Origin of the sequence: Nocardia sp. NPDC050712 (assembly GCF_040654295.1) — a bacterium.
Taxonomy (GTDB): domain Bacteria; phylum Actinomycetota; class Actinomycetes; order Mycobacteriales; family Mycobacteriaceae; genus Nocardia.
This window is the reverse complement of sequence record NZ_JBFAHT010000002.1, coordinates 1,915,171-1,971,373: the sequence shown is the minus strand read 5'-3', so window position 1 is coordinate 1,971,373 and position 56,203 is coordinate 1,915,171. Positions and strand designations below refer to the sequence as shown.

Below are 56,203 nucleotides of genomic sequence, written 5' to 3'. Positions count from 1 at the left end.
CGAGGTGATGATGGCGTCAGAACAGTTCGACACGGCCGGGCTCGATCAGCGGACCTCGTGGTCGATACCGCGCGGATTGATCGTCCTGCTGGCGACGGCGGGCGCGGTGGTGTCGATCGCGGGCATCAAGGTGTTCGCGGGGATCGTCGGCCCGGTGTTCCTGGCGCTCATGCTCACCATCGCGGTGCAGCCCGTGCAGTCCTGGGCGCGGCGGCGTGGGCTGCCGGCCTGGCTGGGGATGGTGATCGCGCTGGTCGCGGCGTACGCGATCGTGCTGGGGCTGCTGGCCGTCCTGGTGGTCTCGGCGGCCCAGCTGGCGACCGAGCTGCCCAGCTACTCCACCCGCTTCGACGACCTGCTCGATGGCGTGCGCTCGCTGCTGTCGGGCTGGGGCGTGGGCAAGGACCAGATTCAGACCATGCTCAGTGGACTCGATTTCCACCAGTTGCTGAACCTGCTGGAAACCACGCTGAGCGGATTGGTCGGCGTGCTCTCCAATCTCGTGTTCGTGCTGGCCCTGCTGTTGTTCATGGCCGGTGACGGCATCTCGATCGGCCGGCGCGTCGAGATCATCACTGCCGAACGCCCGGATATCTCCTATGCGCTGGGTGCGTTCGCCGCCGGCACTCGCCAATATCTGCTCGTCTCCACGGTATTCGGGTTGATCGTCGCCGTGTTCGACGGGCTGGCGCTGTGGTGGCTCGGTGTGCCGCTGCCGTTGTTGTGGGCGGTGCTGTCGTTCATCACCAACTTCATCCCGAATATCGGATTCATCGTCGGATTGCTGCCACCGGCATTGCTGGCCCTGCTCGAAGGCGGACCGCGGTTGATGATCTGGGTCATCGTCGTCTATTGCGTGATCAATTTCCTCATCCAGTCGGTGATTCAACCGAAGTACGTCGGCGACGCGGTCGGACTCAGCGTCACCGTCACTTTCTTGTCGCTGATCTTCTGGGCCTGGGTATTGGGTGCGCTGGGGGCACTGCTCGCGATTCCGCTCACACTGCTCCTGCGTGCGCTGCTCTTGGACATCGACCCGTCCACGCGCTGGATCAGCGCCCTGATCAGCAGCGCACCGGCGAAGGCCAGGGCGCCCGCCGACTAGCCTTCTTCACCCGATTCGGGTGATCCTCCGCCCGGCGGGTGCGAAATATCGTGGCGGCAGTCGCCGTCCGTTCTGGAGGGCATCCGTTCGAGGCAATCGAGGTGCACCATGTCGTTCTGGGAAGTGCTCTGGCTCATTGTGGTGAGTTTCGCGTTCATCGCCTACCTGCTGCTGCTCTTCTACATCATCGGCGACCTGTTCCGGGACAAGGAAACCTCCGGCTGGGTGAAAGCGGTGTGGGTCCTGTTCCTGATCTGCCTGCCGTTGCTGACCTCGCTCGTGTATTTGATCGCCCGGGGTCGCGGCATGCAGGAGCGCTCCACGGCCGAGGTGAAACAGATGCAGGCGGACCAGGCGGAATACATCCGCGACACCGCGGGAACCAGCCCGGCCGCCCAGATCGCCGACGCCAAGCGACTGCTCGCCGAGGGCACGATCACCGCGCCGGAATTCGATCAGCTGAAAGCCAAGGCCCTGGCCTGACGCTCGACCCGCCGAACGCAAGGAGGCTCCGAGATGGACCAGTCGACGAAGAAACCCTCGCCGCTGTCGCGATTGTCGCTCAATCAATGGCTGGCGCTGATTCTCACCGTATTGGCGGTCATCTTCTTCTTCGAGAACCGCGACAAGGTGGAAATCGAGTTCCTGCTGATCTCCATCCGCTCGCCGATGTGGCTGGTGCTGCTGGTCATGTTCGCGGTCGGCTGGCTGACCGGGGTGCTCACCCTGCGCAAGCGCGCCGCGCGGGCGCCGAGCCGGAAGTAACCGGCTTCATCCGATTCGGGTGAGGTGCCGCCGGGCGCGCGGCGGCACCATGAGCCGCATGGGCGAATCCTCATCGAATCCGGGGCCGGTGGAACTGGTCGTGCTCAGCTTTCCCGGCACGCGCGTCGACGCGGGCGTGCGTGCGGCGTTCAGCGAGGTCGTCGATCGCGGGTACGTCACCGTCCTCGATCTGATCTATCTGTCCAGGGACGCGGACGGCGCGCTGACCGAGATCGACATCGACGAACCACTCGACGACATCGGCTTGACCGGTCTGGGCACCGACGCGCGCGACCTGGTCAGCGACGACGATCTCGAGGTCGTGCGCGCCGGCCTGACCCCCGGGAGCTCGGCGCTCGTGGTGGTGTACGAGCAGTCCTGGGCCCGCATGCTCTCCGATGCCATCGGCAGTGCCGGCGGCGAGGTCATGCTGCACATCCAGGTCGCGCGCGACACCGTCGAAGCCGCCCTGTCCACTCGCTAGAAAGGTTGCACGACATGCCCCTTCGCCGCGCTCGATTCGGCCGCCCGGGATTGCTCGGGACCGTCGCCCGCACCGCCGTGGTCGCCGGCACCGCCAGCGCCACCGCGAACGCGGTCAACCGGCACTCCCAGCAGCGCGGCGCCGAACAGCAGGCCTACGCCGAACAGCAGGCCTACGCCGCCCAGCAAGCGCCGCCGCCACCACCGCCACCACCCGCTCCGGCCGGGGGCGACGATCTGGTTTCCCGGTTGGAGAAGCTCGGTCGCCTGCACGCCGCGGGTGCGCTCTCGGACGCGGAATTCGCCGCCGCCAAAGCCCAACTGCTCGGCTAGGGAAAGGAATTCGCCATGGTCGCACCGGAAACCCGGCACCCCGCACGGCAGGGGTTCGCCTTCGGCATCTCGTTCGCGGTCGGACTGCTGCTGCTGGTCACCGCGGCGGCCTCGGTGCTGCAAGGGATTTCGGCTGTCTCCGGGGACGGCCTGTTCACCCGCGGCATCGACTACGCGTATCGCTTCAACCTGACCACCTGGGGCTGGATCCACATCGTGGTCGGCGCGCTGCTCGCGCTGACGGCCATCGGGCTGATGGTGGGGGCCACGTGGGCGCGGATGATCGCGGTCTGCCTCGCGGGCCTGTCGATGGTGCTCAATTTCCTTTCCCTGCCCTACAACCCGTGGTGGTCGATCGTCATCATCGCGCTGGACGCCGTGGTCATCTGGGCGGCCTCGACCTGGAATCCGCGCCCCTACTGAGCGGGCTACTCGGCGGCGGTGATGTCGCCGAGTTTCCAGCTGCGGTCGAAGTAGGGTGCCAGCGGGCCGTAGAAGCGGAAGTAGGAGAACCAGTGCTTGCCGGGGATGGTCTGGATCCAGTTGGTGGCGCCGGTCGCGGGCGGGGTCGGGCCGAAGTGCACATCGACCGAACCATCGCTGTTGGCAACGAGATCCGCGTCGCGTGAGCCGCGGTCACCGCGCTGCTGATCGTTGTCGATCAGGCAGCGCGTCCAGCTGTCGTAGACGGTGACCGACCAGAACAGTTTCGCGGGCGGGTTCGCGGGGACGTGCAGGGTGTAGGCCGACCCGCCGTCGAGCCACGCACCCGCGGCATCGGTGTAGGCGCCGAGATAGGCCTGCCCGACACCGGGCGTCCGGCTCTTCATGGCCTCGGAGAAGCTGACGGCCTCGTAGAACCAGGAGGCCCGCTCGAGGAGCTGATCGTAGGACGGCCCGCGCTGATCGGAGTGGTCCAGTTGCACCGCCAGGTCCCAGGCGCGATCGGGCCAATACTTCGCGCCGGGAAAGCGTTTGGCGAAGGTGTTGGCCTGCGCCATCAGCTCCCCGGCCGCGGTCGCGTCGGTCAGGATCGCGGTCAGGCGCGCGTCGGGGTCGAACGGCTTGTCCTTCTCGATGCCCAGCTGGCGCAGCATCGCCAGGTAGAAGCGGTCGCGTTCGTCGACGATCTCGTGCTGGTAGATCTGGTGCAGCCGGACCCAGTAGTCCAGGCCGCGGGGTTGGTCCCCGGTCCAGGGGCGTCCGTCGGGGGAGATCAGGCGGGTGGGCGCGGCCGCCCCGGCGAGCGGGCGCACGCGGACACCGCTGACGAGCTCACGAGCGACCTCGGGGTCCGGGTCCAGGGTGCGGAAACCGAACATGATGTTCATGCCGGTGGCCCGGTGCACGAAGTAGGAGTCGACATCGGAGGGCTGCGTGTGCCCCGGCGGCAGGATCAGGTGCTTTCCGCCGAGGCCCTGGTCGGGGCCCATCTCCCCGAGGATCCCGAATTCCCGCTGCCAGAAGTCGGAGAACCCGCCGGCCGTGTGCCCGGGCGGGACTTCGATCACCAGCGGGCCGGTGGCGTTCAGGTCGATGAAGTTCAGGATGTAGGGGGTGGTGGCGTTCGCGGTGATCAGGCCGAGCCGGTCGCGATAGGTGACGTAGTGCACGAGGTCGAAGTCGCCCGCTCCGAACACTTTTCGGTGCTGGGACTGCCATTGGGCGTAGGACACCAGCGGCAGCGCCCACAGGTAGGCCTGGCAGGCCAGCTGATAGTCGAGCTGGTCGAAGATCGCGGGAAGTGCGGCACGGGAGGGCAATTCGCCGTCCATGGGCACATCGCTCAGTGGGTTGTACGAGGTATTCACAGTCCACCCAGCCCTTTTCCGATGACGACCGCGCCCATGATCAGCAGCACGATGGCCATCACCATGTGGTTGTTGGCTTGCAGCCAGACCTTCAGCGCGTCCAGGCTGCCGCGCAGCCGGTCGGCGGCGAGGCGGTAGCCGATGACCGGGATCAGGACCGTCGCCGCGGCGAGCAGCGTGAACACGAGCAGCGCGGTCACCTCACCCGCGGCCGACTGCCCGGCAGTGCCGATGGTGACACCGGCCGAGACGCACAGCAGCAGGTTCTTGGGGTTGACCGCGGCCAGGACCGCGCCCAGACCGAGCGCCTTGGGGACGCTGAGTTGATCGATGGCTTGCATCCAGCCCGGCACCTCGGTGCTGGTCCGGGCGCGCCACTGCCGCAGGGCGACCACCAGCAGCAGCACCCCGAGGCCGATCTTGATCCAGGACACGGCCGGGGCGGGTTCGCGGTCACTGGTGTCGATGTTGCCGGCCAGCAGCATCACGACGGCGGTGGTGACCAGAATGCCCGCCACCCAGCCGATGCCGAAGCCGGTGCTGGTACCACCGGCGTTGCGGGACAACAGCATCAGGATGGCCGCGACGATCGGGATCGGTGAGATCGCCACGCCGACGGCCAGGGGGAGCAGATCGCCCAGGACAGAGCCCATTGCACTACCTATCGTTCGTCGATCGCGTCGTGAACCGTGGGGTACACCTCGACCGAACCGGCGCCGGTCGCGGTGCGCAGCGAGTCACCGAACTGCCCGATATCGCGGGCCACGCGGAATTGGATCCGCCGCCGCCACAACGTCTCCCGGAGTTCGTCGAGCATCTGCGCGGCGCTGACATCGATGAACGGCGAGGTTTCGGCGTCGAGGACCACCAGGCGGGTGCGGTCGGTGCACAGCCGCAGCACGGCGTCCTTCACGTAGTCGGCGTTGGCGAAGAACAACCCGGATTCGACCCGCACCACCAGCACCTCGGGGTCGGCCCGCACCTCGGGATGGGCATCGACGTCGACCCAGCGCGAACCCTCCTTGGCCACGGCCGCCACATGCGGGCGCGAGGCGCGATAGACCAGCAGCAGCATCGAGACGCTGACGCCGATCAGCAGGCCGGGCAGGGTGTCGAAGAGCAGGACGCCGAACATCGCGGCCAGGGCGGCCAGGAAGTCCGGGCGCGCCGCGCGGCCGTAGATACTGCCGAGCCGCCCCGTCCACACCCGGTACAGCGCGCGCAGCGCCGAGAGGTCGACCAGTTCGATGACCGCGGCGATCACGACGGCGGCCAGGGTGGCCTCGGGCAGCTTCTCGAACAGGCCGGTCAGGAACAGCAGCGTGAGAATCGTCAGGGCCGCGACCACCAGACCGCTCAGCTGGGTCTTGGCGCCGGCGCCGCCGTTGACCGCGGTCTTGGACAGGCTGCCGTTGACGACCATGCCCGAGCACAGGCCGGAGCCGAGGTTCGCGGCACCCAGTCCGGTGAGTTCGCGGTTGGCGTCGATCTCGTAACCGGCTTTGGTCGCATAGGTTTTCGCCGCGCCCAGTCCTTCGGCGAACCCGATCAGCAGGACGCCGACGGCGGGTCCCAGCAGGTCGAGGTAGTTGTGCGCCGACAAACCGCTGGGCAGCCCGAGGTGGGGTAGCCCGGCGTCGATGTGCCCGACGATGGCGACGCCGTGCTCGTCGAGGCCGAACAGGTGCACCGCGGCGATGCCGAGCAGCACCGCGACCAGCGAACCCGGCACCAGCGGCAGCCAGCGCTTCAGACCCACCACCACGACCAGCGCCGCGCCGCCGACCGTGAGGGCACGCCAATTGGTGTCGCCGAGGTGGGTCAGCACACCCCAGGCCTGTTCGAAGAAGTTTCCCTCGGACTTCTTCACCCCGAACAGTTTCGGGACCTGGCCGATGATGATGGTCAGCGCCAGGCCCACGATGAAGCCCTTGAGTACCGGCTCGGAGATGAACGCGGCGACGAAGCCCAGCCGGGCCAGGCCCGCCAGCAGCCCGACCACACCGGTGGCGATCGCCAGCGCCACCGACAGGGCGAGATAGCGGCCGCCGTCGGCGCCGGCCAGGGGCGCCACGATCGCCGCCGACAGCGCCGCGGTCGCGGACATCGGGCCGACGACCAGATGCCGTGAACTGCCCGCCGCGGCATACAGGACCAGCGCCGGGACCGCCGCGTACAGGCCGACGACGGGCGGGACGCCGGCGATCGTCGCGTAGGCCAGTGCCTCGGGGACGAGAACGGCCCAGACCGTCAGCCCCGCAAGCACATCCGGCCGGAGCCAGCCACGCTGGTAACCCCGCAGTGAGGAGAAGACCTGCAACCCTGTGCGCACCGATGCCCCTCGTTCCCTCGGACTTGCCCGGTAGTCACCGCCCGTTCGAGCGGTGGTCAGGGCACGACGATGTGGAAGTCCGTGTCCGGCGTGTCGAGCAGGCCGGACAGCGTCGCCAGCACCTTCGGGTCGCCGTCGACCTGGACGCCGTCCAGCCCCTGTCCGGCCAGCACGCCCAGCAGTTGCAGCTTGGTCAGCGTCAGCGTCAGATCCGCGGCCCCGTGCAGCGGTGCGTCGGCGGTGGCGGTGCGGTGGGTGAGCGCGCCGTTGGACAACGTGAGACGGATGTCCTCGCCGGTATCGGTCAGCTTCCAGTCCATCAGGAAGCCCGCCGTCGCCGCCGCGCGCGGCCCGTCGACGCGCACGGCCACCGAATCGATGAGCATGTCGGCGGTCAGCGCCGAGGCCATTTCCGGGTTGCTGGTATCGAGTTCGGTGTGCACGGTCCCGTGCCGCAGTTCGTGTGCGCCGGTGAGGTAGAAGTTGCGCCACGGCCCGTTCTCCGCACCCCACCCCAGCTGCTCGTACACCGTCGCGAGGGCCGCCTTGGCGGCCGCGTTGTCCGGGTCGGCGAACACCGCGTGGTTGAGCAGCGTGGCCGCGAACCGCAGATCGCCGTTGCCGGAATACTCCGCGGCCTTGGCGACGACGGCCTCGACCCCGCCGTAATCGGCGACGTAGCGCTGCGCGGTTTCCACCGGCGGGTGTTCCCACAGGTGCGCGGGATTGCCGTCGAACCAGCCCATGTAGCGCTGGTAGACCGCTTTGATGTTGTGGCTGAGCGAGCCGTAGTAGCCGCGGTTGAACCATTTGCTGTCCAGCGCGGCGGGTAGCTCGAGCTGTTCGGCGATCTCGGCGCCGGTCAATCCCTGATTGGTCAGGCGCAGCGTCTGATCGTGCAGGTAGGCGTACATATCACGTTGTCCGGCAAGGAAATCCACGAAGCGGTCGTGTCCCCACACCGGCCAGTGATGGGAGGCGAAGGCGACGTCGATCTTGTCGGCGAACATGGCGATCGCCTCGTCCAGATATCGGGCCCAGATCCGGGAGTCGCGCACCACCGCGCCGCGCAGGGTCAGCACGTTGTGCATGTTGTGGGTGGCGTTCTCGGCCATGCACAGGGTCCGCAGGTCGGGGAACAGGAAGTTCATCTCCGCCGGCGCCTCGGTGCCGGGGGTGAGCTGGAAGACGATGCGCACGCCGTCGACGGTCTCCTCCTGCCCGGTGCGGGTGATGTCCACGGTCGGCGGGATCAGGGTGATGGTGCCCAGGGAGGTGGTCATGCCCAGGCCGCAGCCGATCTGCCCGTCGGGGCCCTTGGGCAGCGCCGCGCCGTACATGTAGACCGCGCGCCGGGTCATGGCGTTTCCGGCGTAGACGTTCTCGCTGACGGCGTGCTCGAGGAATCCCTCGGGCGCGAGCACCGGCACCGGGTCGTGGCCGTGCGGGACCACGCCGCGCGCGCCGCCGAAGTGGTCGCCGTGCGAGTGGGTGTAGATCAGCCCGGTCACCGGCCGGTCGCCGCGGTGGGCGCGATACAGCGCGAGGGCGGCGGCGGCGGTCTCGGCCGAGATCAGCGGGTCGATCACGATCACGCCGGTCTCGCCCTCGATCAGCGTCATGTTCGACAGGTCCAGGTTGCGGACCTGGTACACCCGGTCGGTGACCTGGAACAGGCCCTGCTTGTTGCACAGCTGGCCCTGCCGCCACAGGCTGGGGTTGGCCGAGTCGGGGCACTCACCGGTGAGGAAGGAGTAGGCGTCGCCGTCCCAGATGACAGCGTCGCCCTTCTTGACAACCGCCGGTTCCAAGGCGGCGACGAAACCGCGCTCGGCGTCGTCGAAATCGGTTCTGTCGGTGAAATCCGGCTGGGTCATGACACCGTCCTCGCGATAGCTCGGTTAGGGCCGTACTGCGCACTACGGAAGGTCACCAGTTACGTTAACTGAGAAGTTGCTAGCGCGCTGAACCTTGAGCCAGGTAGCGGGCAGGTGCCGGATAATTCGGTTGCGGGCCGGTGGCGGCGTTCCTAAGCTCGCCGCCATGACTTGCCACGCCGCCCGCTACTTCATCCGTCTGCGCAGCGCCCGGGCTCTGGCCCGCTAGCGGACGGGGAGCGCACCGCTTCGGCGTCCGCGAGCGCGCCCAGGGCCCTTCGAGACCTATTCGACTCGAAGACCCGAAGGGGCAAGCGCTGTGGCGCAAGATTTCGCATACCGGAACTATTCGCATACCCAGGGCAAGGTGAAGAACGGCGGCGGTGGCCGCATGCCGAGAGATCCGGCCGGTCCGGATCAGAGTTACTCGACAGACCCCGCCGCCGTGGAAGTGGCTGCGGTGATTACCGAACCCGGCGCGGGGGAGGGCGCGATCCTGCGGGCCCTCGCCTCGGCCACGCTACGGCTCCAACAAGACTGCGCGCGTGGGCTTTCCGGAGCGGCGTGGAGTCCGGCGGTCGGGGTGAACTGGCCGTGGTCGGCGAGGACCATCGGCGGGTGCGACCGCGCGAACGGCTGACCAAGCGGGCCGCCCCACCCCGGTGGGGCGGCCCGTTCTAGCGAGTGCTGTTCTCTCGCTTGGCCTTACGTTTGGCCCACGCCATCCGCACCAGATAGACCGGCGTCGGCGGCACCCACCCCAACTGCACCGCCTGCCCCAGATCGTCGCGGTTGGCCCAGTGCTCGATCACCTTGCCGTCCGCGATCCGCAGCCAATGCGACTGGGTGACAGCGAAAGTCTTGCCGGTCGGCGGGAACACCTGGTCCACCTGCCCGTCCGCGCCGTAGGCCACGAACGGGCCGACGTGCCGCCCGTACATGGTGGTGTGCAGCGCCACCAGGTCGCCGTCCACCACGGCGTCCTCGATGGTGTGCCGCAGGTCGGCGTACGCGCCGCGCAGCCACAGCGCCGTGGCGTAGAACGCGGCGGGTCCGCGGCCCCGGGTGGCGGGCGGCTCGGCGGCGGCCTCCCGGTTGACGGCCTCCGGGTGGATTATCGCGTCGAAATCGGCGCGCGCGCCGTCGGCCATGATGCGCACCGAGCGGATGGCCAACGCGCGCGCGGTGTCGGCGGCGGTCAAGGAAATGCTGTCCATGGGGACCTCGTAATCGGGGACGGGCGAATTGTCTCCACAGAGGTATCGGCCGCCCCGGGCTCCGGGTTCATTCCAAGGCGCGAACGGCTGGTCCCGGGTGCTCGAAAACCCACGTAGGCTCAGGCAGTGAAGCAACTGACCATCGGTGTAGTCGCGACCTCCCGCAAAGAGGACGAGCACCGGCTGGCGATCCACCCCGCACACTTCGACCGGATAGATCCCACGCTTCGCGACCGTGTCTTCCTGGAGCACGGCTACGGTGACCGGTTCGGATTCACCGATGAACTGCTGGCGCCGCTGGTCGGCGGCCACCGCACCCGCGCGGAACTCTTCGCCGAATGCGATGTCCTGCTGCTGCCCAAGCCGCTGCCCGAGGATCTGGAGAATCTGCGCCCCGGGCAGGTGGTGTGGGGGTGGCCGCACTGCGTGCAGGACACCCGGCTGACCCAGCTGGCCATCGATCGCGGGTTGACCCTGATCGCCTGGGAGGCGATGAACCACTGGACCAAGGAAGGCAACTTCAGCGTCCACGTCTTCCACAAGAACAACGAGCTGGCCGGTTACTGCTCGGTCCTGCACGCGCTGCAATTGCGCGGATCGACCGGGGATTACGGGCGGCGGCTGCGCGCGGCGGTGATCAGCTTCGGTGCGACCGCGCGCGGCGCCGTGCGCGCGCTGTCGGCGCTGGGCATCAGCGACGTCACCGTGCTCACGCAGCGCAGCGTCTCGGCGGTCGCCTCGCCGTTCGCCTCGGTGCGCATGCAGCATTTCGCGCGCGACCCCGCCGATCCCAGCCACACCTTGGCCCTGAAAGCGCCGGAACCCGGACCGCTCGCGGAAATGCTGTCCCAGTACGACGTCATCGTGAACTGCATCCTGCAGGACACCGAGGAACCGCTGATGTTCGTCGACAACGCCGACCTACCCTTGTTCGCGCGCGGCACCTTGTTCGTCGATGTCTCCTGCGACGCGGGCATGGGTTTCGAATGGGCCCGCCCGACCTCGTTCGCCGACCCGATGTTCACCGTCGGCGACGACCTGCACTACTACGGCGTCGACCACAGCCCCTCCTTTCTGTGGAACTCCGCCACCTGGGAGAACTCCGAGGCCCTGCTGGAATACCTGCCGATCGTGCTGGCCGGCCCCGACTCCTGGGACGGCAACGCCACCATCCGCCGCGCCATCGAGATCCGCGAGGGCAAGGTCCAGAACCTGCGCATCCTGTCCTTCCAGAACCGCGCCGCCGCCTACCCGTACGCCGTCGCCTGACCGCGGAATCCGGTGCCCCGGTAGCTGCGGGCGACCAGGGCCGAGCGCAGGTACCACAGGCCGGCCGATTGGGCGGGGTCGAAGCCGGTGAGCTGGAAGATGCGTTTGAGGCGGTAGTCCAGGGTGTTGGCGTGCACGTAGAGGACGCGGGCGCTGCGGCGGCGGTTGTGGTTGTGGCTGATGTAGGTGCGCAGGGTTTCCAGGAGTTCGAGGTGCTCGTCGAGCGGATCCAGCAGTGCGGCAAGGTGTTTGCGGCCGGGGCCGGGTCTGGTCAGCTGGTATTCCAGGGCCAGGTCGTCGAAGCGGTGCAGGCCGGGCTGTAGTTCCAGGCGCTGCACCATGTCCAGGAGTTCGTGGGCCTGGGCGGCGCCGGCCGGGATGTTCTCCGGGACATCGGTGACGACGGTCGCGGTGATGTCGGCGCCGGCGGCTTCGGCGAGTTGCGCGATCAGTTCGCTCAGGTCCGCGTCGGTGGCGCGGTGGCGCGGCAGCAGGATGGTGCCGCCGTCGACCGACAGCAGCGACAGCGCGGAATCGCCCCAGCGGATCGCGAGTTCGGCCTGCGTGCGCCGCAGTTTCCGGCGCGCGACCACCTTGCCGTCGACCTGCGGATCGGATTCGTCGGGATGCTTGCCGATGAACGCCGCGATGATCGCGTAGGACTCGGCGATGTCGATGCCGTACTCGCGCGCGATGTTCCCGCTGGGCTGCCCGCTGAGCAGGGCCGAGGTCAGCGTGTGCGCCGCGGTGTGATGCTGGCCGACCACCGCGCGCAATTCCTTGAAGTAGCCCACCGATACCACCGAGGTCATGGTGTCGAGCATCTCGACGACGAGTTTCGCGCCGTCGATGAGGTTGCCCAGATCCTCGGAGCTCAGGGTGAACACCGCGAGCTCGTCGGAGTTGTCGGATCGGAACCGTGCCATGGCGCCGGAGACGACCAGATCGAATCCGATCTTGAATCCCTCGTGAATGGCGTGCTGGATGGTGTCGATCGGCACGCCCTCGCGCGCCCACTGCGCCGCCGCGCCACGTAGCCGCTCGGTCTTCTCCGGGATGTCGCGCCCGTCGAGCATGCTGATCGCCAGTTCGAGGCAGGTGCCGGTGACCTGGGTGATGTCGCCGCGCAGCGCGTCGCCGGGCATCGTGCCGCAGAGCGCGACGTGGTCGACGAAGTGCCCGACCATGCGGCGGGACAGATTCCGAATGTCCTTGAGCGCGGCCGACATCGGCGTTCCGGAGAGGGACAGGCCCGGGGAAGCCGGAATCTCGGCCGTCATACGTGGCTTCCTTTCATCTCCCGGTTACTGCTCCGCTACTGGACGGTAGTAGACCGGAAAGCGGGGCACGACAATGGCGCGTTCGTCGGTGTCAGACCCCTGGATCGCGCCCTGGATACTGTGCCCGATCACAACGATGTCGGCTCGCGTTCCAGGTGGCCGCGGGTGTAGTGGTGTTTCGCGTGTGCACCCGCACTCGGTGGCCGCCACTGTGATCCGACCCAATTTCGGTGGTCGCGGGATCGCGGCTCGAAACAATGTCGACGGCGCCGGGCCACGGGTGCGCGCGGTAGTCGATAGCGTCCGCAACCAACCCGAGCGGACGGGTTGATCACCCAGGCGGTACGGAGTAACTCGATGATTTCTTCTCACCTCGGCCACCCGGCGGAGCCGATCGGCATCGACGGGCGCACGGCCTCGACTCTGCTCGGCGAGGCCAAAAGCCTTGCCGCGGAGCTCGTCAGCCACTTCGCCACCAATGTCGCGCCCTGCCAGACGCTGCCGGGTGAGGAGATCCGCGGTGATGTCACCGCGATCACCCGCGCGTGCCTGACGCTGGCGATGCAGATGCTGGATCAGCGCACACCGCCGACCGAGGAACAGCTGGCCGGGGTGCGGGAGTCGGCGGCGCAGTGGGCCCGCGAGGGCGTGCCGCTCGAGACCATCGTGCAGACCTATTACGAGGGCTTCCGGATCGGCTTCGATCTGGTGGTGGGGCATGTGACCGCGGCGGATCTGCCGGACCTGATCGCGGCCACCCGGCTGGTGCTGCGGCTGCTGGAGGCGATCAACACCGCGGTCGCGGCGGCCTACACCGCCGAACAGCGCGACGTCGCGCGCGAGCATCAGACCGTGGCGCAGACCCTGGTGTCGGCGCTGCTCAGCGGGCACGGGGTCGCCGCTCTCACCCGGCAGACCGGGATCGAGGTCGCCGAACACTACGAGGTGGTCGCGCTGCTCATTCCGCCGCACGCCGATGAACGGCATCCGCGGGTGGACACCCAGGTCGCGGCGCGCCGGAAGTTGCGCCGCCTGCAAGCCGCACTGGCCGACGCGTTCGGGTCCCGCTCGCTCGCGCTGCTCGGCGCGCACGGCGGCACCCTGCTGATTCCGGTGGCCGAGCCGGGTTCGCCCGCGCTGACCGATGCGGTGCTGGCCCGGCTCGGTGCGGCCGCGCAGGTCGAGCTGACGGCCACGGTCGTCACCGCGCGCACCGAACAGATCCCCGTCGCCGCCGAGGATGCCCACGAACTGCTGGATCTGGTCACCGGCATCGGGCGGCCCGCTGGGGCCTACCGGCTGGCCGATCTCGCCATCGAATACCAGCTGACGCGTCCGGGCCCCGCGCGCGACCAGCTGGTGCGGGTGCTCGCGCCGCTGGCGGAGTATCCCGAACTGCTGGACACGCTGCGCACCTATCTGGAGACCGGGCTGAACCGGAAGGCGACGGGCCGGCGCATGCACGTCCATCCCAATACCGTCGACTATCGGCTGCGCCGCATCGCCACGATCACCGCGCTGGATATGACCACCGCCGAGGGGATTCTGCGGGCCCGGATCGCGCTGCTCGCGGGCGATCTGCCGCACTACCGGCGGGCGTGCTGACCCTCGGGCGCGGGTTCGGCCGACAGCTGGTGCGCCGCCTCGCGCCCGCTGCGGAAGCAGGCCTCGAGTTGCGCGCCGGCCAGATAGTCGCCGGCCAATCGCAGCCCGGTGGTGCGGGTGAGCGCGGTGCGCACCAGCGCCAGGAATCGACTGTGGTGTGGCACATAGGCGCAGTGCGCGGCTTCCCAGGTCCGCGTGGTGCTTTCGACGCGCACCGCGGGACCGGGGTGGAGCAGTGTCCGCACCCGCTGCTCTGCCGCATCGATCCACGCCGCGAGCTGTGGGGCGTCCGGCGCCGGCCGGGCCGTGCGGCCGCTGAAGGTGTATCGGACGATGTCGAGATCGTTGACGCCGTAGACCCCCGCGGCGCTGCACGGACCGGAGTCGAAGGCCACCGACCGCACCGTGGGGTTGAACAGCGGCTGGTCGTAGCGCACGACCGCCACCGTGGACGGAAAGTAGCGCACCCCCGCCAGCAGCGTTCCGAGCTCCGGGTCGTGCGGTGCGAGCAACGGGGCCGCCACTCGCGCGGTCGTCGCCAGGACGACGCCGTCGTACTCGTATTCCACTGGCGGCCTGTCGTTCTCGGCGACCTGTAGCCCGCGCACCTGTCCGTCGCGCACCACGAGCCCGGTCACCTCCGCGCCGAGCCGGACCCCGACGCGCCCCTCGAGCCAGGCCAGTGCCGGTTGAATCCCGTCGACCAGCTGGTCGTAGCGATCCATGACCATGCCCAGGCTCACTCCGAACGCGCCGAGGAAGGCTTCCTCGGGTTCGGCGGCATTGAGGCGAACCGTGATCGGCCGCAGCACATTCCGCGTGAATTCGGCACCGAAGTAGTCGCTGACGGGTCCGTCCTCGGCGGCGGTGCGTGCGAAGAACGCCGAGTCCAGGTAGCGGTTGCGTTCGTCGGCCAGGATGCGTGCGCCGAAATTGATCGTCTTGACCGCGTCGGCGACCGACCCGGCGCGGAACAGATGCGCGATCTTGCCGAGCAGGCCCGGGTTGTCGAGGGTGACCAGCTTGTCGTCGATGACCTGCGAGCTGTTGATGCCGAACGGCTCGTACCGATCCGCGCCCGCCGCCGCCAGGAACGCGCGCACTTCGTGATAGCGGCGGCCGATGTTCTTGCCGCCCACCATGATCGGCCGATCACCGAGCAGGTCGGGGCCGCACCGGCCGCCGAGCCGGGCGTCGCGTTCGAACAGGTCGACCTGATGTCCGGCCTGCTCCAGGTGGTACGCGGCCGCCAGGCCGGACATGCCGCCGCCGACTACCGCGTAACGTCGTCCGGTCATCTGTTCGTCTCCTCCGGCAGCGGGGTGGGGTAGGGCATCAATTCGACTCGGGCGCAGCCGATTCGGGTGCCGTGCTGGTGCAGGCAGACGGTCACGGCGATGTCGTCGGGGTCGGCCGTGCTCTCGAACTCGGCCCAGTAGGTGAGTTCGGCGTCCAGCTCGGCGAACCCGGTGAATTCGGCGCTGATCGCCATCGGCGCCGCCACGGGTGTCGCGAGCGCGCCCGCGGTGGTCGCGGCGTGCACGGCCGCCTGCCGGAACGCCTCGAGCAGTAGCGGGCCCGGCACGTGGTCGTAGGGGTGGTCGAAGAAGGTCGGGTGGGCCTGGTCGACGATCACCAGCGGGATGTCGTCGCGGCCGTCGGCGAGCACTACATTGCGCGGGTCGCGGCGTCCGACCAGTGCCGGATCCAAAGGTCGTGCGGGGGGCAGGGGTGCGGTGGCGGGGCGCTGGGCGCGTTGCAGGCCGCGGAACTCCTCGTAGGCGTCGCGCGGGAAGGTGATGCCGCTGCCGCGCACCGTCATCGCGCGTGCCGCGCCGATGGTCAGCGTGGCTTCGAAGGACAGGTTGCGGTAGTAGCCGGGCCCGGCCGCGTCCTCGTCGGACCGCAGCCGCACCAGCCCCTCCAGGGGTTCGCGTTCGTTGTCGCGGAAGGCGTCGAGGTCCTCCACCTCGATCGAGAGCTGTTGCAGGCTCGCCGGGGCATCGGCGGGCACCTCGAGGTGCCGCTGTCCGATCACCAGCAGGGACTGCCGGATCGCCTCGACGGCGCAGAGCGGATCGTGGTAGCGGACCAGCCGGTCGAACCACAGCGAATGCGCCCGCGGCAGTTGGATCGCGGCCAGGTATCCGCCGTCACCCGCCGGCGCGGTATCGGCCACGTACACCTCGGCCAGTGCGCGCCGGTGCGCGAGTGCGCGCGGCGCGAGCTGCTCGAAGGCGAGCCCGGCGGTCGTGGTCATGCGGGCACCTCCTCGGAAAGGGCTGCCGCGCCGAATATCTCGATGCCGAGCAGGTCGGCCAGCGCGCGGGGGGTGGGATTGCGGAACAGGTCCTCGAGGGTCAGCGCGGTGCCGGCGGCGGTGTTGAGCAGGCTGCGGAATTCGAGCACGGACAGCGAGGTGAGCCCGATCTCGAGGATGGTCGCCTCGAGATCGATGTCCTCCTCGGCCCGGTCGATGAGGATCGCGCGCAGTTGGGTCAGCACCAGGCGCTGGGTGAACTCCGTGCGTTGGGCGGGGGTGACGTCCGGGGGCAGGGCGAGTCTCCGGGTGGGTAGGGGCGCGGGCTCGGTGATCGGCGGGGCAGGGCTTGTACCCGCGACGAACTCCGCACCCGATGCCCCGATCAGGCTGCCCATCCGGGCTCCGTCCAGTCGCATCCAATAGTCCTGTCGCTGAAAGGGATAGGTGGGTAGATCCACCGGGGCGGGCCGGCGATCGCCGTACAGCGCACCCCAGTCCAGGTCCGCGCCACGCACCCAGGCGGCGGCGAGGGCTTTGCCGAGCGCGGTGGGCTCGTCCACGCCGGGGCGCAGGACCGGGACGGCCGCGATCCCGGATTCGGCGAGCGCCTCGTGCACGAGTCCGGACAGCACGTCGCCGGGGCCGCACTCCAGGAATGTGGTCACCCCGCGCGCGTGCAGGCCGGTGACGGCGTCGTGGAAGCGCACCGGCTCCCGGGCCTGCCGCAACCAGTAGTCGACCGAGGTCAGCTCCTCGGCGGTCGCGAGGGTTCCGGTCACGGTGGAAATCAACGGGATGCGCGGGGCGCTCAGCCGCACGGCGGCGAGCACCTGCCGGAATTCGTCCAGGACGGCGTCGACGTGCGGCGAATGGAAGGCCCGTTCGGCAGCGAGCCGCGTGACCCGTCTGCCCCGCCCCCGCCAGTACCGCCCGAGCCGGGTCACCGCGTCCGGGTCACCGGACAGCACGGTCGCGTTGGGGCCGTTGGCGGCGGCCACCGAGACCTCGGATTCGTAGCCGCGCAGCGATTCCGACACCTCATGCTCGGTCGCGCGCACCGCGAGCATGGCGCCCTCGGGCATGGCCAGCATCAGCCGCGACCGGGCCGCGACCACCTCCGCCGCGTCCGGCAGTGCGAATACTCCGGCGAAATGCGCCGCGGCGAGTTCGCCGACCGAATGGCCGACGACGAAATCCGGGGTCGATCCGAGAGTTTCGAGCAGCCGGGCCAGGGCTACTTCGATCGCGAAGATCGCGGGCTGGGTGTAATCGGTGCGATCGAGCAGGGCAGCCGGGTCCCCGCCGGGCGTGAATATTACTGTGCGCAAGGGCTGTTCGAGATGTGGGTCGAAGGCCGCGCAGACCTCGTCGAAAGCCGCCGCGAAGGGCGGGAAGGCCGCGTAGAGCTCGGCGCCCATGCCGATTCGCTGCACACCCTGCCCGGGCAGCAGCAGGGCCGTCTTGCCGCGCGCGACGCCTGCCGCGCCGACGACCGCGGCGGCGGGCCGCCCCTCGGCCAGCGCGGTCAGGCCGTCCAGCAGGACCTCGGGCGTGCGCCCGACCACGACGGCGCGGCGTTCGAACACGGTCCTGGTCCGGGCCAGCGCATACCCGAAATCGGCGGCACCGGTGGTCGTGTCGGCCAAGCGGGCGTCGCGCAGCCGCGCGGCCTGGGCCCGCAACGCCTCCGGCGTCCGTGCGGACACCGTCCAGGCGACCACGCCGGAAGTCGCCGGTTCCGCAGGCACTGCCGCTTCCGGGGCCTGCTCGACGATGACGTGCGCGTTCGTGCCGCTGATGCCGAACGAGGACACCGCCGCCCGCCGGGCCCGGCCCGTATTCGGCCACGGCTGTGCCGCGGTGGCCAGCCGCATGCCGTCGGCGGGCCACTCGACGTGCGGCGTCGGCTCGTCGGCGTGCAGGGTGGGCGGCACCACCGCGTGCCGCAGCGCCTGCACCACCTTGATCAGTCCCGCGACGCCCGCGGCCGACTGGGTATGTCCCATATTGGATTTCACCGAGCCGAGCAGCAGCGGCTGATCGCGCTCGGCGCCGTAGGCGGCCAGCAGCGCCTGCGCCTCGACCGGATCACCGAGCACCGTCCCCGTGCCGTGTCCCTCGACCACATCGACCTCGGCGGCCCGCAGACCGGCGTCGGCCAGCGCGGCGCGGATCACGCGTTGCTGGGCCAGGCCGTTGGGCGCGGTCAGACCGTTGGAGGCGCCGTCGGCGTTGACCGCCGAACCGCGCACCACCGCGAGCACCGGATGGCCGTGGCGCTGGGCGTCGGAAAGACGTTCCAGCACCAGCATTCCGACGCCTTCACCCCACGCGGTGCCGTCCGCCGCGGCGGCGAAGGACTTGCAGCGCGCGTCCGGCGCGAGGGCGCGCTGGCGGGAGAACAGCGCGAACGGACCCGGTGTGGACATCACCGTCGCCCCGCCCGCCAAGGCCAAGGAGCATTCGCCGCCGCGCAGGGCCCGCACCCCTTGATGCAGGGCTACCAGCGAGGAGGAACACGCCGTGTCCAGGGTGACCGCCGGCCCCTCCAAACCGAGAAAATAGGCGATCCGGCCGGCGGCCATCGCGGCCCAATTGCCGGTGAAGTAATAGGTTTCGGCGCCGTCCCACTCCGCGGCCGCGCCGAATCCGTAGCCCTGGTCGCTGAGTCCGATGAACACCCCGGTCGAACTGCCGCGCAGCCCGGCCGGATCCAGGCGGGCCCGCTCGGCCGACTCCCAGGCGACCTCGAGCAGCAGGCGCTGCTGCGGGTCCATCGCGCCCGCCTCCCGCGGGCCGATGCCGAAGAATCCGGCATCGAATCCGCCCGGCCGGTCGAGGAATCCGCCTTCGCGCACATAGGATTTCGCGAACTTGTCCGGATCGGGATCGTAGAGGCCGTCGAGGTCCCAGCCGCGGTCGTCCGGGAACCCCGAGATCAGATCCCGGCCCTCGGCCAGGGCCTGCCAGTACTGTTCCGGTGAGCTGATCCCGCCGGGGAACCGGCAGGCCATCCCGATGATCGCGATCGGCTCGTGCGCCCGCTGCTGCTCGGCGGCGAGCAGCTGGCGGGTTTCGTGCAGCTGGCGGGTGGCGCGCTTGAGATAGTCCCGGAGCTCGTCTTCGGTTGCCATTGGCCGACTCTCGCTTCCTGCTCAGCCCAGACCCGCGGGCCCGACACGGTCGATCATGTCGAAGAGCTCGTCGTCCTCGGCGTTGTCGATGTCGTCGGCGACCACCTCGGCGGGGCCGCCCTGCAGAGTCCGCACGATCTCGTTGACCCGGGCCAGCAGCGTGCCGAGCTGATCCGGCGCCAGTCGCACGTCCGCGCACCCGGCGGCCAGCGCGTCCAGGTGCGCGGCGATCCGCCCGGCCGGATCGTCGACCGGTGCGATCTCGGACCTGATGTAGCGGGCCAGCGCGGCGGCGTTGGGATAGTCGAAGACCACCGTCGTCGGCAGCTTCGCCCCCGTGGACGACTTGAGTCGATTGCGGAACTCGACCGCGCCGAGCGAGTCGAAACCGAGGTCGGTGAAGGCGGTTTCGGCCGGAACGGCATCGGGGGAGGAGTGCCCGAGCACGGCCGCGGCATGCGAGCGGATGACGGTGAGCACCATCCGTTCCTGCTCGGCCTGACCCAGCCCGGCCAGTGCGGCCTGCAACTTCGACGACTCACCGGAGGCGGTGTCGGCGGTGCGCCGGACCGCGCGCACCAGCGCGCGCAGCACCACCGGCAGCTCCTCGGGATCGTGGGACCGCAGGGCCGAGACATCGAGCCGGGCGGGCACCGCCAGCGGCGACCCGAGCGCGAGCGCCGCGTCGAACAGCGCCATGCCCTCCTCGTCGCCGAGCGGAATCAGCCCTTCGCGGCGCATCCGCAGGATGTCGCGTTCGGTCAGCTCGCCGGTGATGCCGGTCGCCCGCTCCCACAGCCCCCAGGCCAGCGAGGTGGCGGGCAGCCGGTGGTGGCGCCGATGCTGGGCCAGGGCGTCCAGGAAGCCGTTGGCCGCGGCGTAATTCGCCTGCCCGGGCGCGCCGAGCAGGCCGGCGACCGAGGAGTAGGTGAGGAACGCGGCCAGGGGCAGATCCGCGGTCGCCTCGTGCAGATGCCAGGCGGCGTCGACCTTGGCGCGGAACACCGTGGCGATGCGCTCGGGGGTCTGCGCGGAGAACACCGCGTCGTCCACCACGCCGGCCGCGTGCACCACGGCGGTCAGCGGGCGCTGCTGCGGCACGGTCGCGAGCAGGCGGCGCAGCGCCACCGGATCGCCGACATCGCAGGCGGCGATCTCGACTTCGGCGCCGAGCGCGGCCAATTCGGCGGCCAGCGCACCCGCGCCCGCGGAGTCGGCGCCGCGCCGGCTGGTCAGCAGCAGGCGCCGCACGCCGTGCGCGGTCACCAGATGCCGGGCCGCCAGCGCACCGAGACCACCGGTGCCGCCGGTGACGAGCACGGTGCCGTCCGGGTCCAGCGCGGTGGGCACGGTCAGGACGTTCTTGCCGATGTGCCGGGCCTGGCTCAGGAAGCGGAAGGCCTCGGGGGCGCGCCGGACATCCCAGGCGGCGACCGGAAGCGGTTGCAGCACACCGGTCCGGAAGAGGTCGCCGAGTGCGCCCAGGATCTCGCCCAGCCGCTCCGGCCCGGCCTCCATGAGCAGGAAGTTGCGATAGACGACACCGGGATGCCGGGCCGCGACCTCGGCAGGATCACGCAGGTCGGTGAGCCCCATCTCGATGAAGCGCCCGCCGCGCGGCAGCAGCTCCAGCGAGGCATCGACCTTGTCACCCGCCAGCGAGTCGAGCACCACGTCCACGCCCCGGCCGCCGGTGGCCGCGAGGAACTTCGCCGCGAATTCCACGGTGCGGGTGTTGCCGATGCGATCGTCGTCGAACCCGATGTCGCGCAGCACATCCCACTTGCCCGGACTGGCCGTGACATACAGCTCGAGCCCGAGGTGCCGGGCCAGCTGCACCGCGGCCATGCCGACGCCGCCGGTGGCCGCGTGCAACAGCAGCGACTCGCCGGGTTGAGCCGCGGCCAGGTCCACGAGGGCGTAATACGCCGTCGCGAAGACGATCGGGGCGGCCGCGGCCTCCTCGAACGACCAGCCCGCGGGAATCCGCACGACGGTGCGATGATCGGCCACCACGGTGGCGCTCACACCGGTGAAGATGCCCATCACCCGGTCGCCGGGCACGAGGTCGCCGACGTCGGGCCCGACCTCGACCACGACACCCGAGCCCTCGCCGCCCACCGCCGTCCCCGGGATCGGGTACATGCCGAGCACGATCAGGACGTCGCGGAAGTTGACGCCCGCCGCGCGCAGGGCGATGCGGACCTGCCCGGATTCCAACGGCGCTCGATCGCCCGCGCGGTGCGCCAGGATCATGTTCTCGCCGTCCAGGGTGCCGCGCCCGCGGGTGGTCAGCTCCCAGTCGTCGTCGTAAACCGAGGTGGCCCCGTCGACGGTGTCGGTGCCCGCTCGTGTCAGCCGCGGCACGAAGGCTTCGCCGTGGCGCAGCGCCACCTGCGGCTCGTTCGTGGCCGTCGCGGCGAGTACCGCGGCGCGATAGTCGCGCGGGTCGTCCAGGTCGAGCAGGGTGAGGCGGCCGGGGTTTTCGGTCTGCGCACTGCGCAGCAGGCCCCACACCGCGGCGGCCGCGAGATCGCCGACATCTTCGGCGCCGTGCACGGCGACGCCACCGTGGGTGACGACGACCACCGGCGCGGTCGCCAGGATCTCGTCGGTCAGCAGGCGCTGCACGCACTGCTGCACGGCCACCACGCGGTCCCGGACGGTTTCCGGGAAGCTCGGCGCCACCGGACCATCGAAGGCGCGCACGACGGCGAATTCGCGATCGCCGGCGACGCAGAGTTCGGGTGCGAGGGCATCCGAGAGGTCGGTGCACCGCCATTCGCCGCTCTCGGGTTCCGCCTCGGCCTTGGCCGCCGGAACCCAATTCATCTCGTACAGCGCCTGATCCGCGGTGACCGCGGTGTGGCCGAGCGCGTCCAAGCGCACCGACCGCAAGACCAGCGACTCCGCCCGGGCGACCAATCCGCCCGTGGGATCGAACAATTCGAGCCGGATGCGGTCGTCCCCCGCGGGCGCCAGCCGGACCCGCAACGCGGATGCGCCGACCGCGTACAGCGACACGCCTTCCCAGGCGAACGGCAGCCGCACCTGCCCGGCCTCGGCCGGTCCCGTGGCGCCGGTGGCGATCATGGCGTGCAGGGCCGCGTCCAGCAGGGCCGGATGCAACCCGAAGCGGGCGGCCTCCGCGCGGGCGGTCTCCGGCAGCTCCACCTCGGCCAGCACATCCTGGCCGTGCCGCCAGATCCGGCGCAGCCCGCGGAACGCGGGGCCGTAGGCGTATCCGGCGGCGGTCAGCATCTCGTAGGGATCCGCCTCGCCGACGGAGATCGCCCCGGCGGGCGGCCAGGCGGGGAACTGCTCGGCCGCAGCCCGTTTCGCTGCGGCGGGCTGCACGACGCCGGTCGCGTGCGCGGTCCACGGGAGTTCGTCGTCCGCGGTCTGCGGGCGCGAGTACATCGTGATCGAGCGTTCGCCGGAGTCCTGCCGCGGACCGAGAGCGATCTGCATGTCCACCGCGCCGGTCTCGGGCAGCACCAACGGTGCTTCCAGCACCAGTTCGCCCAGCACCGGGCAGTCCGCCAATTCGCCGGTGTGCCAGGCCAGGTCGACGAAGGCGGCGCCGGGCAGCAGGACCGCGCCGCCGATCCGGTGCCCGGCCAGCCAGGGCTGGGCGTGCAGCGACAGCCGCCCGGTCAGCAGCATGCCGCCGTCGGCGGCCAGGTCGATCTTCGCCCCGAGCAGCGGATGGTCGGTGGCGCCGAGCCCGGCCGCGCGGACATTGCCGCCGGAGCTCACCTCGAGCCAGAAACGTTCGCGCTGGAAGGCATAGGTCGGCAGATCGACCAGGCGCGGCCCGGCGCCGTCGAACAGCCGCGCCCAATCCAGCGGCGTACCGGCGCAATACAGGGTCGAGAGCCCGGAGACGAACGCGGTCTCGCCCGGACTGCCCGGTCGTTGCAGGGCGGCGACCGTCACGGCCACCGGGTCCTCCGCGTCCGGCAGCGCGTCCAGCACCATGCCCGACAGCGCCGTGCCCGGCCCGATCTCGGCGAAACACTCGACGCCGCCCTCTTCGCGGGCCCAGCGCACCGCGTCGGCGTACCGGACCGGTTCGCGCAGGTGGCTCACCCAGTAATCCGGGGCGCACAGCTCGGCGGCGTCGGCGACCTTGCCGGTCAGTGCCGAGACGACCGGAATGGCCGGCGGCAGATACGTCAGGCCGCGGCACACCTCGGCGAAGTCGGCCAGCACCGGATCCATCAGGGGGGAGTGGAAGGCATGGCTGACCCGCAGCCGGGAAGTGCGCACACCGTCGGACCGCAACCGGGCCGCCACGGCGTCCACCGCGGCCTCCGTACCCGAAATCACCACGGCGGCAGGTCCGTTCACCGCGGCGATGGCCACCGCGCCGCTGTGCGCGCGCAGCAGCTCGGCGACGGCGTCGGCCTCGGCGGCGACCGCGAGCATCGCACCCTCCGGCGCCGCCTGCATCAGCCGGCCGCGCGCGGCCACCAGGGCGCACGCGTCGGCCAGACTCCAGACCCCGGCGACGTAGGCGGCGACGATTTCACCGATCGAGTGCCCCATCACGAAATCCGGTCGCAGTCCCCAGGATTCGGCCAGCCGGAACAGGGCGACCTCGGTGGCGAACAGGGCCGCCTGGGTGGTCGCGGTCCGATCCAGGACGCCGGTCGCGGGCAGGTAGGGATCGGCGAAGACCACCTCCCGCAGCGCGACATCGAGTACGCCGTCGAACTCCGCGCACACCTCGTCGAAGGCCGCGCGATAGACCGGGTACGCGTCGTAGAGCTCCCGGCCCATGCCGACGCGCTGGGCGCCCTGCCCCGGGAACATCGCCGCGGTGACGGCCGGCCCGGGCGCGGCCCCGGTGACGACCCCGGCCTCGCCGCGCCCCTGCGCGAGCGCGGCGAGACCGGAGACCAGCTCCTCGGTGCGCTGCCCGGCGATCACCGCGCGATGCTCGAACCGCATCCGCGAACTCGCCAGGGCGAACCCGATATCCACCGGGTCGGCGTGCCGCCCGGCCTCGATCCAGTCGAGCAGCGAACGTGCCTGGGCGGCAAGCGCTTCGGGGGACCGGCCGGCGACCACCCAGGGGATCACCGGAGGAGCAATGCTGTCGGCGGACCGATCCGCCAGGAGATCCGGGTCGCCCTGTTCGATGACGACATGGGCGTTGGTGCCGCTGATGCCGAAGGAGGACACCGCGGCCCGCCGCGGCCGGTCGCGGCCGGGCCAGGCCTGCGCCGCGGTGACCAGCTGAACCGTGCCGTCCCAGTCCACATGCGGCGTCGGCGCGTCGACGTGCAGCGTCGGCGGGACGATGCCGTGCCGCATGCCGAGCACCATCTTGATCAGGCCGCCCACGCCGGCGGCGGCCTGGGTGTGGCCCATATTGGATTTGATCGAACCGAGCAGCAGCGGCTGCCCGTCCGCGCGCTGGGCGCCGTAGGTCCCCAGCAGCGCGGTCGCCTCGATCGGGTCGCCCAGCACGGTGCCGGTGCCGTGCGCCTCGACGACGTCCACCTCGTCCGGGGTCAGCCCGGCATCGGCCAGCGCCGCCCGGATCACCCGCTGCTGGGACAGCCCGTTCGGTGCGGTCAGGCCGTTGGAGGCGCCGTCGGAGTTCACCGCGGTACCGCGCACCACGCCGAGCACGCGATGCCCGAGTCGCCGTGCTTCGGAAAGACGTTCCAGCAGCAGCATTCCCACGCCCTCGCCCCACGCGGTGCCGTCGGCCCCGGCGGCGAAGGACTTGCACCGGCCGTTGCCGGCCAGCGCGCGCTGGGTGGAGAAGGCGACGAACGCGGCGGGTGTGGTCATCACCGTCACACCGCCGGCCAGCGCCAGCCCGGTTTCCCCGGTGCGCAGCGAGCGCACGGCCTGATGGATGGCGACCAGCGAGGACGAGCACGCGGTGTCCACGGTGACGGCGGGGCCCTCGAGGCCCAGGACATAGGCGACCCGGCCGGAGGCGATGCTGGCGGCCTGGCCGGTCATCAGGAACTGCTGAATACCCTCGCGTACCTGCTGACCCAGATCGCCCGCGGCGGGGCTCTGCGGATCCGACATCATGCCGACGAACACCCCGGTATCGGTGCCCCGGACCGCCGCCGGATCGATACCGGCGCGCTCGAAGGCCTCCCACGCGGTTTCCAGCACCAGACGCTGCTGCGGATCCATCGCCAGGGCCTCGCGCGGGCTGATCCCGAAGAACCCGGCGTCGAATTCGGTGGCGCCGGTGACGAATCCGCCCGACTTCACCGAGGACTTGCCCGGCTGCCCGGGTTCGGGGTCGTAGAGACCGTCGGTGTCCCAGCCGCGGTCGGCGGGCCACTCCGAGACCAGATCGCGGCCCTCGGCCACCGCCTGCCACAGTTGCTCGGGTGTAGCCACACCGCCGGGATAGCGGCACGCCATGCCGACGATGGCGATCGGTTCCCGAGCCCGAGCCTCGACGTCGTCCAGGCGCTGCCTGGTCGTCTGCAACTCCCGCAGCGCCTTCTTCATATACGTGCGGAGTTCGTGCTCATCGGCCATGGGGCAAATCTCCTGTATCAGCGGTGACCTCGGCCACGCTAGGACACGGGGTCGGCGAAGTAGCTTCGCGCCGTGGCTCTTTGGGAATTGTCCAACGATCCGGCGGACCCTCCGGACAATCCACAAACGCATTGCCGCGCGATTGCCCGTCTCCGTAGGGTCTGGCGCCATGGCGAGCAATCCCGACCCCTTACCGGACCAGACCGGCCGCACCTTCGTGATCACCGGAGCCAACGGCGGGCTCGGCGCGGTGGTCACCGAGACCTTGGCCGCGGCCGGCGCCCGGGTGATCATGGCCTGCCGCGACCCACGCCGGGCCCAGTCCATCGCCGACCGGGCGGCCGGCGACGTCTCGGTCGCGGCCCTGGATCTGGCCGATCTGGCGTCGATTCGGGCCTTCAGCGCCGAATGCGGCGAGATCGATGTCCTGATCAACCTGGCCGGTGTCATGAACGTGCCTTTCGCCCGCACCACGGACGGGTTCGAAATGCACTGCGGGATCAATTATCTCGGGCACTTCGCGCTGACCGGCCGACTACTCGGGCGGATCTCGGACCGGGTGATCTCGGTCTCCAGCATCGCCCACCAGTGGACCTCGGACCTCGCCGTCGACGACCTGTCCTGCCATCGCCGCCGCTACCGGCGATCGCGGGCCTACGCGCAGTCCAAGCTGGCCACCCTGATCTTCGGACGCGAGTTGCAGCGCCGGTTCCGGGCCGCCGGATCCGAACGGCGCTCCTACGCGGTGCATCCCGGCGTCGCCCCGACCCCGCTGGTGGCCCGGACCGGGACCCCGCTGGACTACGTGGCCGAGCCGTTCATCGGACTGGTCGGTCAATCCCGCACCGCCGCAGCTCGATCCACGCTCTTCGCCGCCACCTCGGCGGACGCCGACCCCGAGATCTACTGGGGCCCCACCCGGCTGCTGCACACCCGCGGCCCGGTCGGTCCCTGCCCGTCGAGCGCGCTGTCCCAGGATCGCGCCCTCGCCGCACAGCTCTGGCTGGCGGCGGAGGCCGCCACCGATGTGCGCTACCGATTCGATTCGACAGCGAGTGCCACATGAAGCCGCCGCGCCGGCGGCACGTGGTCGTCGCGGTGCTGAGCGCGCTCCTGCTCAGCACCGCGACCGGCCCCGGGCCCGCGGCCGCCGCGCCGATCTACCCGGCACCCGACCCGGACGCTTTCTACGCCGCGCCGCCCGGCCTGGCGGCCGCGGAACCCGGTGCGGTGCTGGACGTGCGCGCTCAGCCGCCGCTGCCGTATTTCCCCACCGCCACAGTCAGTCTGGTGAAATTCCGGTCCACCGATTCCAAGGGCCGCCCGATCGCGGCCACCACCACGGTGCTCACACCGGCCAACCAGCAGCCCGGCGCGCCGCTGCTGTCCTATCAGCACATCATCAACGGGCTCGGCACGCGGTGCGCGGTGTCGCACGCCCTCTACGACTACGACCCCAACCTGCTCTACCGCGCCGTGCCGCTGCTCAACGCCATGCTGTTGCGCGGCTGGAGTGTCGCTCTGCCCGATCATCTGGGACCCAATGCCGCCTACGGCGCGGCGCGCCTCGGCGGCCAGATCACCCTCGACGGCATCCGCGCCGCCCAGCGTGCGCCCGGACTCGGTCTCGCGGGCAGCCCGGCCGCCATGCTCGGCTACTCCGGTGGCGGCATGGCCACGGCCTGGGCCGCCGCCCTGGCCCCGGCCTACGCCCCGGAATTGCGCCTGGTCGGGGCCGCCGCGGGCGGGGTGCCGATGAATATCGCCACCATGGCGCACGCCCTCGGGCTGGCCCCGCATCCGATGTTCGGCCTGGCCATGGCCGCCGCGCTCGGACTGGAACGCGAATATCCCGACCGGCTCCCGCTGAGCGAGCAGATGAACCCCGCGGGTCTCGAGGTGCGCGCGGCGATGGCCAACGGCTGCACCATCGAACTCATCGCCAGCGGCGCGATGCGCAGTGCCGCCGAACTCGCGACCAGCACCTCGCTCATCGACGACCCCCGGGTCTGGGCGATCGCCGAGGAGAACAGCCTGGAGCTCTTCGACGGCGTCCCGTCGGTGCCGATCTTCGAATGGCACACGCCGATCGACCCGTTGATTCCGGTCGACGCGGTCGAGAACACCCTGCGCCGGTACTGCGGGGCCGGCGTCCGCGTGGAATCGCAGCTCTACCCGAGCCCCGATCACCTCGCGACGGCGGTCATGGGCTTTCCCGCCGCGGTCGCCTGGCTGGACGCCCGCTTCCGCGGCGAGCCCGCACCGAGCACCTGTTGACAATCAGAAGGAAGTACCCCATGCGTCGGATGTGGACCACGGTCCTGGCGTTGCTGCTGAGCGTCCTCGCGATCGGGCCGCTGGCTCCGATGACGAGCGCCCAACCCCTGTATCCCACACCGAATCCCGACCCGTTCTTCGCGGCACCGGGCAATCTCGCCGATCTTGCGCCCGGTGATGTCGTCCGGACCCGGCGCCTGGACACGGGTTTGTATGTGGGAACGACGATTTGGCATGTCGCGTTCCGGTCGACCAACTCGGCCGGCAACCCGATCATGGCCGTGACGACGGTGCTGATTCCGGCCGGGGTCACCAATCCGCCCCTGGTCTCCTATCAGGCGCTGATCAATTCCCTCGGCACCAAATGCAATCCGTCGTACTCGCTGTTGAACGAGGAGACCCTCGACGCCTGGGGTGCGGTGCTGCCGCTGGGCCGCGGCTGGGCGATCGCCCTGCCCGACTACCTCGGCCCGACGGTCGCCTACGGCGCCGCGCGGCTGAGCGGCATGGTCACCCTCGACAGCGTCAAGGCCTTGCAGCGTGCGCCCGAACTCGGCCTCGGCGCCTCCCAGGTGGCGCTGGCGGGCTACTCCGGTGGCGGTATGGCCAGCGCGTGGGCCGCCGCATTACAACCGAGCTACGCACCGGATCTGAAGCTCGCCGGTGTCGCCGCGGGCGGTATCCCGGCGGACTTGGAAGAGCTGGCGCTCGGCCTCGGCTTCGGCTTCCATCCCGGCTTCGGCCTGGCCTTCGCCGCCGCCATGGGGCTGGAACGCGAATATCCGGAGCGCCTGCCGATCTCGGATCAGCTCAACGACACCGGACTGTGGTTCCGCGAGATCACCCACGACGAATGCCGGCGCTTCCTGCTGCTGCACGGCGCCGTCCGCAATGCCGAACAACTGGCGGCCACCAAGAGCCTGATGGACAGTCCCGACGCCCGCGCGGTCCTGCGGGAGAACAGCCTGCGCTACTTCGAGGGTGTGCCGCAGGCGCCGACGCTGATCTGGCAGGGCGTCTTCGACGAGCTGACGCCCTTCGAAACCGTGGCCGGCATCGCGGCGCGCTATTGCCGCGCGGGCGCGCCGATCACCTTCTCCCCGTATCCGATCGCCGAGCACATGACCACCGCGGTCGCCGGTCTGGCCGAGGCCTGGACCTTCCTCGAAGCCCGATTCCGCGGCGAACCCGCGCCGACTCGCTGCTGAGGCGAGCCGAAAACCGCAGGGGGAGAACATGGTCAGCGAGCTCGAAAGGAGTGACGACGACGAAGCGTCCGGCCCGCCGTCGCCGGTCCGCCCGTCGAGCCCGGATGTCGTCGCGATGCTCGTCCTGGGACTCGAGCTGGCGATCGCGCTGCACGACGTCGCCGAAGCCGCCCGTGAGCAACCGGAAGAGGACGACCTCTAGCGGGCGGGTTACGGTGGCCGAAGTGGGTACCACTCGTCCGGGAGCCGATCGATCGGAGACACACGTGGGCAGCGAACAGCACACCGTCGAGCGGCTTTTCGCCGAGCGCCCGAGCGCACTGCGGCTGTTCCACCGGCTCGCGCCGCGGATCGAGGGGCTCGGCGACATCCGGACCGTGGTCACCAAATCCCAGGTCTCCTACGGCGCGGACCGGAAGTTCGCGTGGCTGTGGCCGCCCGCCCGGTCCAAGAGCAGTGTTCAGGACCTGCTCATGCTGACCCTGGACACCCGCGGCCCGCTGTCCGATCCGCTGATCGTCAGCGTCGAGGAGACCTATCCCGGCAAGTGGACTCACCAGATCAAGGTGACCGATGACGCGGTGATCGAGCGGATCGTGTCGGCGGGCTGGCTGGACGCGGCCCTGGACTTCGGGATCAAACCGCCGAAGTAGTTACCGCACAACCGCATCGGCGCCGAGCGGCGGCAGGGGGCGCCGGCAGATCTCGCGCGCCTCCTCGGTCGGCAGGCCGAACATGCGCAGCAGATCCTCGGCCACCTGGTCGGTGGCCTCGGCGTCGTCGCGCTCGGGTTGCTCGTGCAGGAGCTGGCCCAGGCAGAGCGTGGCGCCGCCGACGATGGTCATCGCCAAGCCTGGGTCGCGGACCTGGAACCGCCCCGCGCCGACGGCCGCCTCGATGTCGCGCCGCGCGCGGGGCGCGAGCCCCTTGTCGGAACCGAGCAGGTTGAGCCCGTCGTTGAGCAGCATCTTGCTGAGGGTGGGGTTGCGGCGATGCAGGCGGCCGGTGAGCCGGAAGCTCTGCGCGAACACCTGGGCCGGGTCGGCCAGGTCCGCGCACAACTCGTCCAGCAGGGCGCCGTGCCGATCGAGCGCCTCCTCGATCGCGGCGTGGAACAGCTCCTCCCGGCTCTGGAAGTGGTTGTAGAACGACCCCATGCCGACGTCGGCGGCCTGCGTGATCTCCAGGATCGGCGCGTTGAGCTTGCCCTGTGCCAGAAATGACTGTGCCGAGCGCACCAGCGCGGCCCGGGTGCGCGCCTTGCGGCGCTCCAGGCGATTGGGCTCGGAACCCGTCTGTGTGGTCACGCCCGCCATCGTAGCGCCCCGGATCAGTTCTGACGAAGTCGTCAGAATCTTCTTGACTGATGACTCACTCGTAAGTGACGATATCGTCAGACAAGGAAAGGGAGTGGTCCATGGGCGGCCATCACGACGTGCACACGGGCCTGCACAGTGCGCACGGGGCCTTGGCGGGTGAGCATCCCGGCCGGGCCCGCAACCCGGTGGTGAAGGTGCTCGACCTGGCCTGGCTGGAATTCGAGAAACCCGACCTGGAACGCGCGGAATCCTTCGCGCACGCCTTCGGCTTCGTCACGGCGGCGCGGACCGCGGAGGAGGTGCAGTTACGCGGCACCGACCCCGGCGCGCCCTGTGTGCTGCTGCGCCGCGGTGCCCGCTCGCGGTTCGTGGGCCCGGCGTTCCGCGCGGCCGAATCCGCCGACCTGCTGCGTTTGGCGGCCGGCACCGGCACCGAGGTGGTCGCGTTGCCGGAATCGCTGGGCGGGCTGGCCGTCGAGCTGGCCGATCCGAGCGGTCTGCGGGTCCGGGTGGTCGACGGGACGCACGACCTGCCCGCGCTCGCGGCGCAGCAGCCGCACACTCTCAATGTCGGACACGCCGTGGCCCGCCGCAACGCGACGCAGCGACCGCCACGCGAGCCGGCGCGGGTACAGCGCCTCGGGCACGTCGTCGTTCAAACCACCCGCTACCGGCAGACATTGGACTGGTACCTGGAGCATCTCGGGCTGATCGTCAGCGATTTCCTGTACTACCCCGGCCAGCGTGGGCGGGGGCCGGTGATGAGCTTCCTCCGGTGCGACCGCGGGTCGACTCCGGCCGATCATCACACGCTCGCACTGACTCTCGGCCCGTCCAACCGGTATGTGCACTCGGCCTACCAGGTCGCCGATCTGGACGCGCTCGCCGCCGGCGGTGAGTATCTGCTCGAACGCGGGTACCGCCGCTCGTGGGGGATCGGCCGGCACATCCAGGGCAGCCAGATCTTCGACTACTGGCGTGATCCGGACGGCTTCCTGGTCGAGCACTTCAGCGACGGTGACCTGTTCGACGCCGGCCTCGAGCCGGGGTGGGCGCCGATGAGCGCCTCCGGTCTGGCCCAGTGGGGCCCGCCCGCCACCAAGGACTTCCTCGGCATTTCCCCCGGCCCCGAGTCGCTGCGGGAGTTGCGCGCCGTCGTCGGCGCGCTGCGCGAGGACAACGAATTCGATCTCCGCCGCCTGCGCGGCCTGTTGAAAGTAGCCAGCTCGTGAGCATTTCCGTCCTCCGCACCGCCGACGCCTGGTGGGTGCTGACCTCCGCCGGAGCGGCCCGCATCGAGACCGCGGCCACCACCACCCAAGAGCTGCTGGCCGACCGCGGCGCGATCGACGCTGCGGTCGTCAGTCCGGAAACCGTTGCGGTGGAATCACTGTCGCTGATCTCGCCGGTGACCGCGCCGTGCCGTGTGGTAGCGCAGATGACGAACTTCGCCTCCCATGTCGAGGACTCCGGCCTGGATCCGCGGACCGTGCCGCTGACGTTCTTCCGGAAGACCTCCGGATCGATCAGCGGTCCGCACGACGACGTGATTCGGCCCGCCCACGTGCGACTGCTCGACTACGAGGTCGAGATCGGGCTCGTCTTCGGCGCCACCATGCCCGTCGGCTCCGACATCGCGGACGGTGATCTGGCCGACTATGTCGCGGGCCTCGTCGTCACCAACGACGTGTCCGCGCGCGATGTGCAGTTGCCGAAAACCCAGTTCTACGAGGCGAAGTCGTATCCCACCTTCACCCCGGTCGGTCCCGCGCTGGTGCTGCTGGACGCCGGTGAGCTGAAGCGGTTCACCGAGCTGCGGCTGCGGCTGTGGGTCAACGGCGAACTCCGCCAGGACATGACGGTCGCCGACATGATCTACGCACCGGTCCAGGCCTTGCGCGCGCTGACGAAATTCCAGCGGATGGACCCCGGTGATCTGCTGCTCACCGGGACACCGGCGGGCACGGCGCTGAAGGCTCCGGCCAAGCCGGTGGAGATCATCGGTTCGCTGTTGCCGCCGAAGGTGAAGTGGACGTTGTTCTTCCGTGGCCAGGCCAAGAACCCGAAGTACCTGAACGACGGTGACGTGGTCGAAGCGGCGATCGGCACCGACGACGGCGCCGTCGATCTCGGCCGTCAGCGCACGGTCGTGCGGTTCGCCCGGTGACCGAGATGTCGACGCCGACGGCGGAGGAGCTGCTGTGGCCGCGCTACACCGGTCCCGATGACCTCGCGGCCATCGAAGCCGTGCCGCTGGAGCGGCGTGGGCTGCCCGAATCCACCTACGCCCTGCTCCGCCGTGCCGCGACCATCTGGCCGGAGCGCACCGCGATCACCGTGCTGCCCGAGGCCGCGCGCTGGCGGGAACCGCTGTGCCGCAGCTACTCCGAACTGCTCGCCGACGTTCACCGGTACGCGAATCTGCTGCACACACTCGGTGTGGGCCGCCAGGACGCCGTTGCGCTGCTGGCACCCAACTGCGCCGCGCTCGTCCCCGCCCTGCTCGCCGCTCAACTCGCGGGCATCGCGGCACCGATCAACGGCGCGCTCGCGCCGGCGCACACCGCCGAGCTGTTGCGTCGTTCCGGTGCCAGGGTTGTGATCACCGCCGGTCCGGAGCTGGCGCCGGATACCTGGGCGACGGCGCAGGGGCTCGCGGCGCGGGGCGCGGTGGACGCGCTGCTGGTGCTGCGGCCCACCGGCGCGGTCACGCCGCCGCCGGCGCTGGGCGCGGTCGACGGTGTCCGAGTCGAATATCTGGATGTTCGCGCCGCGACCCAGGAGTCGGCCCGCTTCCTCGGAACACCGCCCGCGGCCGAGGATCTGGCGGCGCTGTTCCACACCGGCGGCACGACCGGGGTGCCGAAGCTGGCGGCGCACCGGCACCTCGGCGAAGTCGCCAACGCCTGGATGCTGGCCGCCAACGCCGTCTTCGACGAGGACTCGGCGATCTTCGCCGCGCTGCCGCTGTTCCATGTCAACGCCCTCGTCGTCACCCTGCTGGCGCCGCTGTTCCGCGGCCAGCCCGTGGTCTGGGCCGGGCCGCAGGGCTACCGCGACCTCGGCCTGTACGCGGATTTCTGGAAGATCGTGGCGCACTACCGGATTGCCACCATGAGCGCCGTGCCGACCGTGTACGCGGTCCTCGCCCAGTGCCCGGTCGACGCCGATATCTCCAGCCTGCGCTACGCCGCGGTCGGCGCGTCACCGCTGCCCAGCGCGGTGCGGGAGCGCTTTCAAGCGCACACCGGCGTGACCCTGGTGGAGGGCTACGGCCTCACCGAGGCGACCTGCGCGACCGCGCGCGGCTTTCCGGACGCGCCGCGTCCCGGCGCCGTCGGTCAGCGCATGCCCTATCAGCGGGTCGCGGTCGTCCGCCGCCGGGAGAGCGGGCAGTGGGAGGAGCTGCCCCTCGGCACGGCCGGGGTGCTGATGATCAGCGGCCCAACGGTTTTCGCCGGGTACGTCACCGGCCACGACGAGCACGGCCATCGCCTCGAGGGCCTGGGCGTCCTCGTCGACGGCTGGCTCGACACCGGCGATCTGGCCTGCCTCGACAGCGACGGATTCATCCGGCTGCGCGGCCGGGCCAAGGACCTCATCATCCGCGGTGGGCACAATATCGACCCGGCCACCATCGAGGACGCGCTGCTGACCCATCCACAGGTCGCCGCCGCGGCGGCGGTGGGCCGCCCGGACGTGCACGCGGGGGAGGTGCCGGTCGCCTACGTCGCGGTGACCGGCGATGTCTCCGAGGCCGAGCTGGTCGCCTGGGCCGCCGACCGGGTGCACGAGCGAGCCGCCGCGCCCCGGACCGTCAGCATTCTCGCCGCGCTGCCGGTCACCGACGTCGGCAAGCCCTACAAGCTCGGGCTGCGCGCCGACGCGACCCGCCGCGAGCTGCTGGACGCGTTCGCCGAGGTGGCCGGTGTGCGCGGCGTCGATGCCGTGGTCGAAGACGGCACGGTGAGCGCCACCGTCGACATCGACGCCGCAGTGGACCGGCAGGCGATCGAGGCGACGCTCGGCCGCTACGCCATCGTGTGGAAAGTCGCAGTGGGCCGATGACAGCCCTATTCTCGCCGGTCGTCATCGTCGGTGCCGGCCCGACCGGACTCACCGCCGCGACGCTGCTCGCGCAGTACGGCATCGAGGCACTGGTCCTGGAGCGCTGGGCCGAGGTCTATCCGAAACCGCGCGCGGTCCACCTGGACGGCGAAATCCGCCGGACGCTGGACCGGCTCGGGGTCGGCGCGGAGTTCGACGCCGTCTCCCGACCGGCCCTGGGGTTGCGGCTGATCGCGCCCGGCGGCCGGATCCTGGCGCAGTTCGACCGCGACCCGGCCGGTGGCCGCAACGGGTTTTCGGAGGCGAACCTGTTCGACCAGCCGGATCTGGAAGCGATTCTGCGCGCCAATCTCGTCCGGTATCCGAGTGTGGCGCTGCGCGCCGGCGTGCAGGTCACCGCCGTCGTCGACGAAACCGACGGCGTCCGAGTCGATTTCACCGACCGCGCGACCGGCCGGGCCGAGTCGGTGCGCGCCCGGTACGTGCTGGGCTGCGACGGGGCCAACAGCCTCGTCCGCGCATCCCTGGGCATCCGGATGCGGGACCTGCGGTTCGATCAGCGATGGCTGGTGGTGGACATCGCCACCACCGCCGACCTGGGCCATTGGGAGGGTGTCCAACAGGTCTGTGATCCGGTCCGGGCGGCGACCTACATGCGGATCGGGGAGACCCGATACCGCTGGGAATTCCGGCTCGGCCCGGGGGAGACCGCCGCGGACTTCCGCGACGTCTCGCGGCTGCGCCCGCTCCTGGCCCCCTGGCTGGACGACGATGCCTGCGCGGACCTCGAACTGGTGCGCGCCGCGGAGTACACCTTCCGCGCTCAACTCGCCGACCGCTGGCGCCTGGGTCGCGTGTTCCTGCTCGGCGACGCCGCGCACCTCACGCCGCCGTTCATCGGCCAGGGGATGGGGGCGGGCCTGCGTGATGCCAGGAATCTGGCCTGGAAGCTGGCCGGAGTCCTGCGCGGCGAACTGCCCGATGCCGTCCTCGACACCTATGAGACCGAGCGAAAACCGCACGCGCGAACCATGATTCGATTGGCCAGATGGACCGGCATCACCATGACCGCGGGCGGTGACCTGGGAAACCGGCTGCGCGGATTCCTCGCGCCACGGCTGCCCGGCCTCGCGCACGTGGTCACCAGCGGGGAATCGCCGCCCCTGCGTCGCTCGGAATCGGTGGTCGCGCCGTTCGGCAGACGCGGTCTGGCCGGCCGGCTCACACCGAACCCGCGTCTAGGCGACGGGCGTCGCCTGGACGAGCATCTCGGCGGTCGTTTCGCGGTACTCACGCTGGCCGAGATACCGCCCGTGGAACGGGAATTGATCGAACGGCGCGGCGGTGTCGCCCTGGTGGCAGACGACGGTAGCGCCCTGTACCGCTGGATGCGTCGGGGTCGTGCGGCCGCGGTGCTGGTCCGGCCGGACGGCACTGTGCAGCGGTGCGGCCGCGACGCCGCGGCGCTCCGCGTCACGCTGCCTGTCTTCCTGCCCGCCGAAAGACGAAGGGACACCGAGTGAACGACCTCTCCGCGCCCAAGCCTCCGTTCACCGGAGCCATCGACGTACACGCGCATTTCCTGACACCGCGGCTGCGCGAAGCGTTGCTGGCTGCCGGGCACGAGCACCCCGACGGCATGCCCGCCCTGCCCGACTGGACCGCGGCCGCGGCGCTCGACCTGATGGACCGGACCGGGGTGCGGGCGGCGATGCTGTCGGTGTCCTCACCCGGCGTGCTGCTCGACGACCCCCTCGCCACCCGCGCGCTGGCCCGCGCGGTGAACGAGGAAGGGGCGGCGGTGGTCCGCGACCACCCCGATCGCTTCGGCCTGTTCGCCTCGGTGCCGCTGCCCGACGTGACCGCCGCACTCGCCGAAACCGCTTACGCTTTGGACGAACTGGGCGCCGACGGCGTCGCGCTGGAGACGAACTACCGCGGGACCTACTTGGGTGACGCCACCTTCGATCCGTTGCTGGCCGAGCTGAACGACCGCAAGGCCGTCGTGCACCTGCATCCCACCTCGCCGGCCTGCTGGGAACACACGTCCCTGGGCCGCCCGCGGCCGATGCTGGAATTCCTTTTCGACACCACGCGAACCGTCGCCCAGCTCGTGCTCGACCGCACGCTCGACCGCTACCCCGACATCGAGTTCATCGTCCCGCACGCCGGTGCCGCACTGCCGGTCTTCGCCGACCGGATCGCCGGGTTCGCCGTCATTGAGGCACCGCACGCACCCTTGGACGTGCTCGCCGCGTTGCGTCGATTGCACTACGACCTGGCCGGATTCGCGCTGCCGCGCGCCCTGCCCGCACTGTTGCGGATGGTCGCCCCGGATCGGCTTCTCTACGGCAGCGATTTCCCCTTCACGCCGGACTGGGCGGTGCAGGGGCTGGCGCATGCGCTGGCCGCGGACGAGCAGCTCGCGCCGGCCGCGCAGCGGGCCATGCTGCGCGACAATGCCCTGCGGCTGTTCCCCAGGCTGTCGGCCTGAGCGCTGTCACGACCGCGTCAGCGGTCCGAGTGCGAGCCCGAGCTGCCGGGCCCACCACCGCACATGCGCTGCCGAGTTGTTCGCCGCCGGGCCGGTGAGGCCGGCGCTGCGGCGAAAAGCGCTGCCGTAGAGCGCTTCTGTCGCCATCGCCTGGTGCAGTGCGGCGACTGCGTGCCGGGTGTCGTCCAGGGCGCTGCCGGGTGGCCGCAGCCGATGCAGGGCGTCGACGACCGGATCGAGCATGCCGGCGCCGCGGTCGCGCCAGCCCGCGGCGTGCAGGGCGACCGCGAGTTCGCCGTAGCCGCGGCGGTACAGGGTTTCCAGGGACTCGACCAGTTCGAGCAGATCGGCGTCGCGGTCCAGCCATTGCGCGAGGACGTCGGTGAGCGCGGCGCGCACGCGCCGGCCACCGTGGCGGAGCAGTTCGGCGAGCAGCTTGTCGCGATTGCCGAAGTGGTGGGTGACACCGGCGTCGGTCATGCCGACCCGGGCGGCAACCGCGCGGACCTGCACGGCGGCGACGCCGCCCTCGGCCAGCAGGGCGGCCGCGGCGTCGAGGATCACTCGGCGCGCCTCCTCCGGTGATCTGCGCGTTCTCGGGGCGGTCACGATCCTGATTCTACCTTGACGCACCAAGGTTTGCGGGCATACCTTGAGATGTCAAGGTAGAGGAGGGCGAGATGCCTTTGACCGAAATCACTGTGGACGGAATCACCCTGCGCGGCACTGTGACCGGTGCCGGCCCGACCGTGCTGCTGTTGCACGCGGGAGGGGAGCGCCGGGGCGTCTGGGCCCCGGTCGCGATGCGGATGGCACTGTGCGGGCTGCGGACGGTGGCCTTCGATCTGCGCGGCCACGGGGAGAGTTCCGGCCAGGCGCGCACCCTGCGCGCGGTCGCCGGTGACGTGCGGGAGATGGTGGCCCGCGAAACGGGGCCGATCGTCGTGGCGGGCACCTCGCTCGGCGGGCTCGCCGCGCTCGTCGCCCTGGCCGACCCCGCCGTGGCGCGGCGTGTGGCCGGACTGGTGCTCGTGGACGTCGTCCCGGAGGTCGACCTGGATCGGTTCCGGCGCTGGCGCGACGAACAAGGACTGCGCGATCTCTTCAGCGAGCTGGTGGCGGACATTCTCGGGCAGGGCGCGGCACTGCTCGCGGGCGCCGCGACGCTCGATCTGCCGATCCTGCTGGTGCGCGCCGGAAAACAGTCGCCGTTCGGCGACGCCGACGTGGACCGCTTCCGCGCGGTCAACCATCACGTCGCCGTGACCACCGTGCCGGAGGCCGGCCACCTCATCGCCCGTGACGCTCCGGCCGAGCTCGCCCGCATTCTCACGAACCAGGCCAGCACCTGGCTGGGCACCGAGGACGTGGTGCGCCGCGCCCTGGAGTTACAGCACACGCTCGGTGCCGGGCGGCTCGATCATCCCGGCGGCACCCTGGACGCGCACCTGCTCCGGGTGCACGCGCAGGCGGCCGAGTGGAATGCCGCGCCCCGGGCCCGGCTCGCGGCGATCTGCCATGCGACCTACGGCACCGACGGGTTCGGGCAGGCGCTGCTGCCGGTGACCGAACGGAGTCGGCTCGAGCACGTCATCGGGTCCGATGCCGAGGCACTGGTGTACCTCTACGGCGCGTGTGATCGCGCGCGGACCTACCGGGCGCTCGGCCGTCGGCATTTGCCCGTCTTCGATCGATTCACCGGGCAATCGCGGGAGATCCAGGGGATCGAGCTGCGCGATTTCGCGGTGCTGACGATCGCCAACGAACTCGATGTCGCGCGGCACGCGCAGCTGCCCGGTTCGGCGCGCAAGGAGATCCGGGCGCTCGTCGCCGCGCTGGCGAGCTACGCACCGGCGGAAGCGGCGTGGGCGCTGGCCGACGTGGCGCTGGCCCAGGACTAGCGGCACGGCCATCCGAAGTCGTTTCATGCCCCGGCTGTGTACCGTGTGGCATGGAATCGCGTTCGGGCCGTGCGGAATCCGGCGGACCGGAGATGATGATCGAGCGGGTGCGCCGGCCGCTGGCGGTCGTGCTGGGGGTTGTAGTGGCGGCGCTGGTCGCGGGCTTGCTGCCGGGCTGGTGGTGCGGCCGCGATGCCGGCGCGTGGTTTCGGGGAGATCCGGCGCGGGTGCGCGCGCTCGCCGAGGAACTGGTGGCGTTCGAAGCCGAGGACGATCGGCGCCGGGCCGCGGGCGCGGCGGTCGGCCCCACCGGCATGTGGGGGCTGCTCGAGCATCAGATGACCGCGCTGGGGCTCGCGCAGGTGAGTCTGGCGCACCCCGAATGGCGAGAACGCTACGCCCCCATCGTGACTCGGGCGGCGACCAAGAGCCTGCTGCCCGAGCTGCGCGCCGAGTTCACCTCGGCCTGGCACGGCGAGGACGGACTGGCGGTACCCGACAGCCCGAACGGCCATGCCTACCTTTCCTATCCGGCGCTCGCGCTCGGGATGGCGCGGCTGCTCGATCCGGCGTTTCCGCCCGATCTCGCCGCACAGCACGACACCCTCATCGCCGCCTACGCGCGGCGGCTACTCGCGTCGCCCACCGGACTGCTGGATACCTTTCCCGGCGAGGCCTACCCGACCGACGTGGCGGCGGTGGCCGCGGCGATCGCGGTGCACGGCCGCGCGACCGGCACCGACCACACGGCGGTACTGACGCACTGGGCGCGCCAGGTCCGCGCCGTGCAGATCGATCGCGGCACGGGGCTGGTCGTGCAGCGCATGGGTGTCGACGGGCGTGCGCACGATGCCCCGCGTGCCTCGGGAACCGGATTGGCGGCCTACTTCGCCGGGTTCGCGGACCGGGCGCTCGCCGAAGAGCTGGCGACGGCGCTGTTCCGCCAGGAGCGCAGCGTGCTCGGGTTCGGCGGAATCCATGAGTACGGCGACGGCTACGACGGCCCGGGGGATATGGACAGTGGACCGGTGGTGCTCGGGATCTCGGTGTCGGCCACGGGATTCGCGCTCGCCCCGGCCAAGGCGTTCGGCCACCGGGAGGTGTTCACCCGCCTGTATCGCACCACCGACCTGGCCGGTCTGCCCTTGCGCAGCGGGACGCGTTTGCGTTTCGCCACCGGTGGGGTCATCGGCAACGCGCTGCTGCTGGCGTTCCTCACCTCCGGGCCGGAGCTCGCGCGATGAGCCGGCTGCGGGCCTGGTGGCCGCCGGTGCTGGTGCTCGTGCTGTACCTCGCCCTGCTTCCGGTGCTGGCGGCGCTGTCGGCGCGCCAGGGGTTCGGGTCGCCCGACGGGACCGGGCCCGTCTATCTGGCTGTCAGTGCCGCGGTGCTGGTGCTGCGGCTCACGCTGCTGATCGTCGTTCCGGCCGTCGTAAGTTATCGCGTGGTGGCCTGGGGGATCGCGCGGATCCTGGTCAGTGCGCCTTTGCGCCGAGCATTATCTGGTGGCCGTTCGCGCCTTCGACGATCGAACTGATCGTCCACACGCGTTCGGAGACGCTGGTTCCGGCGGCGGTCGTGTACGCGTCGACCTCCAGCACGCCGCGCCCGTCGGGGTCGCGCAGGATCGCGGCGTCGGCCATCGAACCATCGGAGAATTCGAGTTCGTAGGCGTCCGCGAGGCTGTCGGCGGTCACGATGATGCCCGGGAACAGGTGCGAGTATCCGGTGCTCAGGTGGCCGCGGGACGCGGCGGCATTCCGTTCGGTCATGATCACGCTCCTCGTGGATGTGCACGGCCCGGAAGATCAGCGGCCTCTCGATCCTACGGATCCCCGGTGCGGCGGCGGTGGCGGTGAACATCCCGAGCAAGAGCAAACCCTGACTCGACAGGATCGCCGGCGCCGATGAGTTTCGCCGCGGATCCCGGTCTCCATTGATGAACCCGATCAACCCTGAGGAGAGAACAGTGACCGTCACCTACACTTTCGACGTCTTTTCCAGTCTCGACGGTTTCGGCGCCGCCGGCGGCGACTGGACCGGCTACTGGGGCAAGCAGGGCCCCGAACTGCTCGGCCACCGCCTTGCCCGCTATGAGCAGAAGCAGCGCATGGTGTTCGGCGCCAACACCTACCGGGAGTTCGTGCAGATGCTGTCCGCGGCCGGCGCGGAGTCCGAGGTGCGCGACCCGTGGGTCACGCGGATGGTGAACCTGCCGGCCACGGTCGTGTCGACCACCCTGGAAGAGCCCCTTAACTGGCCGGACGCGGTCGTCGCCCACGGCGACGCCGTGGACGTCGTCGCCCGGCTCAAGAAGGAATCCGAGGTACCGCTGCGCTCGCACGGCAGCGTGTCCATGAACCGGGCGCTGATGGCAGCGGGCCTGGTCGACTTCGTCCAGGTCACCCTCTTTCCCGTGATCACCGGCCAGACCGGACTCGACCCGATCTTCCAGGGCGCGGCCGACTTCGACCTGGAACTCGTCGAGAGCACCACCCTCGACGGGAACATCCAGGAACTCATCTACCGGCCGACATTGCACGGGTGACTGGATAGGCTTGTCGAATGGGACGGCATGCCAGCTCTTTCGGAGCGGCCGCGGCCGCCTACGCCGAGCACCGGCCGGACTACGCGCCCGCCGCGGTCCGCTGGGCGCTATCGCGTGCGCCGGGCCCGCGGGTACTCGATCTCGGAGCCGGAACCGGCAAACTGACCGGCACGCTGATCGCGGCCGGCGCCCAGGTCACCGCAGTCGAGCCCGATCCGGCCATGCTCGCCCAACTGCACCGCACCCACCCGGATGTCCCCGCACTACCGGGCAGCGCCGAGCGGATACCGCTACCGGACGGTGCTGTCGATGCCGTTGTGGCGGGCAACGCCCTGCATTGGTTCGACATGGCCGTCGCGGGACCCGAGATCGCCCGGGTCCTCGCGCCCGGCGGCACCCTGGCGGGACTGTGGAACGTCATGGACAACCGGGTCGACTGGGTCGCCGGGCTCGGGCGGGTCAGCGGAAGCGCCGCGATCGGACCCCGGGACACTTTCACCAGCTGGCGCACGGCGACAGCAGCCCTGCACCTTCCCGCCTCGGAGTCCGTTGCCCGGTTCGGCTCACCTGAGCAATCCGAGTTCCCACACGGCCAACGCCGCACCGCCGACTCCCTCGTCGCGACACTCGCGACTCGCGCCGGAGTGCTGGTCATGCCGGAGGCGGAGCGCGAAGACACGCTCGGCCGGATCCGCGGGTTCCTCAGCGGCACAACCGAAACCGCGACCGGCGAATTCGTGGTCCCGATGCTGACCGGCGTTCTTCGCACCCGTCGGCTGTGACTGTCATCGACGGAGCGGCGTCAACAAGATCATCCGGCGCTGGTGGTAGGCCTTACTCGTGTGATGCCGCAACCAGTTCCGGATGATCATGGCGGTTCGGGGCTTATTGCTGTGGGCTGGGATCAGGCACTGAAGCCTGGTTCCCGGACCCACGTTTGGCGGGTCTCGGCGACAAGCATTACCATCGGCTCGATGATGACTTCTTCTGATCACAGATCGGGGGTTCCGCTCGTCCAAGGTGAGTGCTGATGCTCACTGTGCTGACGAATGCGGACCATTTTCCCGCTTCCTTCTGGCCGCGCGTGCGTGAATTCGCCGTGCCGCCATCCATGATCGAGACCGCGACCGCTCGGCGTGAGGCCGGGGATTGGGCTGGGGCCTGTGTTGCCGCGGGTTTCGACGTCGATATCGACTTGCGTTCCGCCGCCGGGGTTTACGGCCGGGAGTTGCTGGCCGAGGTGCGATCCGACCTCCGGCAGCTGGTGCCGGATCTGCTGCGCTGGCACCTGCCCCGAGTGGCTCCGGACGGGTTGCTCCGGCCGGGAGTGACGATCTCGCTCGCTCGGTACCACTGGGGCGCAGCGGGATTCGTGCATCTGGTGGTTCGGACCGCGCCGGCTTGGGCGGATGCCGGGCAGCGGGTCGGCCTCGCGCTGTGGGATGCCGCCGGAACCACCGTGGGCTCGCACCCGCATCCCCGGCCGGACCGCCGCTTCCGAATGGACCTGCATCGTCACCTCTGGGATGCAGATCGAGCCGGTGAGCTGCGCGAACGATGCGGACCCGGCGACGATCCACCGGATCCAGCCCTGCTGGACATGGTGCCGCACGGCTGCGCCGTCGACCGCTGGGCGGCCGAGGCGCGCATCCTGCTCGATGTCGAAGGGCGACAGGGGAATACGGTCCTGGTGCGGCTGGGTGCCCGGCGGCGGGTCATCGCCGAGCTGGGGCCCACCGGGCTGCACGCCACGACGTACCCGGCCGGATCCGCTTCCGCGCTTCCGGTGCTCCCCGACGCCGCCACCTGGCAATCACCTGACCTGGCACTGCTTCGCACCGGCGCGATCTCGCTCGACCGTCTCCATCCGATGGTCGCCGCAGCGCTCGCGCCGGGTTCGTCGCGGAGCGAATCGGCTGGGGCGCCACCGCCACCGGAGCGAACGCACCTGGTGGAATGCAACGGCAGACAGCACCGAATCGGTTTGGTCGAGGGCGTGCTGAGCGCATTGGACCACGAACCGGCCGAGGTCCAGCGTGAGGAACTCCTGGCCGCGCTGAGCGGCACCCCGGTGCCCTGCTTGCAGGCCATCGACCAGGCGCATCGTCAACCGGACTGCCTTGCGGGCGTGCGCGAACGTCTCGCGCACGGTGACACGGCGGGCGCACTCGCCGTCGTCGAAGGGCTGCTCGGTCCCGAGGCGATCCTGCGTGACGGTGCCCTGCGTGACGAACTGGAAGCCGCCGCGCAACAGCGAATCATCCATGGGCTCTACCGATCCGGACTGTCGGCGTCGCAAGTGGCCCTCCAGTATCCCGGCACTCGCCGCCCCCGCGACCGGCGCGCGCACCCGCGCTACGCGACCCGCACCTGACATTGCCGCGCCTCCGGGCGTACCTCAATCCTTCTACCCCACAGGGTGATTCCCATGTCTAATGCTGTCACGGTCCCCATTTCCCAGCTCGATATCGCCACCGACCTGCTGGCACTACTCGGCGCGTCCACCACCGAACCGCGGCCGAACACCCAACTGGAAGCCCTCACCCTGGCGGTGGCCGCGGACCTGCCGGTGCTGCTGTGGGGTGAGCCGGGTATCGGCAAGACCGCGGCACTGACCGAACTCGCCGCCGCCCTGGACCTTCCGCTGACCACGGTGATCGCGAGTGTGCATGAGCCGTCGGACTTTTCGGGGCTGCCGATCGTCGGTGACGATCCGGCCGTGCAGGGCGTTCCGATGGCGCCGCCGGACTGGGCGGTGCGCTTGGTCCGCGCGGGTCGTGGGCTGCTGTTCCTCGACGAGTTGTCCACCGCGCCGCCCGCCGTCCAGGCGGCGCTGCTGCGCCTGGTGCTGGAGCGGCGGATCGGGTCCTTGCAACTGCCGCCGGACGTCCGGATCGTCGCGGCGGCCAATCCGCGCTCGTCGGCGGCCGACGGCTGGGAGCTGAGCCCGCCGCTGGCCAACCGGTTCGTGCACTTGCAATGGGTGCACGACCACGACGTGATCGTGCGCGGTCTCGGCGGCGTGTGGCCGCGTGCGATCCTGCCGCTGCTGGATCCGGAAAAGCTGACGGAGGCAGTGACTTTCGCGCGCCGTGCGGTGTGCGTGCTGCTCGCCGCGCGCCCCAAGCTGGTGCATCAGATGCCCAGCAGTGAAGTACGCCGGGGCGGCGCCTGGGCGTCGCCGCGCAGTTGGGAGATGACGCTGCGGCTGATCGCGTTCGCCACCGCGGCGGGATCATCCCGGGATGTGCTCTCGCTGCTGGTGCGTGGCGCGGTGGGCGACGGTCCGGGCTTCGAACTGCTGACCAGCCTGGACCGGATGGACCTGCCGGACCCCGAAACACTGTTGGCCGATCCGGCGGGCGCCGAACTTCCCGAACGTGGTGACCTGCGCCAAGCCGTGCTGGACGGTGTGGTTGCGGCGGTGCGCAAGCGCCCGGAGCGCGCCCGCTGGGATGCGGCGTGGGCACTGCTGGTCAAGGCGGTCGAAACCGGGGCGCCGGATCTGGTGGTCGTCCCCGCGACCACACTCGCCACCCTGCGCCGCGACAACTGGGCGGTGCCCGCGTCGATCGAGCAGCTCGCGGGCGTGGTCTCGGTGTCGCAGCGGGCGGATCGCGCGGCCGACCTCGTGCAGGCCCGCCGATGACGACGACTCCGCCCCTGGATCTGGAAAAGCTGTTCGCCGCAAGGCTTTACGCCGTCCGTGTCCGGCCCTACCTGGCGACCGCCCTGTTCGCGCTGCACATCGTCGAATCACGCCGCGTGCCGACGATGAGCGTGGACCGGCACTGGCGCTGCTACGTTTCGCCCGCCTTCGTGGACAGCATGCCCGTCGAGGAATTGGCCGGTGTGCTGGTGCACGAGGTCTCGCATCTGCTGCGCGACCATCACAGCCGCGCCGAGCGTTTCGCCCGCGAACACGACTCGAGTGGGCCGGGGGAGCGCTTGCGCATGAACATCGCCGCGGATTTCGAGATCAACGACGACATCTTCGGCGACGGACTGGTGCAGCCCGAAGGCGCCGTCCTCCCGGCCGACATCGACTTGCCCGCGGGCAAACTCATGGAGGAGTACCTGCGCGAATTCCGTTTCGGCACCTACACCCCGGGCATGGCGTGGCTCGATTGCGGCAGCGGCGCCGACGGACTGGACCGCGAATGGGAACTGGGCCCGGACGGCGCCGACGGACTCAGTGAGCAGGAACGCGACGGCGTCCGCTTCCGGGTGGCGCAGGGCATCATCGGCCGCCCGGGCAACGTGCCCGAAGGCTGGCAGCGCTGGGCGCAGGAGGCCTTCCATCCACCGCAACCGTGGCGCGACCTGCTCGGCGCGGCCCTGCGCGCCGCCGTTTCCGCGCCCGGAGTCGGGGAGGACTACACCTACGGCCGGCCCGCCCGGCGTTCGGCCGGTGTGCCCGGCGTCGTCCTGCCCAGCCTGCGCCGCACACCGCCCCGCGTCAGCGTGATCATCGATACCTCGGGTTCGGTCAGCGATGCCGAACTCGGCAGCGCCCTCCTCGAAGTCGCCGCCATCACCCGCGCGACGGGCGGCCGCCGCGACCTGGTCACCGTGCTGTCCTGCGACGCGGCCGCCCGCGTCGCGCATCCGCTCTGCGCCGCCGAGGGCATACCGCTGATGGGTGGCGGCGGCACCGACCTGCGCACCGGATTCGCCACAGCCCTCCGCGCCCACCCTCGCCCGGACGTGGTCGTAGTGCTCACCGACGGCCAAACCCCTTGGCCCGCAAGCAAACCGTCCTGCCGCACCGTCGTAGGCCTGTTCGGCCGCCCAGCGTCCTGGAGCGAGAACGATTCGGAATACGTCCCGGACACCCCGCCGGCCTGGGCGCGCGTCGTCGAAATCGGCTAGCTTCCGCGTCACCGCTCCGCGGAAGTTCCCGGCCGCAAGGCACCCATGATCTCGTCGGCCAGCAGGATCCCGGCCAACCCGTGGCCGTGCTTCTCGCGGCGCACGAGCGAGATGACGTTGTTGCTGAACGCGTCCCGGACCTGGCGGTAGATCAGGCGGTTGTCGCGGAGTTCGTCGGCGACGTCGAATTCGCTGAGGAAGGCGATGGCGTCGCCGGTGGTGGCCAGGCGTTTCATCGTTTCGATGGAATTGGTGTGGAACGCGGGGTGGATGTCGAGGCCGGCGTTGGCGAAGGCTTCGGCGACGATGCCGTGGATCACCATGGAGCGGTCGGCGAGGATCAGGGGGTAGGGGGTGCACTGGGCCAGAGGGATGGTGTCCATGTGGGCCAGCGGATGATGCGGGGCGGCAACGACTCCGAGGCGGGTGTTCATCTGCCAGCAGACCTCGATCTGCGTCGAGGACGGGACGTTGAAGCCGAGGCCCAGATCGGCCTCGCTGTTCTCGATGGCCTGCACGATATCCAGGGTCGACATGGTGCGGATCGAGATCCGGACCTGCGGATGGCGGGCGCGGAACGTCGCGGCGGCGATGGCGACGACGCTGCTGGCCAGGCCGGTCATGGTGGCGATCACGACTTCGCCGCTGCCCAGTGCGTGCAGGTCCCGGATGTCGGCGACCGTCTCACGGTACTGCTGCAATGTCCGCCGGATATGGGCGAGTAGAGCCTCGCCGGCGGGCGTGGGGCGCATGCCGCGGGGCAGGCGCTCGAACAGCGGCTGGTCGAGTTCGGCTTCCAAGAGCAGGATCTGGCGGTTGATCGCCGAAGGGGCGACGTGCAGCCGGGCACCGGCCGCGCGAATGGATCCGAGGCGCGCCACCTCGTCGATGTACTGCAGCAACCGAGCGTGGAGCATCGGGACACCTCCTCGGCAGAGTGTACGAAAAATGCGTACACCTTGCGCGAAAACGCATGCTTGTCCGCAACGGTGCGGTGGAGTTCTATCAGGTGAACACCGACGTAAGGACCACCGCAATGCGCCAACAGGATTCGAACAACGACACCGCCCTCGCGGACGTGGCCGCTCAGGATGATCATGTACGGATGATTTTCGGCATCCTGGAGGGCGAGCAGGAAGCCGATCTGCTGCTGCGCAACCTCAACATCCTCGATGTGCACACCGAATCGGTCTATCCCGGCTCGCTGCTGGTGCACGGGCAGCGCATCATCGCGCTGAATCCGGATGAATCGATCGTGCGGTACCGCGAAGTCTTCGACGGCGAAGGCCTCTACGCGATCCCGGGCCTGATCGACTCGCACCTGCATTTCGAATCCCAGCTGGCGCACCCGGCCGCGTTCGGCGAGGCGATCGTGCCCAGCGGCACCACCACGGTCTTCGGCGAGACCCTCGATTTCGCCAGCGCGGCCGGCGCGGAAGCCGTCGAGGCCGCCCGAGCGCTGTTCGCCGACCACCACAAGCTCCCGTACCGCCTCTACGCCTTCGCGCCCGGCAAGAAGACGACGCCCGAGGTGACCGAGGCGATGCTGGAGATGGATCCGGTCATCGGGCTGGGGGAGCTGGCCCACCTGTCCTACATGACCGGCAACGCCGACGACTTCCGCAAGTCCGCGCTCGGCCGCGCGAACGCGGGCTTCGTCAACTGCCACTGGGGTGTCACCTCGCTCTCGGACATGCTGCTGAACTACATGCCCGCGATCGGCGTCGACAACAACCACGATGTCTGGAACGAGGACGACATCGAGAAGAGCGTCCGCTACGGCCTGAACACGCAGATCAAGTTCGGCGTCGGCGGCCCCGACGTCATCCGGAACATGTTGCGCGCCATCGTGAAGCGCCGCTGGCCCGCGGAGAACTTCGCGCTCTGCGCCGACAACATCTCGGTGGACCGCGTGCTGCGCCTCGGCCACATCGACTGGGTCATCTCGCTGGCCGTCGAGATGGGCATGCCGCCGATCCAGGCGATCAAGATGGGCACGCTCTACGCCGCGCGCTCGTTCCACAAGGACCGCGACCTCGGCTCGCTGAGCCCCGGCCGCTTCGCCGACATCGTCCTGACCGACAGCCTCGCCAAGATCAATCCCCGTTACGTCTTCAAGGGCGGCACGCTCGTCGCCAAGGATCGCAAGCTGCTCCGACCCGTCGGCATCGACTACTCGGTGCTGGCCAAGCAGCCGAAGCCCGGCCTCGGCGGGCTGCGCGCCGAGCAACTCGATCTCACGCCGATCGAGCTCTCCGAGGACGGCACCCAGGCGAAGGTCCTGCTCTTCGACGTCTACGGGCGCGGGCATCTCAAGTTCGCGCAGGAGGTCTGGGTGCCCTTCCGTGACGGCGCGGTCGTGCCCGAGCTCGACGGTGTGCGACTCAACCGGATCTCGCTCGTGCAGCGCTACGCCGTCGGCGAGCGGCACACGGTCAACGGACTGTTCAAGGGTGTCTCGATCGACCGCGGCGCGGTCTCCACGTTCTGGCCCGCCCCGTCGGCCTACTTCGTGGTCGTCGGCAGCGACAGCGCCGAGATGTGCGACAACCTCCAGCAGCTGGACCAGCTCGTCGGCGGCTGCATCGTGACCGAGGACCGGCAGGTGAAAGCTGTGCTGCCGCTGGACTTCTACGGCGTGATGGCCGATATGGACCTCGCCGAACTCGTCGACGCGACCCGCGCGATCGACGACGCCTTGCTGAAGCTGGGCCACCACAACGAGGGAGAACCGGTCGTCAACAAGCTCTTGACGCTGTTCATCTCGCTCGACCGCTTCGGGTTCATGAAGTAGCCCGGCTACTTCGGACAAGGGATGCGACCGTTATGCAGCACGAAAAAGACACCGCGATCATCGACACCGGCAGCACTGTGCGCCGCTGGATCACCTACGTAGCCGGAATCTACATCCTGACGCTGGGCCTGAGCCTGGCGATCCGGGCGGGGATCGGCATCTCCCCGCAGAGCAGCCTCACCCGCACGATGACGCTGGTGCTGCCCCCGCTCAGTCAGGGCACCTTCAACCTCATCCTCGAAGTCATCATGCTCATCCTGACCTTCTTGATCAGCCGGCGGGCCTTCAAGGCCCGCAATCTGCTCTCGATGGTCCCGGCGCTGGTCCTGGCTCTGCTGCTGGACTTCAACCTGATGATCACCGAGTCGATCCATCTCGAGCCGTATGTGGCCAACCTCGTGCTGCTGTTCTTCGCCGACGCGATGCTGGCACTGGGCCTGTTCCTGATGATCCGCGCCAACCTGGTGCTGATGCCGATCGACCTGTTCGTCAACACCATTCAGCAGAAGACGGGCCGGAAGTGGGGGAACATCAAGACGGTGTTCGACTGCACCCTGCTCGCCCTCTCGGCGAGCATCGGGCTGATATTCCTCGGCGCACCGCACTTCATTCGCGAGGGGACGATAATCAACGCGATTCTCGTCGGCCAGTACGTGAAACTGTATTTCTACCTCCACGAGAAGTACACGGCACGGAAAGCGGCGGCACCCGTGGTGGCCGAACCCGTGGCGGAATAACGGAAACGGAAAGGCCGGACAGAAAATCTGTCCGGCCTTTCCGCATTCCTGTCAGTCGCGGTAGATCGTGACGTACGCGCCGGTGGTGGTCCCGACGCTGTAGGAGCCCATACACGAGGCGTTGCCCTGGCCCGAGGGGCTGAACGAACCACTCCAGGAGCCCTTGTAGGGGCCGATCGCCATCAGCGGGAACGCATTCGGGATGCCGTGCAGGCCGAAGCACTCCACGACCAAGTAGTACTCCCGGCCGGCGGGGGCATCGGTGTCGTGGCAGGTCGCCGACGCGCTGATCAGGTCCCGGGTGACGGTGCAGTCCTGCGGTGCGGCCTGGGCGGCGCCGGAGCCGATCACCGCGCTCACGCCGAGGCCCAAGATCGCGGCTGTCGTGACTCGTGCTGTGGCGACTAGCGGACTCGTCATTCGAGTTCCTCTCGGTGGTAATCGTGCCTAACGCGGTCTTGTACCTGTCGGTCTACTACATCTGTTTGTTACTTCCGCCGACGCCGCGGCGCGCGCCGCCGAATTCGAGTAACAACTACGAACCGCCTGCGATGTTTTCCAGACACCGTCAATTCAGGAGGTTCGAAATGTTATCTGCGAAGCGGATTGCTGCCGGCGCCGCCGTTGCTACCGCGGCCGCGGCCACCGTCCTCGCTGGTGGGGGCGTCGCGCAGGCCGATGTGCCGGTATGGCAGGCCAATTGTCACGTGCACAACGTCTTCAATACCGGCGGAATGGCCAATTGCGAATTGGGCACCTGGCATCAGGTGAAACTCACCTGCGTCGCGTGGCCGGTGCCGTTCACCTACTGGAAGTACGGCCCGGTGCAGTACGGGCAGAATCAATCGTGGGCGAGCTGCGATTCGCTGGGTGCGCTGGTGCAGGTGGAGGTCATCCAGGCGTAGGTCCGCGATCAGCCCGGGTGCTTGCGGAACAGGAGATGGGCATGCCGGAACGCGCGTTCGCCTTCGCGCGGCTCGCGGACCAAACGGCCGACCTCGGCGAAACCCGCCGCGGCCAGCAACTCCGCGAGCCGGTCGGGTGACCAGCTATAGGCGAGGGTCACCTTGTGGTCGAACTCCTGCGGCCGCGGATCGTCACCGGCGAAGAAGCCGAGCAGCAGGTGCCCGCCCGGAGCCAGCACCCGGTGGAACTCGGCGAAAGCGGCCGGGATCTGCTGCGGCGGTAGGTGAATGATCGAGAAGTGGGCCAGGATGCCCCCGAGCTCGTCGTCGGGGAGGTCCAGCGCGATCATCGATCCCTCCTCGAACCGCAGATCCGGATGCGCTTGGCGGGCCAGGGCGACCATCGAGGACGACAGGTCGATACCGGAGATGCTCACCCCGAGCCCGTGCAGATGCGCCGTGATCTGCCCGGGCCCGCACCCGATGTCGGCGACCGGCCCGGCGCCGTGGGCCTGCACGAGTTCGGCGAACGCGGCCAGCATCGCCCGCTCCAGCGGCAAATCGTCGAGCATATTGCCGAAAAGCTGGGCGTAGAGGTCGGCGACGGCGTCGTAAGCGGCCCCGGTATCGGTCAAGGCGGAGGATTCGGTCACGGCGAAAACCCTACCGGCGCCGCGCCTCCCGATCCGGCGCTGGACGGGTCGGGAGGCGGTAATTTGGACGGCGTGGAGGTGCCGGTACTGGTTCTCGTGCACAGTCCTTTCGTGGGGCCGCTCACGTGGTTCGCGGTCGCGGAACAGCTTCGAACGCAAGGGTTTCCGGCGGTGGCCCCCGATCTGCGGGCGGCCTTCGCCGGGCCCGCGCCGTATCGGCCGGTGCTGGCCGAGCTGGTGGCGGAGCATGTGTGCGAAGTCGAGGGCGAGTTGGTGCTCGCCGGGCACAGCGGGGCGGGGCCGTTGCTGCCCGAGCTGGCCGAGCGGCTCGGGGGCCGGGTTCGGGCGCTGGTCTACGTCGATTGCGGGCTGCCGCAACCGGGCCGGGCCGAACTCGACACGTTGCCGGACGACATCGTCTCGCAGTTGCGGGGGATGGTGCGGGCGGGGCGGCTGCCGCCGTGGCATCGCTGGTTCCCGCCGCAGGTGCTGGCCGAGATGGCGCCCGGGGAGGCGCTGCGCGACGCCTTCACCGGCGAGGTGCCGGAGGTGCCTTTCGATTATCTCGCCGAACCCGCGCCGACTCGATCCTGGCCCGGGCCTGCGGCTTACGTTCTGCTCAGCGCGGTGTATCAGCGGCAGGCGGCGATCGCCCGGGCGCTCGGATACCCGGTCGCCGAATACGACTCGCATCACCTCGCGATGCTCACCGCTCCCACCGAGGTCGCCGCCGCGCTGGTCAGCGCGGTCGACGCCCTCGAGTAGGTCACGACGCGGGTTCGTGGCTCGCTTCGCGCTGCTCGGCGATCCGGCGGCGGATCTCCTCCCACGACAGCGGCAACTCGGCCGCGGGCGCGTCGAAGAAGACGAAAGTGGCTTCCCGCATCACCTTTCGCTTGCGTTCGATCGTCGACCTGTGCGGCTCGGCCCGCGCGTAGGCGTAGATCGCGGACTTGTCGGTCCATGCCGAGTAGGTCCAGAAGGTGCCGTTCAGCATGTCGGCTTTCAAGGCGACGCCGAGCACTCCGGGCGAGCGCAGGGCCTGCCTCCACAGTCGCAGTGACGCGAGCAGGAAGCCCGGTGCGTGGCGCACCGAGGTGATCTCCAGGCGAGAGGCCATGCACTGGACCTCGGCGGTGGTGGGCGGGGTGACGGTCTTCCAGGGCAGCGTGGGCATGCACCTATATTCCACAATGGAATATAACTTGTCAACGCCAAGATGCTCACACGGTGAGGGGTCACCGCCGCCGCTGTGCGCGCCGCGGATCTGTGCCTACCGTGGAGTGATGACCGAAACCAGGATCGTCCTGAACAACGGCGTGGACATGCCGGCCATCGGGCTCGGCGTCTACCAGACCCCGCCCGAGGCCACGACCGACGCGGTCACCGAAGCGCTGCGCGTGGGCTACCGGCTCATCGACACCGCCGCGGCCTACCTCAACGAACGTGAGGTCGGCATCGGCATTCGCGACTCCGGCCTGGACCGCTCCGAGATCTTCATCGAGACGAAAGTCTGGATCAGCGACTACGGCTACGACGCCACCCTGCACGCCTTCGACAAGAGCGCCGGCAAACTCGGCGTCGACCAGCTCGACCTGCTGATCCTGCATCAGGCGCTACCGAGCCGGTTCGACCTCACCCTGGACGCCTACCGGGCACTGGAGCGGCTGCTGGCCGACGGCAAGGTCCGCGCGATCGGCGTCAGCAACTTCATGCCCGAGCACCTGGACCGGCTGCTGAACGAGACCTCCGTGGTGCCGGCGGTGAACCAGATCGAGCTGCACCCGTACTTCCAGGAGCGGGCGTTGCAGAAGGTGAACACCCAGCATGCGATCGTGACCCAGGCCTGGTCGCCGATCGGCGGCATCACCTCCTACCGCGACGCGCCGAAGAGCACGTTCGACGACCCGGCGCTGCTCGACATCGCCCAGCAGCACGGCAAATCGGCCGCGCAGGTGATGCTGCGCTGGCATCTGCAGGAGGGTCGCTCGGTCATTCCGAAGTCGACCAAACCGACCCGGATCGCCGAGAACTTCGACGTCTTCGATTTCGAGCTGACCAGCGAAGAACTCGCCACGATCGACGGGCTCGACACCGAGGTGCGCGGCGGGCCCGAACCGGACGCCATCACCCTGGAGGCGTTCGGCAAAGAGATCCCCGAAGCCGGCCGAACCGCAGCGGCGAACCCCTGACCGATTCAGTAGCGGAAGCTGAGGGGCGCGGTGGCCCGGCCCGCGTAGAGCTGGAGTGAGGTGGGGGCCAGGACCGGCTCGAACGTGGCTTGGACGTCGGCCCATTCGGTCTGCCCGGGGTTCGGGACGGCGTCGAGCTCGGCGATCCGGATGCGGCGCAGCGAATCGGTGCCCACGGTGTCGGAGGTGGAGGTCTCGGCGGTGAGCCAGGTGCCGTGCTCGGTGAACTCGATCCACGGATCGGCCAGCGCGATCTCGCCCAGGTGGAAGCGGGTGAAGGCGAGGATGGTGCCGCGATAGCGCAGGACGCCGCGGCCGGTGCGCGGGTCGATGTCCGCGTCGTCCAAGGCGAAGGTGAGGGCGCTGTCGCGGGTGGCCGCGCCGTCGGCGCCGGTGACCGAGCCTTGCAGGGGGCCGGTGATCGTCGAGCTGAATCCCGGCGCCACGGCCCAGGTCAGGTCGGCGGGCGGGGTTTTCGGGGTGTTCGGGCCCGGCGTGGGATCGAAGCGGACCGGCACCGCGAGCTCCTGGGCCGGGTTGACGGCTTCGGCGGCGGCATAGGTGTAGACGCCGTAGCCGGCGTCCGCGGGGATCTTGGTGGGCTGGGTGACCTCGATGGTCGTGCTGAACGTGCCGTCCGCGGCGAGCGGGACCCACTGGTTGCGAATCGTGCGCTGCAGGTCGAACGGTGCGCGCGGCACCTGGTTCAGCGCGGATTCGCTGAGCACCCACTGCACTTCGGCACGCGTTGCCGCGCGCGAGGTGGTCGGTGCGCCCGCCGAGGGCCGCCAGTCCGGCGCGAACGCGCCGAAGGTGACGAAGGTGCCGTGCGGGACGCCCGGCGGCACCGGGACGGGCAGGCCGCCGGTGTTGGCCGCGGGATCGAAGCCCCGGCCGCGCACCACGATGCGATCGCCGGGATGCAGCACGGTGTCGCCCAGTGCCGTGGTCCCGTCGGCCGCGAACAGCTCGATGGAAGCCGCCTGGTCCTGCGCGAGGGCGGGAACCGCCGGGGCGAACCCGGCCCCGGCGAGCAGGGCGAGGGTGACCGTGGCGAGGCGCTTGTGGACCGAACGTGGCGACATGAAGGGCATCCTAACCTAACGAAAAAACGCGGAATTCATATTGGACACCGCATATATGTGCGTTAGCCTCTATGCATGTCACTGCGGCACGCGATCCTCGGTCTCCTCGCCATCGAACCGATGAGCGGCTACGAGGTGAAGAAGACGATCGACGCGAGCGTCGGGCACTTCTGGGCGGCCGATCAGTCGCAGGTGTATCGGACCCTCGCCGATCTGGTCGACCACGGGCTGGCCGCGCGCCGCACGGTCGTGCAGGAGGAGCGCCCGAACATGCACGTGCACAGCCTGACCGAGCTCGGCGCGGCCGAACTGGACGCCTGGCTCGTCGCGCCGCTGCGAATGCCGCCGACGCGCGATCCGTTCCTGGCGCGGTTGTTCTTCGCGGACCGATTGCCGCCCGGCGGGATCGCCGAGGTGCTGGACGCCCGGCGCCGGGAACTGGCCGGGGAGCTGGCGGCGTTGCGGGCGATCGCCGTCCCGGCCGCGGCCGCCGACCTGGGCGCGGCGCTCCGGTTGGCCACGCTCGACTACGGCATCACCGTCGTCGAAGCCGAACTCGCCTGGCTCGACAGGACACAACGCGAACTGGAACGGATCACCTCATGAGAACGCCGGCCCCGGCCGACCTCGATCGGATCGCGGCACGCTGCGCGGCCCACCCGAAGGTGTCGGGTTTCAGCGCGGCGATCGAGCAGCCCGCCACCGGATTCACTTGGCGCTACGGGGATTCCGGCCGACCGTACTTCATCGCGAGCATCACCAAGCTCTACACCGTCGCGCTGATCATGCAGCTGCGCGCGGCGCGGGCGTTCACCCTGGACACCCGCGCGGCCGACATCCTGGGCGCGGACACGATGCGCGGGCTGAACGTGCACGACGGCCACGATTACGGCCCCGCGATCACCGTTCGCGAGCTGCTGACCCAAACCTCCGGGATACCGGACTATTACGAGCAGAAACGACCCGACGGGACGACCTTCGCCGCGGCGATGATCCATGCCGACGCCGCCTGGAGTTTCGAGGACTTGCTCGAGCTGGCCAGGCGCATGCCGAGCCGATTCGCCCCGTCGGCTCCGGGCCGGGCTCAGTACTGCGACACCAACTATCAGCTGCTCGGGCGGATCATCGAGATCGCGACCGCCGGCGACTTC

At 69.9% G+C, this 56,203-nt stretch carries 52 protein-coding genes (1 of these 52 cut by a window edge); 34 read left to right on the top strand and 18 right to left on the bottom strand.

Going from position 1 to position 56,203, the window contains the following annotated elements; all coding sequences use genetic code 11:
* The first annotated feature begins 10 nt into the window (after positions 1–10).
* The 6 genes from AB0H76_RS20000 (at position 11) to AB0H76_RS19975 (ending at position 3,109) form a co-directional block, all read left to right on the top strand.
* Positions 11–1,105, top strand: a complete 1,095-nt coding sequence (locus tag AB0H76_RS20000; RefSeq protein ID WP_357325694.1) for an AI-2E family transporter — start codon at positions 11–13, stop codon at positions 1,103–1,105.
* A 108-nt stretch (positions 1,106–1,213) separates the two neighbouring features.
* Complete coding sequence (locus AB0H76_RS19995; protein WP_357325691.1) at positions 1,214–1,588, top strand: SHOCT domain-containing protein; 375 nt, start codon at positions 1,214–1,216, stop codon at positions 1,586–1,588.
* 33 nt (positions 1,589–1,621) lie between these two features.
* Positions 1,622–1,870 (top strand): hypothetical protein, encoded by a 249-nt coding sequence (locus AB0H76_RS19990; protein WP_357325688.1) that lies wholly within the window; start codon positions 1,622–1,624, stop codon positions 1,868–1,870.
* A gap of 58 nt (positions 1,871–1,928) precedes the next feature.
* Entirely contained in the window at positions 1,929–2,354 is a 426-nt protein-coding gene (locus AB0H76_RS19985; protein ID WP_357325685.1) for a DUF6325 family protein, read from the top strand.
* 14 nt (positions 2,355–2,368) lie between these two features.
* Positions 2,369–2,686, top strand: a complete 318-nt coding sequence (locus AB0H76_RS19980) for an SHOCT domain-containing protein (RefSeq protein WP_357325682.1) — start codon at positions 2,369–2,371, stop codon at positions 2,684–2,686.
* Between the two features lie 15 nt (positions 2,687–2,701).
* The gene (locus AB0H76_RS19975; RefSeq protein ID WP_357325680.1) at positions 2,702–3,109 is read left to right on the top strand and encodes a hypothetical protein; all 408 of its coding nucleotides are present in this window, start codon (positions 2,702–2,704) and stop codon (positions 3,107–3,109) included.
* Between the two features lie 5 nt (positions 3,110–3,114).
* On the opposite strand, the gene AB0H76_RS19970 is transcribed toward AB0H76_RS19975, so the two are convergent.
* The 4 genes from AB0H76_RS19970 to AB0H76_RS19955 are packed head-to-tail and all read right to left on the bottom strand — an operon-like array spanning position 3,115 to position 8,706.
* On the bottom strand, positions 3,115–4,497 hold the full coding sequence (locus AB0H76_RS19970) for a DUF1254 domain-containing protein (protein ID WP_357325677.1): 1,383 nt from the start codon (positions 4,495–4,497) through the stop codon (positions 3,115–3,117).
* Positions 4,494–5,150, bottom strand: coding sequence for a GAP family protein (locus AB0H76_RS19965; RefSeq protein ID WP_357325674.1), 657 nt, complete (start codon positions 5,148–5,150; stop codon positions 4,494–4,496). Before AB0H76_RS19965 ends, AB0H76_RS19970 begins: the two co-directional genes overlap by 4 nt.
* Before the next feature lie 8 nt (positions 5,151–5,158).
* Entirely contained in the window at positions 5,159–6,829 is a 1,671-nt protein-coding gene (locus AB0H76_RS19960; protein WP_357325671.1) for a SulP family inorganic anion transporter, read from the bottom strand.
* A gap of 56 nt (positions 6,830–6,885) precedes the next feature.
* Positions 6,886–8,706, bottom strand: coding sequence for an alkyl sulfatase dimerization domain-containing protein (locus AB0H76_RS19955; protein WP_357325668.1), 1,821 nt, complete (start codon positions 8,704–8,706; stop codon positions 6,886–6,888).
* Positions 8,707–9,025: 319 nt separating this feature from the next.
* On the opposite strand from AB0H76_RS19955, the gene AB0H76_RS19950 reads away from it, so the two are divergent.
* Positions 9,026–9,346: a hypothetical protein gene (locus AB0H76_RS19950; protein ID WP_357325665.1), complete on the top strand. Its 321-nt coding sequence runs from the start codon at positions 9,026–9,028 to the stop codon at positions 9,344–9,346.
* 37 nt (positions 9,347–9,383) lie between these two features.
* On the opposite strand, the gene AB0H76_RS19945 is transcribed toward AB0H76_RS19950, so the two are convergent.
* Complete coding sequence (locus AB0H76_RS19945; protein WP_357325662.1) at positions 9,384–9,923, bottom strand: ester cyclase; 540 nt, start codon at positions 9,921–9,923, stop codon at positions 9,384–9,386.
* Positions 9,924–10,049: 126 nt separating this feature from the next.
* Between AB0H76_RS19945 and AB0H76_RS19940 the strand changes: the two genes are divergently transcribed.
* A complete protein-coding gene (locus tag AB0H76_RS19940; RefSeq protein ID WP_357325659.1) occupies positions 10,050–11,192 on the top strand; it encodes a N(5)-(carboxyethyl)ornithine synthase in 1,143 nt (380 codons plus the stop codon).
* On the opposite strand, the gene AB0H76_RS19935 is transcribed toward AB0H76_RS19940, so the two are convergent.
* Positions 11,171–12,472, bottom strand: a complete 1,302-nt coding sequence (locus tag AB0H76_RS19935) for a helix-turn-helix domain-containing protein (protein ID WP_357325656.1) — start codon at positions 12,470–12,472, stop codon at positions 11,171–11,173. The two genes, AB0H76_RS19940 and AB0H76_RS19935, sit on opposite strands and share 22 nt — an antisense overlap.
* Before the next feature lie 357 nt (positions 12,473–12,829).
* On the opposite strand from AB0H76_RS19935, the gene AB0H76_RS19930 reads away from it, so the two are divergent.
* Positions 12,830–14,077 (top strand): helix-turn-helix domain-containing protein, encoded by a 1,248-nt coding sequence (locus tag AB0H76_RS19930; RefSeq protein ID WP_357325653.1) that lies wholly within the window; start codon positions 12,830–12,832, stop codon positions 14,075–14,077.
* On the opposite strand, the gene AB0H76_RS19925 is transcribed toward AB0H76_RS19930, so the two are convergent.
* From AB0H76_RS19925 to AB0H76_RS19910, 4 genes are read right to left on the bottom strand one after another with little or no spacing between them, the layout of a single operon-like run.
* A complete protein-coding gene (locus AB0H76_RS19925; RefSeq protein WP_357325650.1) occupies positions 14,059–15,375 on the bottom strand; it encodes an FAD-dependent oxidoreductase in 1,317 nt (438 codons plus the stop codon). The two genes, AB0H76_RS19930 and AB0H76_RS19925, sit on opposite strands and share 19 nt — an antisense overlap.
* On the bottom strand, positions 15,372–16,337 hold the full coding sequence (locus tag AB0H76_RS19920) for an AfsA-related hotdog domain-containing protein (protein WP_357325647.1): 966 nt from the start codon (positions 16,335–16,337) through the stop codon (positions 15,372–15,374). Before AB0H76_RS19920 ends, AB0H76_RS19925 begins: the two co-directional genes overlap by 4 nt.
* Positions 16,334–19,474, bottom strand: coding sequence for a beta-ketoacyl synthase N-terminal-like domain-containing protein (locus AB0H76_RS19915; RefSeq protein WP_357325644.1), 3,141 nt, complete (start codon positions 19,472–19,474; stop codon positions 16,334–16,336). Before AB0H76_RS19915 ends, AB0H76_RS19920 begins: the two co-directional genes overlap by 4 nt.
* A 21-nt stretch (positions 19,475–19,495) precedes the next feature.
* Positions 19,496–25,999, bottom strand: a complete 6,504-nt coding sequence (locus AB0H76_RS19910) for a type I polyketide synthase (protein WP_357325641.1) — start codon at positions 25,997–25,999, stop codon at positions 19,496–19,498.
* A gap of 169 nt (positions 26,000–26,168) precedes the next feature.
* On the opposite strand from AB0H76_RS19910, the gene AB0H76_RS19905 reads away from it, so the two are divergent.
* The 5 genes from AB0H76_RS19905 (at position 26,169) to AB0H76_RS19885 (ending at position 30,137) form a co-directional block, all read left to right on the top strand.
* Positions 26,169–27,065, top strand: a complete 897-nt coding sequence (locus AB0H76_RS19905; protein WP_357325638.1) for an SDR family NAD(P)-dependent oxidoreductase — start codon at positions 26,169–26,171, stop codon at positions 27,063–27,065.
* Entirely contained in the window at positions 27,062–28,276 is a 1,215-nt protein-coding gene (locus AB0H76_RS19900) for a lipase family protein (protein WP_357325636.1), read from the top strand. Before AB0H76_RS19905 ends, AB0H76_RS19900 begins: the two co-directional genes overlap by 4 nt.
* 89 nt (positions 28,277–28,365) lie before the next feature.
* Positions 28,366–29,484 carry a lipase family protein gene (locus tag AB0H76_RS19895; RefSeq protein WP_357326268.1) on the top strand — a complete coding sequence of 373 codons (1,119 nt, stop codon included), beginning with the start codon at positions 28,366–28,368 and terminating at the stop codon, positions 29,482–29,484.
* 28 nt (positions 29,485–29,512) lie between these two features.
* A complete protein-coding gene (locus tag AB0H76_RS19890; RefSeq protein ID WP_357325633.1) occupies positions 29,513–29,686 on the top strand; it encodes a hypothetical protein in 174 nt (57 codons plus the stop codon).
* 64 nt (positions 29,687–29,750) lie between these two features.
* Positions 29,751–30,137: a DUF5655 domain-containing protein gene (locus tag AB0H76_RS19885; protein WP_357325630.1), complete on the top strand. Its 387-nt coding sequence runs from the start codon at positions 29,751–29,753 to the stop codon at positions 30,135–30,137.
* On the opposite strand, the gene AB0H76_RS19880 is transcribed toward AB0H76_RS19885, so the two are convergent.
* Positions 30,138–30,791, bottom strand: coding sequence for a TetR/AcrR family transcriptional regulator (locus tag AB0H76_RS19880; RefSeq protein WP_357325627.1), 654 nt, complete (start codon positions 30,789–30,791; stop codon positions 30,138–30,140). It abuts the gene before it with no gap.
* Between the two features lie 110 nt (positions 30,792–30,901).
* Between AB0H76_RS19880 and AB0H76_RS19875 the strand changes: the two genes are divergently transcribed.
* The 5 genes from AB0H76_RS19875 to AB0H76_RS19855 are packed head-to-tail and all read left to right on the top strand — an operon-like array spanning position 30,902 to position 37,365.
* Entirely contained in the window at positions 30,902–32,035 is a 1,134-nt protein-coding gene (locus AB0H76_RS19875; RefSeq protein ID WP_357325624.1) for a VOC family protein, read from the top strand.
* Positions 32,032–32,970 (top strand): fumarylacetoacetate hydrolase family protein, encoded by a 939-nt coding sequence (locus AB0H76_RS19870; RefSeq protein WP_357325621.1) that lies wholly within the window; start codon positions 32,032–32,034, stop codon positions 32,968–32,970. The genes AB0H76_RS19875 and AB0H76_RS19870 overlap by 4 nt, the downstream gene beginning before the upstream one ends.
* Before the next feature lie 5 nt (positions 32,971–32,975).
* Positions 32,976–34,871 (top strand): acyl-CoA synthetase, encoded by a 1,896-nt coding sequence (locus AB0H76_RS19865; RefSeq protein WP_357326265.1) that lies wholly within the window; start codon positions 32,976–32,978, stop codon positions 34,869–34,871.
* Positions 34,868–36,394, top strand: a complete 1,527-nt coding sequence (locus AB0H76_RS19860) for a bifunctional 3-(3-hydroxy-phenyl)propionate/3-hydroxycinnamic acid hydroxylase (RefSeq protein ID WP_357325618.1) — start codon at positions 34,868–34,870, stop codon at positions 36,392–36,394. Before AB0H76_RS19865 ends, AB0H76_RS19860 begins: the two co-directional genes overlap by 4 nt.
* The gene (locus AB0H76_RS19855; RefSeq protein ID WP_357325615.1) at positions 36,391–37,365 is read left to right on the top strand and encodes an amidohydrolase family protein; all 975 of its coding nucleotides are present in this window, start codon (positions 36,391–36,393) and stop codon (positions 37,363–37,365) included. The genes AB0H76_RS19860 and AB0H76_RS19855 overlap by 4 nt, the downstream gene beginning before the upstream one ends.
* Positions 37,366–37,371: 6 nt before the next feature.
* Here AB0H76_RS19855 and AB0H76_RS19850 read toward each other — a convergent pair whose 3' ends face one another.
* Positions 37,372–37,974 (bottom strand): TetR family transcriptional regulator, encoded by a 603-nt coding sequence (locus tag AB0H76_RS19850; RefSeq protein ID WP_357325612.1) that lies wholly within the window; start codon positions 37,972–37,974, stop codon positions 37,372–37,374.
* 71 nt (positions 37,975–38,045) lie between these two features.
* Between AB0H76_RS19850 and AB0H76_RS19845 the strand changes: the two genes are divergently transcribed.
* Genes AB0H76_RS19845 through AB0H76_RS19835 form a run of 3 tightly spaced genes read left to right on the top strand, consistent with a single transcriptional unit; the run spans position 38,046 to position 40,803 of the window.
* Entirely contained in the window at positions 38,046–39,266 is a 1,221-nt protein-coding gene (locus tag AB0H76_RS19845; RefSeq protein ID WP_357325609.1) for an alpha/beta fold hydrolase, read from the top strand.
* A gap of 50 nt (positions 39,267–39,316) precedes the next feature.
* On the top strand, positions 39,317–40,510 hold the full coding sequence (locus tag AB0H76_RS19840; protein ID WP_357325606.1) for a hypothetical protein: 1,194 nt from the start codon (positions 39,317–39,319) through the stop codon (positions 40,508–40,510).
* Entirely contained in the window at positions 40,507–40,803 is a 297-nt protein-coding gene (locus AB0H76_RS19835; protein ID WP_357325604.1) for a hypothetical protein, read from the top strand. The genes AB0H76_RS19840 and AB0H76_RS19835 overlap by 4 nt, the downstream gene beginning before the upstream one ends.
* Here the strand turns inward: AB0H76_RS19835 and AB0H76_RS19830 are convergent.
* Positions 40,742–41,038: a hypothetical protein gene (locus tag AB0H76_RS19830; protein WP_357325601.1), complete on the bottom strand. Its 297-nt coding sequence runs from the start codon at positions 41,036–41,038 to the stop codon at positions 40,742–40,744. The genes AB0H76_RS19835 and AB0H76_RS19830 overlap by 62 nt on opposite strands.
* 197 nt (positions 41,039–41,235) lie before the next feature.
* On the opposite strand from AB0H76_RS19830, the gene AB0H76_RS19825 reads away from it, so the two are divergent.
* From AB0H76_RS19825 to AB0H76_RS19805, 5 genes are all read left to right on the top strand, one after another.
* Positions 41,236–41,814 (top strand): dihydrofolate reductase family protein, encoded by a 579-nt coding sequence (locus AB0H76_RS19825; RefSeq protein ID WP_357325598.1) that lies wholly within the window; start codon positions 41,236–41,238, stop codon positions 41,812–41,814.
* Positions 41,815–41,831: 17 nt separating this feature from the next.
* Complete coding sequence (locus tag AB0H76_RS19820; protein ID WP_357325595.1) at positions 41,832–42,596, top strand: class I SAM-dependent methyltransferase; 765 nt, start codon at positions 41,832–41,834, stop codon at positions 42,594–42,596.
* Between the two features lie 248 nt (positions 42,597–42,844).
* The gene (locus AB0H76_RS19815) at positions 42,845–44,188 is read left to right on the top strand and encodes a hypothetical protein (protein ID WP_357325592.1); all 1,344 of its coding nucleotides are present in this window, start codon (positions 42,845–42,847) and stop codon (positions 44,186–44,188) included.
* 54 nt (positions 44,189–44,242) lie between these two features.
* On the top strand, positions 44,243–45,463 hold the full coding sequence (locus tag AB0H76_RS19810; RefSeq protein WP_357325590.1) for an AAA family ATPase: 1,221 nt from the start codon (positions 44,243–44,245) through the stop codon (positions 45,461–45,463).
* On the top strand, positions 45,460–46,686 hold the full coding sequence (locus AB0H76_RS19805; protein WP_357325587.1) for a VWA-like domain-containing protein: 1,227 nt from the start codon (positions 45,460–45,462) through the stop codon (positions 46,684–46,686). The genes AB0H76_RS19810 and AB0H76_RS19805 overlap by 4 nt, the downstream gene beginning before the upstream one ends.
* Before the next feature lie 8 nt (positions 46,687–46,694).
* Here AB0H76_RS19805 and AB0H76_RS19800 read toward each other — a convergent pair whose 3' ends face one another.
* Positions 46,695–47,603 carry a LysR family transcriptional regulator gene (locus tag AB0H76_RS19800; protein WP_357325584.1) on the bottom strand — a complete coding sequence of 303 codons (909 nt, stop codon included), beginning with the start codon at positions 47,601–47,603 and terminating at the stop codon, positions 46,695–46,697.
* Between the two features lie 119 nt (positions 47,604–47,722).
* Here AB0H76_RS19800 and AB0H76_RS19795 point away from each other — a divergent pair, with 119 nt between their 5' ends.
* Both AB0H76_RS19795 and AB0H76_RS19790 read left to right on the top strand, forming a co-directional pair.
* Complete coding sequence (locus AB0H76_RS19795) at positions 47,723–49,480, top strand: adenine deaminase C-terminal domain-containing protein (protein WP_357325583.1); 1,758 nt, start codon at positions 47,723–47,725, stop codon at positions 49,478–49,480.
* A 32-nt stretch (positions 49,481–49,512) separates the two neighbouring features.
* Positions 49,513–50,217: a DUF6198 family protein gene (locus AB0H76_RS19790; protein ID WP_357325579.1), complete on the top strand. Its 705-nt coding sequence runs from the start codon at positions 49,513–49,515 to the stop codon at positions 50,215–50,217.
* 51 nt (positions 50,218–50,268) lie between these two features.
* Here AB0H76_RS19790 and AB0H76_RS19785 read toward each other — a convergent pair whose 3' ends face one another.
* Entirely contained in the window at positions 50,269–50,637 is a 369-nt protein-coding gene (locus tag AB0H76_RS19785; protein ID WP_357325576.1) for a hypothetical protein, read from the bottom strand.
* Between the two features lie 167 nt (positions 50,638–50,804).
* On the opposite strand from AB0H76_RS19785, the gene AB0H76_RS19780 reads away from it, so the two are divergent.
* Positions 50,805–51,122 (top strand): hypothetical protein, encoded by a 318-nt coding sequence (locus tag AB0H76_RS19780; protein ID WP_357325573.1) that lies wholly within the window; start codon positions 50,805–50,807, stop codon positions 51,120–51,122.
* Between the two features lie 8 nt (positions 51,123–51,130).
* Here the strand turns inward: AB0H76_RS19780 and AB0H76_RS19775 are convergent, their stop codons facing one another.
* Positions 51,131–51,775: a class I SAM-dependent methyltransferase gene (locus AB0H76_RS19775; RefSeq protein ID WP_357325570.1), complete on the bottom strand. Its 645-nt coding sequence runs from the start codon at positions 51,773–51,775 to the stop codon at positions 51,131–51,133.
* 72 nt (positions 51,776–51,847) lie between these two features.
* Between AB0H76_RS19775 and AB0H76_RS19770 the strand changes: the two genes are divergently transcribed.
* On the top strand, positions 51,848–52,540 hold the full coding sequence (locus tag AB0H76_RS19770; RefSeq protein WP_357325568.1) for an alpha/beta fold hydrolase: 693 nt from the start codon (positions 51,848–51,850) through the stop codon (positions 52,538–52,540).
* A 1-nt stretch (position 52,541) separates the two neighbouring features.
* On the opposite strand, the gene AB0H76_RS19765 is transcribed toward AB0H76_RS19770, so the two are convergent.
* Positions 52,542–52,952 carry a hypothetical protein gene (locus AB0H76_RS19765; RefSeq protein WP_357325565.1) on the bottom strand — a complete coding sequence of 137 codons (411 nt, stop codon included), beginning with the start codon at positions 52,950–52,952 and terminating at the stop codon, positions 52,542–52,544.
* 109 nt (positions 52,953–53,061) lie between these two features.
* Here AB0H76_RS19765 and AB0H76_RS19760 point away from each other — a divergent pair, with 109 nt between their 5' ends.
* Positions 53,062–53,967, top strand: coding sequence for an aldo/keto reductase (locus AB0H76_RS19760; protein WP_357325563.1), 906 nt, complete (start codon positions 53,062–53,064; stop codon positions 53,965–53,967).
* A gap of 5 nt (positions 53,968–53,972) precedes the next feature.
* Here AB0H76_RS19760 and AB0H76_RS19755 read toward each other — a convergent pair whose 3' ends face one another.
* On the bottom strand, positions 53,973–55,052 hold the full coding sequence (locus AB0H76_RS19755; RefSeq protein WP_357325560.1) for an HtaA domain-containing protein: 1,080 nt from the start codon (positions 55,050–55,052) through the stop codon (positions 53,973–53,975).
* 75 nt (positions 55,053–55,127) lie between these two features.
* Here AB0H76_RS19755 and AB0H76_RS19750 point away from each other — a divergent pair, with 75 nt between their 5' ends.
* Together AB0H76_RS19750 and AB0H76_RS19745 are read left to right on the top strand one after the other, a co-directional pair.
* Positions 55,128–55,658 carry a PadR family transcriptional regulator gene (locus AB0H76_RS19750; RefSeq protein WP_357325557.1) on the top strand — a complete coding sequence of 177 codons (531 nt, stop codon included), beginning with the start codon at positions 55,128–55,130 and terminating at the stop codon, positions 55,656–55,658.
* On the top strand, positions 55,655–56,203 hold the 5' portion of the coding sequence (locus tag AB0H76_RS19745) for a serine hydrolase domain-containing protein (protein ID WP_357325553.1). Its footprint extends 507 nt past the window's final position; the window shows 549 of its 1,056 coding nt (coding positions 1–549); the start codon lies at positions 55,655–55,657; its stop codon lies beyond the right edge, outside the window. Before AB0H76_RS19750 ends, AB0H76_RS19745 begins: the two co-directional genes overlap by 4 nt.

Coding starts and splice junctions, on each gene's coding strand:
- AB0H76_RS20000 (WP_357325694.1), top strand. CDS start 11: ATGGCGTCAGAACAGTTCGACACGGCCGGGCTCGATCAGCGGACCTCG.
- AB0H76_RS19995 (WP_357325691.1), top strand. CDS start 1,214: ATGTCGTTCTGGGAAGTGCTCTGGCTCATTGTGGTGAGTTTCGCGTTC.
- AB0H76_RS19990 (WP_357325688.1), top strand. CDS start 1,622: ATGGACCAGTCGACGAAGAAACCCTCGCCGCTGTCGCGATTGTCGCTC.
- AB0H76_RS19985 (WP_357325685.1), top strand. CDS start 1,929: ATGGGCGAATCCTCATCGAATCCGGGGCCGGTGGAACTGGTCGTGCTC.
- AB0H76_RS19980 (WP_357325682.1), top strand. CDS start 2,369: ATGCCCCTTCGCCGCGCTCGATTCGGCCGCCCGGGATTGCTCGGGACC.
- AB0H76_RS19975 (WP_357325680.1), top strand. CDS start 2,702: ATGGTCGCACCGGAAACCCGGCACCCCGCACGGCAGGGGTTCGCCTTC.
- AB0H76_RS19965 (WP_357325674.1), bottom strand. CDS start 5,150: ATGGGCTCTGTCCTGGGCGATCTGCTCCCCCTGGCCGTCGGCGTGGCG.
- AB0H76_RS19955 (WP_357325668.1), bottom strand. CDS start 8,706: ATGACCCAGCCGGATTTCACCGACAGAACCGATTTCGACGACGCCGAG.
- AB0H76_RS19945 (WP_357325662.1), bottom strand. CDS start 9,923: ATGGACAGCATTTCCTTGACCGCCGCCGACACCGCGCGCGCGTTGGCC.
- AB0H76_RS19935 (WP_357325656.1), bottom strand. CDS start 12,472: ATGACGGCCGAGATTCCGGCTTCCCCGGGCCTGTCCCTCTCCGGAACG.
- AB0H76_RS19930 (WP_357325653.1), top strand. CDS start 12,830: ATGATTTCTTCTCACCTCGGCCACCCGGCGGAGCCGATCGGCATCGAC.
- AB0H76_RS19925 (WP_357325650.1), bottom strand. CDS start 15,375: ATGACCGGACGACGTTACGCGGTAGTCGGCGGCGGCATGTCCGGCCTG.
- AB0H76_RS19920 (WP_357325647.1), bottom strand. CDS start 16,337: ATGACCACGACCGCCGGGCTCGCCTTCGAGCAGCTCGCGCCGCGCGCA.
- AB0H76_RS19915 (WP_357325644.1), bottom strand. CDS start 19,474: ATGGCAACCGAAGACGAGCTCCGGGACTATCTCAAGCGCGCCACCCGC.
- AB0H76_RS19910 (WP_357325641.1), bottom strand. CDS start 25,999: ATGGCCGATGAGCACGAACTCCGCACGTATATGAAGAAGGCGCTGCGG.
- AB0H76_RS19905 (WP_357325638.1), top strand. CDS start 26,169: ATGGCGAGCAATCCCGACCCCTTACCGGACCAGACCGGCCGCACCTTC.
- AB0H76_RS19900 (WP_357325636.1), top strand. CDS start 27,062: ATGAAGCCGCCGCGCCGGCGGCACGTGGTCGTCGCGGTGCTGAGCGCG.
- AB0H76_RS19895 (WP_357326268.1), top strand. CDS start 28,366: ATGACGAGCGCCCAACCCCTGTATCCCACACCGAATCCCGACCCGTTC.
- AB0H76_RS19890 (WP_357325633.1), top strand. CDS start 29,513: ATGGTCAGCGAGCTCGAAAGGAGTGACGACGACGAAGCGTCCGGCCCG.
- AB0H76_RS19875 (WP_357325624.1), top strand. CDS start 30,902: ATGGGCGGCCATCACGACGTGCACACGGGCCTGCACAGTGCGCACGGG.
- AB0H76_RS19865 (WP_357326265.1), top strand. CDS start 32,976: ATGTCGACGCCGACGGCGGAGGAGCTGCTGTGGCCGCGCTACACCGGT.
- AB0H76_RS19860 (WP_357325618.1), top strand. CDS start 34,868: ATGACAGCCCTATTCTCGCCGGTCGTCATCGTCGGTGCCGGCCCGACC.
- AB0H76_RS19845 (WP_357325609.1), top strand. CDS start 38,046: ATGCCTTTGACCGAAATCACTGTGGACGGAATCACCCTGCGCGGCACT.
- AB0H76_RS19840 (WP_357325606.1), top strand. CDS start 39,317: ATGGAATCGCGTTCGGGCCGTGCGGAATCCGGCGGACCGGAGATGATG.
- AB0H76_RS19835 (WP_357325604.1), top strand. CDS start 40,507: ATGAGCCGGCTGCGGGCCTGGTGGCCGCCGGTGCTGGTGCTCGTGCTG.
- AB0H76_RS19830 (WP_357325601.1), bottom strand. CDS start 41,038: ATGACCGAACGGAATGCCGCCGCGTCCCGCGGCCACCTGAGCACCGGA.
- AB0H76_RS19820 (WP_357325595.1), top strand. CDS start 41,832: ATGGGACGGCATGCCAGCTCTTTCGGAGCGGCCGCGGCCGCCTACGCC.
- AB0H76_RS19815 (WP_357325592.1), top strand. CDS start 42,845: ATGCTCACTGTGCTGACGAATGCGGACCATTTTCCCGCTTCCTTCTGG.
- AB0H76_RS19810 (WP_357325590.1), top strand. CDS start 44,243: ATGTCTAATGCTGTCACGGTCCCCATTTCCCAGCTCGATATCGCCACC.
- AB0H76_RS19805 (WP_357325587.1), top strand. CDS start 45,460: ATGACGACGACTCCGCCCCTGGATCTGGAAAAGCTGTTCGCCGCAAGG.
- AB0H76_RS19800 (WP_357325584.1), bottom strand. CDS start 47,603: ATGCTCCACGCTCGGTTGCTGCAGTACATCGACGAGGTGGCGCGCCTC.
- AB0H76_RS19795 (WP_357325583.1), top strand. CDS start 47,723: ATGCGCCAACAGGATTCGAACAACGACACCGCCCTCGCGGACGTGGCC.
- AB0H76_RS19790 (WP_357325579.1), top strand. CDS start 49,513: ATGCAGCACGAAAAAGACACCGCGATCATCGACACCGGCAGCACTGTG.
- AB0H76_RS19785 (WP_357325576.1), bottom strand. CDS start 50,637: ATGACGAGTCCGCTAGTCGCCACAGCACGAGTCACGACAGCCGCGATC.
- AB0H76_RS19780 (WP_357325573.1), top strand. CDS start 50,805: ATGTTATCTGCGAAGCGGATTGCTGCCGGCGCCGCCGTTGCTACCGCG.
- AB0H76_RS19765 (WP_357325565.1), bottom strand. CDS start 52,952: ATGCCCACGCTGCCCTGGAAGACCGTCACCCCGCCCACCACCGCCGAG.
- AB0H76_RS19760 (WP_357325563.1), top strand. CDS start 53,062: ATGACCGAAACCAGGATCGTCCTGAACAACGGCGTGGACATGCCGGCC.
- AB0H76_RS19755 (WP_357325560.1), bottom strand. CDS start 55,052: ATGTCGCCACGTTCGGTCCACAAGCGCCTCGCCACGGTCACCCTCGCC.
- AB0H76_RS19750 (WP_357325557.1), top strand. CDS start 55,128: ATGTCACTGCGGCACGCGATCCTCGGTCTCCTCGCCATCGAACCGATG.